This is a genomic window from Methylovulum psychrotolerans, from assembly GCF_002923755.1.
GTDB classification, from domain to species: Bacteria; Pseudomonadota; Gammaproteobacteria; order Methylococcales; family Methylomonadaceae; genus Methylovulum; species Methylovulum psychrotolerans.
Genome location: NZ_PGFZ01000009.1, coordinates 22345 through 67168, shown reverse-complemented (window position 1 = coordinate 67168; position 44824 = coordinate 22345). Strand labels below are relative to the sequence as shown.

The 44824-nt window shown below is 48.1% G+C and carries 47 protein-coding genes, 1 pseudogene and 3 CRISPR repeat arrays; of the genes and pseudogenes, 8 read left to right on the top strand and 40 right to left on the bottom strand.

Features of this window, described 5'->3' with window-relative positions:
* Window positions 1–639, top strand: a 639-nt coding sequence (locus tag AADEFJLK_RS17655; RefSeq protein WP_211299249.1) for an XRE family transcriptional regulator, incomplete at its 5' end; no start/stop codon positions are given.
* 158 nt (window positions 640–797) lie between these two features.
* Here AADEFJLK_RS17655 and AADEFJLK_RS17650 read toward each other — a convergent pair.
* The 17 genes from AADEFJLK_RS17650 to AADEFJLK_RS17575 all read right to left on the bottom strand — a co-directional run bounded on the left by AADEFJLK_RS17650 (window position 798) and on the right by AADEFJLK_RS17575 (window position 17052).
* Window positions 798–1892, bottom strand: a complete 1095-nt coding sequence (locus AADEFJLK_RS17650; protein ID WP_103975179.1) for a DUF7146 domain-containing protein — start codon at window positions 1890–1892, stop codon at window positions 798–800.
* Window positions 1889–2119, bottom strand: a complete 231-nt coding sequence (locus tag AADEFJLK_RS17645; protein ID WP_146054643.1) for a hypothetical protein — start codon at window positions 2117–2119, stop codon at window positions 1889–1891. Before AADEFJLK_RS17645 ends, AADEFJLK_RS17650 begins: the two co-directional genes overlap by 4 nt.
* A gap of 221 nt (window positions 2120–2340) precedes the next feature.
* Window positions 2341–3171, bottom strand: a complete 831-nt coding sequence (locus tag AADEFJLK_RS17640) for a cysteine protease (protein ID WP_146054642.1) — start codon at window positions 3169–3171, stop codon at window positions 2341–2343.
* A 129-nt stretch (window positions 3172–3300) separates the two neighbouring features.
* Window positions 3301–4905, bottom strand: a complete 1605-nt coding sequence (locus AADEFJLK_RS17635) for an ATP-binding protein (RefSeq protein WP_103975176.1) — start codon at window positions 4903–4905, stop codon at window positions 3301–3303.
* A gap of 390 nt (window positions 4906–5295) precedes the next feature.
* The gene (locus AADEFJLK_RS17630) at window positions 5296–5661 is read right to left on the bottom strand and encodes a DUF6876 family protein (protein WP_211299248.1); all 366 of its coding nucleotides are present in this window, start codon (window positions 5659–5661) and stop codon (window positions 5296–5298) included.
* 583 nt (window positions 5662–6244) lie between these two features.
* Window positions 6245–6718, bottom strand: coding sequence for a hypothetical protein (locus AADEFJLK_RS17620; protein WP_103975173.1), 474 nt, complete (start codon window positions 6716–6718; stop codon window positions 6245–6247).
* Window positions 6719–6783: 65 nt separating this feature from the next.
* The gene (locus AADEFJLK_RS17615) at window positions 6784–7140 is read right to left on the bottom strand and encodes a hypothetical protein (protein ID WP_103975172.1); all 357 of its coding nucleotides are present in this window, start codon (window positions 7138–7140) and stop codon (window positions 6784–6786) included.
* A 148-nt stretch (window positions 7141–7288) separates the two neighbouring features.
* A complete protein-coding gene (locus AADEFJLK_RS17610; protein ID WP_103975171.1) occupies window positions 7289–7645 on the bottom strand; it encodes a single-stranded DNA-binding protein in 357 nt (118 codons plus the stop codon).
* Window positions 7646–7781: 136 nt separating this feature from the next.
* On the bottom strand, window positions 7782–7922 hold the full coding sequence (locus tag AADEFJLK_RS24695; protein ID WP_170065158.1) for a hypothetical protein: 141 nt from the start codon (window positions 7920–7922) through the stop codon (window positions 7782–7784).
* A 522-nt stretch (window positions 7923–8444) separates the two neighbouring features.
* Window positions 8445–9344: a hypothetical protein gene (locus AADEFJLK_RS17605; RefSeq protein ID WP_103975170.1), complete on the bottom strand. Its 900-nt coding sequence runs from the start codon at window positions 9342–9344 to the stop codon at window positions 8445–8447.
* A gap of 197 nt (window positions 9345–9541) precedes the next feature.
* Window positions 9542–11173 carry a cobaltochelatase CobT-related protein gene (locus tag AADEFJLK_RS17600; protein WP_170065157.1) on the bottom strand — a complete coding sequence of 544 codons (1632 nt, stop codon included), beginning with the start codon at window positions 11171–11173 and terminating at the stop codon, window positions 9542–9544.
* Window positions 11174–11257: 84 nt separating this feature from the next.
* Window positions 11258–11821: a hypothetical protein gene (locus tag AADEFJLK_RS17595; RefSeq protein ID WP_146054641.1), complete on the bottom strand. Its 564-nt coding sequence runs from the start codon at window positions 11819–11821 to the stop codon at window positions 11258–11260.
* Between the two features lie 84 nt (window positions 11822–11905).
* On the bottom strand, window positions 11906–12328 hold the full coding sequence (locus AADEFJLK_RS24105) for a hypothetical protein (protein ID WP_146054640.1): 423 nt from the start codon (window positions 12326–12328) through the stop codon (window positions 11906–11908).
* A gap of 89 nt (window positions 12329–12417) precedes the next feature.
* Complete coding sequence (locus AADEFJLK_RS17590) at window positions 12418–13638, bottom strand: DUF3150 domain-containing protein (protein ID WP_103975167.1); 1221 nt, start codon at window positions 13636–13638, stop codon at window positions 12418–12420.
* Window positions 13639–13793: 155 nt separating this feature from the next.
* Window positions 13794–14756 (bottom strand): AAA family ATPase, encoded by a 963-nt coding sequence (locus AADEFJLK_RS17585; RefSeq protein WP_103975166.1) that lies wholly within the window; start codon window positions 14754–14756, stop codon window positions 13794–13796.
* Between the two features lie 431 nt (window positions 14757–15187).
* The gene (locus AADEFJLK_RS17580; RefSeq protein WP_103975165.1) at window positions 15188–16138 is read right to left on the bottom strand and encodes a ParB/RepB/Spo0J family partition protein; all 951 of its coding nucleotides are present in this window, start codon (window positions 16136–16138) and stop codon (window positions 15188–15190) included.
* An 8-nt stretch (window positions 16139–16146) separates the two neighbouring features.
* The gene (locus AADEFJLK_RS17575) at window positions 16147–17052 is read right to left on the bottom strand and encodes a ParA family protein (RefSeq protein ID WP_103975164.1); all 906 of its coding nucleotides are present in this window, start codon (window positions 17050–17052) and stop codon (window positions 16147–16149) included.
* A 361-nt stretch (window positions 17053–17413) separates the two neighbouring features.
* On the opposite strand from AADEFJLK_RS17575, the gene AADEFJLK_RS17570 reads away from it, so the two are divergent.
* Entirely contained in the window at window positions 17414–18181 is a 768-nt protein-coding gene (locus AADEFJLK_RS17570; protein ID WP_103975163.1) for a hypothetical protein, read from the top strand.
* A gap of 73 nt (window positions 18182–18254) precedes the next feature.
* Here the strand turns inward: AADEFJLK_RS17570 and phoU are convergent, their stop codons facing one another.
* From phoU to AADEFJLK_RS17460, 22 genes are all read right to left on the bottom strand, one after another.
* Window positions 18255–18968 carry a phosphate signaling complex protein PhoU gene (phoU, locus tag AADEFJLK_RS17565; protein WP_103975162.1) on the bottom strand — a complete coding sequence of 238 codons (714 nt, stop codon included), beginning with the start codon at window positions 18966–18968 and terminating at the stop codon, window positions 18255–18257.
* An 82-nt stretch (window positions 18969–19050) separates the two neighbouring features.
* Window positions 19051–19359 (bottom strand): HU family DNA-binding protein, encoded by a 309-nt coding sequence (locus AADEFJLK_RS17560; protein ID WP_103975161.1) that lies wholly within the window; start codon window positions 19357–19359, stop codon window positions 19051–19053.
* Window positions 19360–19919: 560 nt separating this feature from the next.
* Window positions 19920–20396: a CRISPR direct-repeat array (repeat unit 36 nt; unit sequence GTTTTCATCCCGTTATCAAAGTCCGGGCAGTCGTAC).
* Window positions 20397–20641: 245 nt separating this feature from the next.
* The gene (gene cas2, locus AADEFJLK_RS17555; protein ID WP_103975160.1) at window positions 20642–20923 is read right to left on the bottom strand and encodes a CRISPR-associated endonuclease Cas2; all 282 of its coding nucleotides are present in this window, start codon (window positions 20921–20923) and stop codon (window positions 20642–20644) included.
* The gene (gene cas2 / locus AADEFJLK_RS17550; RefSeq protein WP_103975159.1) at window positions 20920–21198 is read right to left on the bottom strand and encodes a CRISPR-associated endonuclease Cas2; all 279 of its coding nucleotides are present in this window, start codon (window positions 21196–21198) and stop codon (window positions 20920–20922) included. Before cas2 (AADEFJLK_RS17550) ends, cas2 (AADEFJLK_RS17555) begins: the two co-directional genes overlap by 4 nt.
* Window positions 21195–21341 carry a hypothetical protein gene (locus AADEFJLK_RS24690; protein ID WP_170065156.1) on the bottom strand — a complete coding sequence of 49 codons (147 nt, stop codon included), beginning with the start codon at window positions 21339–21341 and terminating at the stop codon, window positions 21195–21197. The genes cas2 (AADEFJLK_RS17550) and AADEFJLK_RS24690 overlap by 4 nt, the downstream gene beginning before the upstream one ends.
* Before the next feature lie 21 nt (window positions 21342–21362).
* A complete protein-coding gene (locus tag AADEFJLK_RS17545) occupies window positions 21363–22301 on the bottom strand; it encodes an IS1595 family transposase (RefSeq protein ID WP_103975158.1) in 939 nt (312 codons plus the stop codon).
* An 81-nt stretch (window positions 22302–22382) separates the two neighbouring features.
* Window positions 22383–23741: a CRISPR-associated endonuclease Cas1 gene (gene cas1, locus AADEFJLK_RS17540; protein WP_103975157.1), complete on the bottom strand. Its 1359-nt coding sequence runs from the start codon at window positions 23739–23741 to the stop codon at window positions 22383–22385.
* The gene (locus AADEFJLK_RS17535) at window positions 23644–24294 is read right to left on the bottom strand and encodes a reverse transcriptase domain-containing protein (protein ID WP_170065155.1); all 651 of its coding nucleotides are present in this window, start codon (window positions 24292–24294) and stop codon (window positions 23644–23646) included. Before AADEFJLK_RS17535 ends, cas1 begins: the two co-directional genes overlap by 98 nt.
* A 106-nt stretch (window positions 24295–24400) precedes the next feature.
* Window positions 24401–24792: direct repeats of the CRISPR family, unit length 36 nt; unit sequence GTTTTCATCCCGTTATCAAAGTCCGGGCAGTCGTAC.
* Between the two features lie 239 nt (window positions 24793–25031).
* Entirely contained in the window at window positions 25032–25280 is a 249-nt protein-coding gene (locus AADEFJLK_RS17530; protein ID WP_103975155.1) for a CRISPR-associated protein Csx3, read from the bottom strand.
* Window positions 25265–25897 carry a hypothetical protein gene (locus AADEFJLK_RS17525; protein ID WP_103975154.1) on the bottom strand — a complete coding sequence of 211 codons (633 nt, stop codon included), beginning with the start codon at window positions 25895–25897 and terminating at the stop codon, window positions 25265–25267. The genes AADEFJLK_RS17530 and AADEFJLK_RS17525 overlap by 16 nt, the downstream gene beginning before the upstream one ends.
* Before the next feature lie 14 nt (window positions 25898–25911).
* Complete coding sequence (gene csm5, locus AADEFJLK_RS17520) at window positions 25912–27441, bottom strand: type III-A CRISPR-associated RAMP protein Csm5 (protein WP_170065154.1); 1530 nt, start codon at window positions 27439–27441, stop codon at window positions 25912–25914.
* 18 nt (window positions 27442–27459) lie between these two features.
* A complete protein-coding gene (csm4, locus tag AADEFJLK_RS17515) occupies window positions 27460–28437 on the bottom strand; it encodes a type III-A CRISPR-associated RAMP protein Csm4 (RefSeq protein WP_146054639.1) in 978 nt (325 codons plus the stop codon).
* An 8-nt stretch (window positions 28438–28445) separates the two neighbouring features.
* Window positions 28446–29261 carry a type III-A CRISPR-associated RAMP protein Csm3 gene (csm3, locus tag AADEFJLK_RS17510; protein ID WP_103975151.1) on the bottom strand — a complete coding sequence of 272 codons (816 nt, stop codon included), beginning with the start codon at window positions 29259–29261 and terminating at the stop codon, window positions 28446–28448.
* A gap of 15 nt (window positions 29262–29276) precedes the next feature.
* Complete coding sequence (gene csm2 / locus AADEFJLK_RS17505) at window positions 29277–29921, bottom strand: type III-A CRISPR-associated protein Csm2 (RefSeq protein WP_103975150.1); 645 nt, start codon at window positions 29919–29921, stop codon at window positions 29277–29279.
* A gap of 1 nt (window position 29922) precedes the next feature.
* Window positions 29923–32496: a type III-A CRISPR-associated protein Cas10/Csm1 gene (gene cas10 / locus AADEFJLK_RS17500; RefSeq protein WP_103975149.1), complete on the bottom strand. Its 2574-nt coding sequence runs from the start codon at window positions 32494–32496 to the stop codon at window positions 29923–29925.
* A 15-nt stretch (window positions 32497–32511) separates the two neighbouring features.
* The gene (gene cas6, locus AADEFJLK_RS17495; RefSeq protein ID WP_103975277.1) at window positions 32512–33609 is read right to left on the bottom strand and encodes a CRISPR system precrRNA processing endoribonuclease RAMP protein Cas6; all 1098 of its coding nucleotides are present in this window, start codon (window positions 33607–33609) and stop codon (window positions 32512–32514) included.
* Between the two features lie 218 nt (window positions 33610–33827).
* Window positions 33828–34300: direct repeats of the CRISPR family, unit length 36 nt; unit sequence GTTTTCATCCCGTTATCAAAGTCCGGGCAGTCGTAC.
* Between the two features lie 312 nt (window positions 34301–34612).
* The gene (locus AADEFJLK_RS17490; RefSeq protein ID WP_103975148.1) at window positions 34613–35008 is read right to left on the bottom strand and encodes a type II toxin-antitoxin system VapC family toxin; all 396 of its coding nucleotides are present in this window, start codon (window positions 35006–35008) and stop codon (window positions 34613–34615) included.
* Window positions 35005–35274 (bottom strand): AbrB/MazE/SpoVT family DNA-binding domain-containing protein, encoded by a 270-nt coding sequence (locus AADEFJLK_RS17485; RefSeq protein ID WP_211299247.1) that lies wholly within the window; start codon window positions 35272–35274, stop codon window positions 35005–35007. Before AADEFJLK_RS17485 ends, AADEFJLK_RS17490 begins: the two co-directional genes overlap by 4 nt.
* A gap of 636 nt (window positions 35275–35910) precedes the next feature.
* Entirely contained in the window at window positions 35911–36951 is a 1041-nt protein-coding gene (locus AADEFJLK_RS17475; RefSeq protein ID WP_103975145.1) for a hypothetical protein, read from the bottom strand.
* Window positions 36952–36954: 3 nt separating this feature from the next.
* Window positions 36955–37203: a hypothetical protein gene (locus tag AADEFJLK_RS17470; protein ID WP_103975144.1), complete on the bottom strand. Its 249-nt coding sequence runs from the start codon at window positions 37201–37203 to the stop codon at window positions 36955–36957.
* Window positions 37194–38036, bottom strand: a complete 843-nt coding sequence (locus tag AADEFJLK_RS17465) for a hypothetical protein (protein ID WP_103975143.1) — start codon at window positions 38034–38036, stop codon at window positions 37194–37196. Before AADEFJLK_RS17465 ends, AADEFJLK_RS17470 begins: the two co-directional genes overlap by 10 nt.
* A 23-nt stretch (window positions 38037–38059) precedes the next feature.
* The gene (locus AADEFJLK_RS17460; protein WP_103975142.1) at window positions 38060–38446 is read right to left on the bottom strand and encodes a hypothetical protein; all 387 of its coding nucleotides are present in this window, start codon (window positions 38444–38446) and stop codon (window positions 38060–38062) included.
* 507 nt (window positions 38447–38953) lie between these two features.
* Here AADEFJLK_RS17460 and AADEFJLK_RS17450 point away from each other — a divergent pair.
* Window positions 38954–39568 carry a TetR/AcrR family transcriptional regulator gene (locus AADEFJLK_RS17450; protein WP_103975140.1) on the top strand — a complete coding sequence of 205 codons (615 nt, stop codon included), beginning with the start codon at window positions 38954–38956 and terminating at the stop codon, window positions 39566–39568.
* A 12-nt stretch (window positions 39569–39580) separates the two neighbouring features.
* Window positions 39581–40699 (top strand): methyltransferase, encoded by a 1119-nt coding sequence (locus AADEFJLK_RS17445; RefSeq protein ID WP_103975139.1) that lies wholly within the window; start codon window positions 39581–39583, stop codon window positions 40697–40699.
* A 188-nt stretch (window positions 40700–40887) separates the two neighbouring features.
* Here AADEFJLK_RS17445 and AADEFJLK_RS17440 read toward each other — a convergent pair whose 3' ends face one another.
* Window positions 40888–42075 carry an HPP family protein gene (locus tag AADEFJLK_RS17440; protein ID WP_103975138.1) on the bottom strand — a complete coding sequence of 396 codons (1188 nt, stop codon included), beginning with the start codon at window positions 42073–42075 and terminating at the stop codon, window positions 40888–40890.
* 266 nt (window positions 42076–42341) lie between these two features.
* Here AADEFJLK_RS17440 and AADEFJLK_RS17435 point away from each other — a divergent pair, with 266 nt between their 5' ends.
* The 4 genes and pseudogenes from AADEFJLK_RS17435 to AADEFJLK_RS17420 all read left to right on the top strand — a co-directional run bounded on the left by AADEFJLK_RS17435 (window position 42342) and on the right by AADEFJLK_RS17420 (window position 44701).
* Window positions 42342–42986 (top strand): helix-turn-helix transcriptional regulator, encoded by a 645-nt coding sequence (locus AADEFJLK_RS17435; RefSeq protein WP_103975137.1) that lies wholly within the window; start codon window positions 42342–42344, stop codon window positions 42984–42986.
* A 163-nt stretch (window positions 42987–43149) separates the two neighbouring features.
* On the top strand, window positions 43150–43428 hold the full coding sequence (locus tag AADEFJLK_RS17430; RefSeq protein ID WP_103975136.1) for a helix-turn-helix domain-containing protein: 279 nt from the start codon (window positions 43150–43152) through the stop codon (window positions 43426–43428).
* A gap of 123 nt (window positions 43429–43551) precedes the next feature.
* A pseudogene (locus tag AADEFJLK_RS17425) lies at window positions 43552–44271 on the top strand (IS630 family transposase); the annotation flags it as partial.
* Window positions 44272–44380: 109 nt separating this feature from the next.
* A complete protein-coding gene (locus tag AADEFJLK_RS17420; protein WP_103975134.1) occupies window positions 44381–44701 on the top strand; it encodes a hypothetical protein in 321 nt (106 codons plus the stop codon).
* Window positions 44702–44824: the final 123 nt, after the last annotated feature.

Sequence of the window (44824 nt, the reverse complement as noted above, 5' to 3'; positions counted from 1 at the left end):
TTAGGAGACAGGATTAGGTCGGAAAGAAAACGTTTTAGGCTAAATCAAACCGATTTTGCTTCAATAGGTGGTGTTGGGAAAAATATGCAATACAAGTACGAACAGAATAAGGGAGTGCCAGATGCCACTTATTTGATCAACCTGTCAAACCACGGAGTGGATATCAACTGGGTACTCTTTGGTAGCTTAAACCACGAAGAAATAAAATCGATTACATCACCAATGGCTCTAAGTCTAAATAACAAAGACTTTATAGGCATACCGTTATATGCAAGAGAAGAAGGTAATCGTTGCGAAGAAAATGAATTGGTCTATTTTCCAATAAGTTGGTTTATTAAAAATAATTTGCCATTAAAAGAAGTGGTCGTTGTGATTAACCAAGGGGATGCTATGTCACCTCAAATTAAAGATAACGATTGGGTGCTGGCAGATACCCAAAGAAAAACCATTGGGAATGGCTGTGCAATTGTTTTTCGACTTGGGGAGTGCGTGCTGGTAAATAATTTACAGTCACAGGGTAATGCGTTACTGGTATCTGGGCTTAATCGCACATTTCCGCCTTACACCCTGGACGTGTCCGACAATAATGTTGATTTTGAAATCATAGGTCGGGTTATTGCTTCATTGAACAAATGGTGAGTTGAGTTTATTAGAGCATTTATGAAAAATTTTAATTAAAAGCAAATTAACGTTGTCTAATTTCCTGTCGCCGCCCAGCCTTCAAGTAAGGCTAGGTAGCGACAGGGCATTAAAAGGGATTATGATGATAAAGTAAGTGTCAATTTGCCGGACATACATTACTCCCCCTTAGTTTTGAAATACGGGCTGGAGAGCGCAAACGCTGCCGATCCGTATTTGTTAAAGATATCTAAGCAATCTAATGATTTTGAATTGCCCGATATAGGGCCTTTCGGTTCACGGATTTCAACTTGCAAACCTAGGGTTATTGCCCGATGGGCCAATTTCGCCGCCGCTTCCGAACCGGCCTGAATGCCGGTTACGGTTGCCGGACGATCCAAATCAGCCCAAATGACCAGCTTTTTGACAGTATTGGGCAACTCAACGTTAGGCATTAACGACGAACTGACCAATGGCCAAGTCACCATGCCGGTTGCTTGGATGACGGCCAAAGCCGATTCAATGCCTTCGGTGACGCCCAAAACATGGGCGGGTGTTCCTAGACGTATGGCGGAACCGGTGACTTTCTTGTCCGACGGTGCCGGCATCACTTTTTTCGGAAATGCGACATCGGCTTTAAACCCGTCGCCCGTGAGATACGTCCGGTGGATTGTGACCGGGCCATCATTATTTTCGAGCAATGCAAGCAATGCCGGAAAGTAACCCAATACACGACGGTTTTCATCGCGGTATTGCAATGTGGGATGGAAATGTAAATTTGGATAATCCATTGCCACATCACCCAGCCCCCTATTGCGGAAGTAAAGCCTGGCAGGCTCCGCATCTGGATGCCGAAGCGGTTTTGATTCCTGCCAGATTTTACGGAGACTAGCCCTAATCCGGTCATTATCCGCTACGGTAGTTGACGGAGTGATGCCGGACTTTAAAACAGTGGCAGGGATTGCTTCATTGATTATCCCTAATACCGCAGCAACATGAGATAAAGCATTAGGAAAGCTCCAACTTCGCAACCACATCAATAATTGAAATCCATCCGTCTTAGCGCCACAAGTGTTACAAATACCCCCGCCAGAATGATTGGCATCTCGGAATAACCGGAAACCATCTTTTCCGCCGTGGACGGGGCATTGCGTATGCTTACCCAGTTTTGATACCGGAAATTCAAGTTCAGGCGCAAGGGCATTAAAAATAAACAACCACCGCCCGGCCGCTTGCGCTCTGACGGTGTCCGCAGATAAATTGAAGGTCTTCATTGCAAACCTCCAACCACATGGACTGTTTTAAAAAAGAAGGACTCATCAATTGAAAACTCTGTACCGTCTTCCCATTTAATTGTTGCTTCATCAAAAGATTCTGATCTATATGATTTTCTTTTTATACCTACAATTGTCCCCAACGTTTTGTAGCTTGCATCGGAATCAACTGATTCAAAAAAAGCTTGTACGGTTTGGCCAACTTTAATTTGTATATTGTTAATCATGGTTTTTCTCCTGGTTATAGCCCCGACCACCGGGACTTCCTTAATGCCCGTGCCAACGGGCATTAAGGAAGTCCCGGAAGGCAAGACAGAAAGTTCCGAGAGAAAACCAACACCCCTGTGAGGAGAAAAGTTTTCTCCCGGAAGGGTTGTGTAAGGTAGCTGGCCGATAAAAGAGGATATTAGGCCAGTTTCGTCTCAAGGAAATAACGTGTCATGTCGCGCTAAACCCAAGCAAGCTGCTTAACTACGATGGGCTGATATTCCACGGATTCTACGACACGGCAATTGCCGATCAAGGCAATGTAGTTGTCGCGGATGGCATCACACGTTGCATCAAATGCACACACCAAATCAACCCGTTCGCGAAGCCTGGACATAGTCCAATCTTCCTGGTCAAAGCATTCACCCTGATCAATGCCATTGCTTCGTACCACCGAACGCTTGGGCGGCACTTGATAATTAACGCGGGTTGTTCCGCAAATTCCACAACTGGTGTGTAAAGAACAGTTGCGTAATTCAATTGACAGGCGATTTGCCAGTATCCATTTCTCATCGTCTGTCATCGACAATGCCTGGACTGTGGACTGTTGCAGATAGACATTCGGATGGTGGGCGTTTGGATTTTTAAGGATTTCTTGCGCAATGGTTTGTGCGTTCATGTCCACAAAAATCGGTGGCACTTTTTTATAGTTATTTTGGCCGCACATCGGGCAATAACTGTAATGGCCTGTGACCTCAAGATGCGATTCATAAAGAACTAGATAACCTGAAGATCGGCCATTGGTGCCAATCGTATAGGAATGGCCGTGTTCCCTAATGAAGGTATCAATAGGCTGGCGAATTTCATTCCAGTAGTCGGTTTCAAGCATGTCATAGGCTCTGTCGGCTTGTTCAAATGACAGGCCTAAATTATGAATCTTGATGTTTTGGGCATATGACGTCATTCCGTTCCAAGAACGCATGGTGTCATAGCGGCAGTGTGATTTGAGAAAATTGGCCATTGCAGTACGGCTGCGGCGGTCAACGTTCTTTTGAAAAAAAGATTTGGACATCATGTTTCTCCGGCACTAGGCAGACGGTGCGGGAAAAAACAGTGTCCACGGCTGGGAAAATGAATTTTCCCGCAGGGATATAAAAGTTATGAAGATTGTTCAGGGTTTAACAATTTTCTTCGGGCTACTCTAAGCAACCATTTTTTCAAGCGTGGTAACAGTCACATTGCCATCCGCATTGACATGAAGATGGAAACTATTTCCATACAATATTGGACACGGAAGATGTGTCGGCAAAAGTTGCTGGATGCTGACAAGCGGGTCATCCGTCCGATTAGCCACACAGAAAGAATATAATGCCGCTTGGTCGGATTCATAAGCAGATTGCTGGAAATCCTCATTGTCATCACGATAAGAAGATATTTGTGTCAACACGCCAGACGTATTGCCCAAACGCGGCATTACTACTTCATTGCCATTATCTTCACCCAAATAAATGGTATGACCATTAATTTCGATAGTTTCGCCGCCAACTGTAATTTCATAAGAATCACAAAAACGGACTTGAACCCAGACCCAATCGCCTTTAAATAGTGCTGATCGGGTTTCATTAACCAGCTCAACCGTTGGTTTTTCTAATTTCTTGACTAACTGGTGTATCCAATGTTCAGGATGCAGCCCGCCATGATAAACATAATAGCCTTTCTGCATAGCAAACGTATGGCATAAAGCCCCATCGTATTTAACACACTCATCCATACTGACGACACCTTTGCTGTTAAGCTCGGCCAATGTTAACACCGCATTGGACGGAGATAAATAGTATCCAAATCCAGATTCGTCACAATTGGGATAATCAACGAAAGTTTGCAAAACACAAGCAGGCACAACAGGAACATCGTTCAGCAAATGAAGCAAATACCAACTATTTAACATTTGATAGTTTGTGACAAAATCCATTGGATCAACAGTCGCTTTCAATTTCAGATAATAGTCCTCAATATATTTAGCGAGTGTACTTCTGATTGTTTTGATCGCATTTTCTTCATCCACCAATTTGTCGCGGTCAGGAAGCCTGGCTATAAACTTGGACGGATCGAGATGAATGATATGCCTTGGAATGGCATCACGAAAAGTTCTGTTGGTGCGATAAATGGGCAGACCTTGAAAGTAAACATCAATATCGACACAACTTTCTTTGTTATCCATAGCCAAACGTATTGATCCGATTTCGGTATCGATAAATTCACTCGAAGTATCAATGGCGCAATCTCGGCTGAGAAGCTGTCCATCAAAGACGATAGGCGTTGGGAAGCCACGCGCTAGTTCTATCAGCTTGCGTTTGATTTGCTCAAACTCCAACCCAATTTCTTGCAACGTGATAACCGTTTTTCCGTCCCAATTATCGACAGGTACTATCGAAATCGGTTGGAATGTGAGTATCTCATCTGTATTTGACATCAGTTTCCCGCTTTTGCTGACGACAGTGATATGCTGGCAAGCGTACAAAGCGGATAAAAAACCAATGCCAAACGGATGTTCTTGAGCAATAACATCGGCATTCCATCCTGATTCTGCAACAGTAAGCAGTGTATCGATGGATTCGATGCCGCAACCGTCATCAATGACGGTAAGTGTGTTAGTTGGGTGGTCAAAAAGGAATTCAACCGATGTCGCTTGTGCACGGCGGGAGTTTTGCATCAGCTCCCCCAACACAGTAGTGTTGTTAGTGAAACTGTGCCTTAATGCGTTAACCAATTTGGTTGGGTTGACTGTCAAGAGAGTTTGTTGCATTTGTGAGTCCTCAATAAATGCCAGGGAACGCACAAATGCCCGACCTGGGAAGTGGTTCCCCGGTGGGTTGATTTAGATTACGGCAAAGCCGTGTTGTTTTCAGATTGCGGCAATGCCGCGTTGTTTTTAGGGTACAGTAAAACTGCTTTGTTTCTATGTCTCAATGTTTATTCGTCATTTAAAGTGCTGAACTGGCACATCTTTCGGGTCCAAAAAGGAACCACAAAAATCCATCTTTCCGCAATACATAAGCTTTGCATTCTGGAAAGATGACAAGAGTATATACAATTGTCATCAAAAAATTAAGATAAAACATTAAAATGTATATTTTATCAGGTGATATTTAGCATAGTCACATTCAGCAGGCTAACTGTTGTAACCGTATCCCAATCAATATTCAGTCGGAAGCATCAATACGTTGTCAATCAAATAGAACTTCCAAATACCGGAAATTAATGTGCTAAAAGAAATATGCTTAGTTGCCAGCACATTACCATTGCCATCATCAACACAGATTTTGCATTGCTGTGATTCTGATTCGACGACAATCGACAAAAACGGCTCATGTTGCAATAAGGGAAAATATTCAAAGGTAATCAGGTCAAGCAACCAATAGCTTTCTGTTTCTTGAAAGAAAAATTGGGCGCCATCAGTATAAAGAAATTTTTTCAATAAGGAGTGATGGTACCAATTCTCCGTGCCTATGTATTGGTCAAGGGCCAATTTCAGTGTTTCTGCTGTGTATTTTGTTTGCATGTGTTTCTCCAGGAAGTTGGTCACCGCAAGGAACACAGCATCCATTAAGGATTGTGAATCCTTGCAGGATAGTTTATAGATTTGGCTGTCTTAGTTTTCTGTCAAAAAATGGGTTTTAAAAAATCAGTAAGCAGCAAATTCATAGGTTTGTTGAGTTCTAGTGTTTTCTACAGCCGGTGTTGTATATCCGGGCATGACGGGCTTTGACTGCTTTTTCCCGCGCTTCAAGTTTGACAAGCTCGGCGTTATCGGCTCTGATTACGCTTAAATGATCAGGGTCAACGGCTAGGCATTCCTCTGCTCGACATGCGCGTAACGCCATGATGCTGTTGAGCCGCCAAAAACGGACGCTTTCGGCGTGAGTGAAAATTACTTCGTCTTGTCCAATAGACACTTGATGTGTTTGTTGTATACAGCTTGTTTGCATGTGTTTCTCCAGGATATTTAAGCCTGCAAGAAACTCAGCATCCGTTAAGGATATGTGGTTCCTTACAGGATTTTCATAAGTTGTAGTTATCGTGAGTTGGCTTCCAGAAAATGGATATGTAAGGCCAGTAAAAAATATTAAGGCTCGGACGGGACTTTATTTAGTTGATGCGTCCCGTGATGGGCAATCGTCCGAAAGGCATTGGTTGGCATCGTCGTAAACACGGCCGCAGTCGGGGCACTCAAAAGCTGGCGTTGCATTTTCGGGCTGAACTGATCGCAACCCACTAAAAACTTCCATCGCAAAATTCAATCCAGAACCCACGTCTTTAAGCAAGGAGTCACAATCTGTGAAAGCTTGCTCTTTGCGGCGGATATCGATTATAGACTCATCGGGTTCCGGGAAATCGGAAACGGGTTCTGCGCTGAACGTTAAGGAATCGTCACCGACTTCAATATATTGGTCATATAACAAGGGCATTTCATGGGTGTCATCCCAAATTGTGCCATTATCAAATGCCTCTTTTGCAGAGAGAATTGCCGCATCTTTATCGGTGGCTAAAAAGCCTACTTGAACACGATGGACGTAATTGATTTCGTAAGTTACGATAAATTTTGATTTTTCTGGCATGAGTTAATACCTCTATTCATTTTAGGGGCAATAACTCCATAAAAGGGGAATTGCCCCTTATGGGTTTAATGGAGCTGGCGAAGCAGCTGTGGTTTGAATTTTTGCATGACAAAATCCCTGATGACATCGTGGTCAACACCGGTAAATTGGCAACAATTGTTGAAACTGAAAGGATTTTTGTCAGATTCGTTCAGAATCCAAAAATAGATTTCTTTTCTGGTATTCCATGAACGTCTGCTATCCAACAAGCTGGCAAGTGATGATTCCAACAATTTTTCACATAGGCACAAAATATCCGACTCCGACCAAGGCGTAGTGGAATCCGACTCTTTACCCCATAAAAAATCGTAATCGTTAAAAATATCGAAATTTGACTTATCATGGGCGTACTGTTGGGCAGGCGTTTGAAATGTCTTTACCATGTGACCTCCTAAAAAAATGCCGGAACACCTTAAGTCCTGAAAGGGCTAAAAGCTGTCCCGGCGGGGGAAATGGAAATTAGGAAATAGAAAAGCCAAATGTCAATGACATTAGGCAGATACTAATCCAATTTCATATTGATAAACAACGCTAAAATGGATTGTCAGAAGCATTTGAAGAATGCTCGGATTTTGAGCCGAGTTCTGTATAAATGTTGGCAATAATTTCAGTGGTGTAACGATCGACTTTGGCGGAATCTTGCCATTTGCGTGTGCGAAGTGAGCCTTCGATAAGAATCATCGACCCTTTTTTCGGATTACGGTCACGGACGATTTCAGCCAATTTGCCAAACAAAACGACGCGATGCCATTCGGTATGGGAAGCAGCGCCATCCTTACGATACTCGGTGGTGGCGATAGATAGGGTCGCAATAGGTGCTTGTTCCTGAGTGTAACGAATTTCAGGTTCTTTACCTAAACGGCCAACAAGTGTGACACTGTTATGCATATTAAAAATCTCCAATCAATTAAAGAGGGAGACCTGTATGCGACCCAAAGGGAGCAAAAGTCTCCCAAAGGATGTTTATGAGGACAGCGATCCTCAGATGAAAGTTAAAATTTAGAAACGCTAAGTTGCCTAAAATTTAAGGGTTTGTAGTCAGTGCAGCAATTTGTGCATGACGTTGTTGGTTTAATTGAACGGTTGTGTCAAACGCTTGTTTACCGGCAGATAATGCTGTGCCGACAGTGCCTAATACTAACGTTAAAATGATGATGCTTTTCATGTGTGTATCCTCGGTAAAACCGGGGAAACACACGTTACCCGACTAAGGAAGTGATTTCCCCAGCAGGTGAATGTTTAAAATTACGGCAAGGCCGTGTTGTTTTCAGATTACGGCGAACCGCGTTGTTTTCAAATCACAGTAAAACTGCTTTGTTTCTATGTCGCAATGTTTATTCGTCATTTAAAGTGCTGAACTGGCACTGGCTTTTGAGTCCCGTAGGGAGCTACAAAAATTCGTTAAAACCGTCTTTAAGCAATACGCAAACAGTAAATTCCGCAATGGCGTTGACTGTATTTTATACCAATACCGTCAAGTGGTTAAGGCCAAAAGACACGATTTAACAGTTCCTTTTGGAATATTTTTGTGCCGTATTGAAATACGTTGCTTTTGTGCTGTAGTTCAATCGTACAGTGACGTTTTGGGCGTTAAATGGCCGAAAATGTCTTTGCCGTCCGCCGATAATCTGACAGCCATTAACAATTGAATGGCAAGTCTTGCCCAAAAATGCCCCATTTGGTGAGCCTAAAAAAATGGGGCGTATTGGGCTTTGTAGTGGCCAGTGTTCAGGTAGTTTTCATCACCTAATTCATCAACAGTATGCCCGATAACTATTTCGGCATATTCCATATCCGCTCCGGTACTCAGCATGGCATGAAAATCAAGCGCCGCTTCGGCTTTTTCAATTGCTGCCTGGTGGCTTTCGGCTTCAATGCCCCTAGCGGAAACCCTGACCACAACATAACAATGCACATCATGTTTTTTGATGATCCGGTAGTTATGGGTGTCGGTGATTTCCCTAGGACTTAAAAATTGCGTCACACCATTTTGAAACACGACAGAAAAGCAGTTTTCCTGTTCTGGAAATATGCCGTCGACAACGCCCTCCGAGTTATTAACAGTCAGAATATCAACGGCATTTGTTGTCTCGGACATTTTGCCTTGGATGGAAATAATCTTAGTTCCGATATGTGGCAAAAGTCCCAGGCATTGTTGACAGAGCGACAGCGTGCCGAAGATAAGCTTTGTCGGTTGTTTGCATAACCTGCAAAACCAAGTTTTTTGATTGAGGGCATGGGCTTCAAGATGACCCGCCATCTGCGACACATCAAGCCAATAAGCCTGGCCCAGCGTATAATCTTTATAGCGCCATTGGTGCCGGTCAGCCAATCTTTGGGAAAACTCACGCAAAACGTTAAGCTTGCTAAGCCCCGCATCGGCGATGACTTCGCTGCAACCGTCCTTGTGCCTGATATAAACTGAAAAAAAATGTGGATTTTCGTCATCTATTTGGCACTGGGTTTCTGTCTGGCCGTCACTGTTAATCTCGACGACACCCTGTATTTCAATATCGCTGTACTGACATTGTGGGTAACTCAGTAATTCTGGATAAGTGTCGAATAAATTGGAATCGACTTGGCTCATAAGGTTCTCCAATAGCAAACTGAAATTAGGGACAACCTTGCCCCTAGTTCCTGCTGGTATTTGGAGCTGATATTCGGGTTTATCTTAAAAACAGGCATATATTTTTCTCGTGAAAAAATCGGGAAAATGCCCATCACCGGGAAATTTCCCGATTGGGTTAAAAACGCTAATTAAAGGAAAAGCCGAAATCAATTTCGTTAAGCGGCAACCAATAAATCCCGGCTGATGCGAAACAGTTGGGTACCCAATTCAGACAGGTCGTTAATAACAATTGACCTGCTGAACAAGTGGCTGGTGTCATAACCAATACCGACACCTATGAGCTCTATCCCAGATGCTTCGCAACGTCTAATGACAGACCTTGTGGCATCCAAATTATCAGGTTGTCCGTCATTAAGCACCATAATGATTTTGCGATGCTCGCGTGCCGACAATACGGAAGAAGCGGTATACCATAAAGCCGAACACAGCGGCGTTAATCCGCTAGTGACAGGCAAAAAAGCCGCAGCATTGGGTCTGACTTTTTGCCCATGCCGCAATAGGGGAACTACGTCGTTGGTATCTTCATACGGGAACTTGGTCACGGATGGATTGACGCCAGGAATTGCTTCCAATGCCAACGCCAGGGCCAAGGCCGCTTCCATCGCCAACCCAATCCGGTTTTGTCCGGTGTCGGCGACCTCTGTGTTCATGGAAACTGAAGCGTCAATAAGGATGGCAAACGCCGCATTCGGCGATTGTTTTGGTGCTTGATGTACGAACAACCTTGAATCGCCTAAAGCCAACTTGTGCAAACGGCTGCCGTCAATTTTGTTGCCGGAGCGTTTGTGGCTTCGGCTGTGGTTTTGGCTTCCTTGTACAAAGCTTTGCAGAGCCAACCTGAGGCGGGCAGAGTGACCAAGTACCTTTTTTAATAGTTCTTGGCCAAGAACGGCATTACATTCAGGCTTCCTAGCAACGGGCAATTCAACATCTTCGTCATAACAGGCTTGGTGCTGCCCGTCCAAAATGTCCCTGATGGTTTCTGCACGGTCTACGGGCAAATCCTCGTCAGACGCATTCAGGACGGAAGAGAGGATTTGGTAAAATTGCGTTTGTTCCTGTTCTTGAGCTTGCACATCATTAGCCTGACCAGGAGGTTGTGGACTATCTTCTGGTGGAGATTCCGGGAATTGCTCCTGATGTTCATGTTGTGCCGCTGTCTCCCGTTCCTCTTCAAACATCCGTAATATGCGGTCAGCTAATCTGACACAGTCACGGGTGTTTTGTAGGAAAGGCACGTCGGAGAGCAAGGCCATCAGACGTGTGACCGACGCTTCAGGAAAAGTCTTTGCCAGATCCGCTTCAGCTGCATCTGCCACATCATTTAGGGACTTGAAGCCCAGGACATCGGCACTCAACCTCAATAACATAAAATTCGACAAAATGGTGGCGGGTGCCATTGGTTTGTCTGAACGGCTGTTATTGCCCAAGAACAAGTGTTCATCCATTTTTTGTAGGGTCTGTTTAGTCCCTGGATAAAGCCTGATGATGCCGCTTTCGATGCGGATATCCTCTAGGATATTGACCATTGTTCTGCGGATTGGGTTGGTTGCAGCGCGTGTGAATTCATCAAAATCACTGAACCGCACATGTGCCGCTTCGTGCGCCAAATATCCCCAAGCAATGTCCTTATAATACGGGTCATCCTGGTTATACGCCGGAATGGTGATTGTCTTGCCGTCAGTTTGGGCAACACATCCGCCGACCCTGACTTTTACGCCCAAGCTATTGCCCAAGGCGGCGGCGACAATCGGGAATGCGCCGTTTAACGTTCTGTTTTGTTTCATGGTTTGCTCCAGTAAAGGTACGGGGCAAACCATGTCCCCATTGGGGCGTATGGTTGCCCCAGTTGGGTTATAAAATCGTCTGTTTCAGAAATAGGCGTCTGGAACAGACAATGGCATAGTGGTGAAATACACTGACAGCGTTTGGGTAGCTGCCGATTTTGGTGGGGGTTCCGCCGTCACATTGGATTTAACCTCCTTGATAGCAGACGGCATCACCGCAGCCGGATTGATATTCTGGCGCACCCAAGATACGGCAGGAAGCCAGTCATCCGTGTCACCATCGCTGGTAAGCACAAAATCAGGGATGTGCAAAAAACCAAGAACCAATGACGCGCAGACCACAAAATCGTAGGGCTGGCGGGCTGTTTTGCATGAATCAGCCATGACTTTGGGGGCTAACAAGAAGGTTTCGCAGGCGGAATCCGTTAAGGAGTCACCATTGAAGGCAATCTTTCTTGAATTGCAGATAGGCTTTTTATCACCCATCGGGCCGCGCAGGACAATGCCCTTGTCGACATCAGAACCAAGGTTTATCAATTCATGATAACTGGGCAACGTTTTAATTAGATGTTCAACATCAAACATGAGATGCGCCCAATTTTCTTGAGTTGGTCGTCTTGTTATTTGAAAATTATGTGTATATCCCATTTGCTTTCCTTTAATGAAGGGAAAGCAAGAGAACCCTAAACGGGAAAATTGCTTTCCCGTGGGTAAAAATTTAAGTGTTGCTTATCAGACTACCAATGGATGATTTGCAAGGTAGTCATTCACTAAATTAAGTGCAGTACGTTGTCGCTTACACTCTGTTGCAATCTCATAACAAATTTCATCACCAGCATTTTCGATATCGTATTCATTGTCTAAACAATTTGATGATGCTAATTGGAAAACTAAATCGAGCGCATCAAAGAGTTCGTTGTCAATGGGACGATAAATTGGTTTGATAAAATCTCCAAAATCACGGGCAAAGCAATCAAGCGGATGTTTATGGTTTGGGTCAATTTCACCTGATACATTTACCTTAAAAGCATTAGTTGAAATTAACTCCCGTCCTGGATGGTCTTTTTTGAGCATCAGGAAAGCATAAGGATCACTTGGATCAGCATGGTTGTTGTTTTCATAGATACCACTTACTTGTGGGCATATTGTTCGCATAGCTATCTCCAAATAGTTGATGGCGGATACGAACTGCCCATACGGATAGTTGGCACCCGCCGGGTAAGATTAGATTACATGGGATTCTGTCAGAACCACATGTCATTGGTGCTATTGATGGCAGGGACAGGAATCTGTGTTTTTACGACGTTACCGTCAGTTTTTGCATCGGCTACATCTGTGGTGGGTTGTTGCACAGCCCCGGTAAATACGATGGCTTGTGTGGCATCCCATTCAGATAATGCAGTCCTGTTGAAATGTGGCGGTAACCGGGGATTTCCGACATCATCATCTTCGTCATCATCTTCGACGTATTGTATGGCGTTATAATCATCCAACGTGAACAATGTAGTTTCGTTAGGCCAAGCCATCGCTTGTTCATCATCTTCTGGCATGACGGATTCAAAAGCGGACGGTTGCCCGACATCATCAGGCCATGAAGCCTGCGTTTGTGACAAACCACCACCATGCGCCTTCACCTTGTCAGGGTCGGACAACAATAACCCCAACGCGAACAAGGCATGATAAGCAGAACCGTTGTAAGGGCCACTTTTAGGTATTGACGCTAAAACCCTGTCAATTTCGTCAACGATGGGAAAGCAACGGTAATCCAGAAAACCCAAGCTATCCAGTTTGTCACGCATACGTCGAAAAGCGTTCAAAACCCGCCCGGTGACAGAATCTTTGCCGACAAACGAACGGTCAATAAGCTCTTTGGCATCTTGGGCGATTTCCCTAAATAACTGGTCGCTCAATGAAAGGGTATGCCTGTTCAATGAATCCCCCAACTCGCCTTGAGGTTTGCTTACCCGAAACACCATGTAATCAAAAACCAATTTCCGAGCCACACTGGCGGCAGGTTCGATGGCGTTTCTGATAGCATCCGCAAAATCTGGATGTTGGTTAATCCAGTGTTCGGTGCTTTCTGAATAGACGTTTAAAAAGCGCTGCTTTTCTTGGTCAAATAAACGAGAAAGTGCGTCAAGTTCATTGACGATCCTAGGTATTTCCTCAGAAGGGTTTGCGAAACCGCCGATAAAGCGGGTGCCGGCTTCGAGACAAATACGCTCAGCTTCTTTCTTGATTCGGGTAAACTCAAGCAACTGCTTAGGGTCAATCGTCTTTTTAGTACCCAGCGACGCTAACGTGTCAGGGGGCAAAACCGTGCCGTCAGCCAATTTAAGGTCTTCAGGGCGCAGCTTCTTGGAGCTAGTCCAGAGCCGGATAGTCAGTTTCACCACTTGGAGTTGGTCGAGCATGAACTCGGCTGTGTGGGTGGTGTTTGTAGTGGCGGTTGTGCTTGTAGTCATAGTTGCTCTCCAATAATGTAAAGAAGGGCAAATATGCCCGTCAGGGCTGGATTTGCCCTTCTGGGGTGTTAAAATTGTTTCAAAAATTCCGGTTAAGATACCTGGTCTTTACCGATTACGCCTTGCCAATAGCGGCAAGGATAAAACATTAACCGCTATGCCATCTCCCAATCATGTCCAAAAATGTCTTTGGCAATCCGGTGGATCGCTTCACGTTGCGCAGGTTCCGCCCGGAAAGATAAAGCCCGTTCCAGTGAATACGGCAGCACGTTTTTGGCACGTCGGAAATTCACCATGATATTGAGCCAGCGTATTAATGTCCGGGTTGACATCGTTACCGTTAATGCCCCGACACCATCAACTGAACCCATAAAAAGCTGGCGGATTTCATTCGCTACTTTAATCATGTTGTCGATCACCACATCCATGATTGAATCAAGCGGAACGCCTAGGGCTTCCAGTCTCTGGTTAAGTATGGCTTTTTCAACTGAAGGCTCTGGATAATCCACGACCATCATTCTAAACCGATCCATAAACGCCAAATTTTGTTGCATGACCCCCGAATACAAACCGCTTGCATCGCCTTGTCCCGCTGAATTGCCCGTGACAATTAAACGGAAATGGGCATGGTGCTTAATGACTTCGCGATTGTTCTGAGGAATGGTCAGAGAATTACCTTCGATAATGTCGTTTAATCCGGCCAGTTCGGATGGGTCCATTAGATCGATTTCATTCAAAATCAAAATATGCCCGTCACGAAGCGCCACTGACAATGGCCCGTGGACAAACGTCATAGAACCGTTAGACATCATGAATTGCCCGACGAGATCGTTAAAATCCAAACGGCCGTGACAGGTTATTTGCTGCACGGGATAATTTAATCGGGCTGCCATTTGGCAAACCAAAGACGATTTTCCCGATCCTGTGGGGCCAGTCAAATAATAAGCGTCACCGTAAGGCTTAGACAAAAAAGCCAGAAGGTCACGGACATGATCCTTTCTAAACACATAATCTGTTTTAGGAGGAATCAAAGGGTGTTGGTCATCAACAAACGCATCTACAGTAAAGGCCTGTGGTGCATCGATGCCGAAAGTGGAGGCGACTGAAATTTTGTTCATCTGTATATTCCTATATTGAACAGGAAACACAAATGCCCTACCGGGGAAATGGTTCCCTGGTGGGTTCGTTGTAAATTACGGCAAGGCCGTGTTGTTTTCAGGTTGCGGCAAGCCGCGTTGTTTTCAAATTACAGTAAAACTGCTTTGTTTCTATGTTGCAATGTTTATTCGTCATTTAACGTGCTGAACTGGCACTTTTTCTGGTTTCCAAAGGAAACCACAGAAATTGGCTAATTTTCATCATAAAACGCAAAATAGTCAATAATAAATCTTAATCAAAAGTGTCCAATGATTGGACACTTTTTATAAGTGTGTGACTATTGAGAAATTCATTAGGCTAAAAGCCAATGAAATATTGTCGTTGCACGGTCGCTACAGAATGCCATCAATTCGATCAACGTTCAAAAAAGTGTCCAATCATTGGACACTTTTTAGTTATCTGAGCCGGCATCAAGCTCAGCCAACGCATCTGCAACCATCTGATAAATGGAATTCGCCACCTCATCGGTGATTAATGCCGAATTAAGTTTTATTATCACCTTATTGTCATCAAAACTAAACCCGCCGACATTTTTTCCGTTTAAGGCGTACTTTTTTGACACCACATTATCCGATTGTCGGCGGGGATTTTCCGCATCGCGTATTAACCTTCTGATTTTGGGTATCAGCAACGTCTGGGTTAATGCACTCTCCTCAACCATGTTGAAAGCCGCAAGGACATGCTCTTTATGCTGGCTTTCAACATAATCCGCTTCTTTGAAGAACGACACCAACAGTTGGGCATTATTCCTGTTGATAAGGCTAGGATTGCCGTTGAGCCTGCCTTTAACCCAATCCGGGAGGTCGTTAAATGCCAAATAGCGGTAAATGTCCGAACGTGTTTTGCCCGTATACCGACTCAACTCGGTTTTCTTTTTAAATAAGTGGGCAATGTTTTGAATCGCTTGGCCGACTTCGTAATCGGTCAAATCCTCCCGGTCTATATTTTCAGAAATAGCCATCATTGCCGTGGCTTCATCATCCGCATCAAAAATGACTGCCTGAATGCGGGTGTGGCCTAGATATTTACACGCACGAAAACGTCTTTCTCCCGCAATAATTTGATAGCCGTCATCAGCCGCCCTCACCGCAATTGGCTGGATCAAGCCGTTTTCTTTGATGGCTTCTGCCAATTCGATTATTTTCTCATGATCAAACACTTTCCTGGGTTGGAAAGGATTGGGCGTTATTAGCTCAATATCTAGGCTTGCTTCATTAACGGCACTCACTAGACTATTTCTTTCTTTGACTTCCGATATGGCTTTTAACTGGGTTTGGCCATTGGTGGCAATCTTGCTTTGCAAGCGCTCAAGTGCCGAGGGCTTTTTGTGATCTGTTGACATACGTTACCTCAGGCCTTTAATGATTGCTGAATTGACAACGTCTCCAATAAGTAATCCGCCAGATCGTTGTAATCTTTCGTCACCTTATTGCTTCTCGCCGTTTTTCTAATAGGCTCCCTAAGCACCGATGCTTCGCCGACTTTGGTTGAGGTATGGATATAGACGGGCAACCTTTTGCCCACCCCAGGAAACAAATCCATTTCCATCTCCAATTCATCGAAAGACTGCGCAATCGCCTTTTGGACATTAATGCTTTCGCTATGGCGGGTGAGCAATGCGCCCAGATAAACCAAATCAGGATTGGTTTCAGGGGTTTTGTCTTTGATGTAGGTCATCAAATTCACCCAGCCCGTCCTTGAATAATCAGAACTGGTGTCAATAGGAATCATAAAATGGGTGGCGGCCGATATGGCGTTGCCGGTCAGCAAAGAAAGGGCAGGGGGGCAATCAATCAGAATCACATCAAACGCATCCCGCAACAGCGTTAACCGCGCCTTTAATTCTTCGAGCGGCCTGTTGGAGTGAATCCTCAGCGTTTCGGTCACGACAATATCCAATTGGTCTGTTGAGGGTATGTAACAGACATTTTCAAAGCCATCATTGACATCTTGGCTGATTAAAGCACCCAGATGGGCAATGTCGGTTCGGGTTTTTTTATCACAGAATAATGCTATTGCATTTTTCTCATATAGGTTGGGGTCAATAGCCCCGATATGGGTCGACGCGTTGGCTTGCGGGTCAACATCTATCACCAACACGGCGCAACCTTTCCTGCCGAATTCAGCCGCCAAATTGACGACCGTGGTGGTTTTGCCAACCCCGCCTTTTTGATTATAAACCGCAATAATCGGACAAAGATAGGCATTGTCTTGGCTTGCTTGCATCTGTAAATCCTCACCAGGTAAAGATTTCATTATACACCCAACAAATAATGACGCAATGGATACAATTTAAAATAAAGTGTCCAATCATTGGACACTTTATTGAATCTAAAAATTTGGGCAAAAGATTATTGCAACTGAATCCTATGAAAAGTATAATTTTTATTTTTCAATATGTTGCGTATGACATGCGGTATGTCGACTAAAGACTATTATGGGAATTTAAAGGCATAACCGATGGGTTTCGGCGGCGGCGAGTTCCACACGATTCTGCCCGCCAACTTGTCGGATTGGGCTTATCTCAATATCACCAAATAGCTTTCCGACACCGACATGAAAGTGCCCGCCATACAAACGGGTAAATTGACGGAGTTTGGCAAGGAGAATATAAGCGATGTGCGGAAAGAATACGTTGACGGTATATGCGGTGTCAGAATTGTTGTCCGGTGACGGCATGGTTGTCCGTGTCTATTGGACAACCGGTAAACATCGGAAGAAGGCACTTGATGTCCGGTTAGCACTGACGTGCGAAAACAGGGCAGCTGCTGCCGAAGTGGTTGCTATCCGCCACCTGCTCGGTGACGTTTGCGTCTTCAACAAAAACCTCACCGGACATAACTTGGTGATAGTGGTGTCGAAAGGTGCGGTAAAAAAACTGGGGCAACGGAAAACCCAAATCAACTCCCTGTACGAATACGGATACCCGCTGTTTACCCGTTACACGGAGGCGGAGATCACCGTCTCGAAAGACCGTGGTTGGTTTCCGACTGAAGAGGATTTGGGCAATATATTGACTGTTGACGGCGAGGCATTGCGGGGTATGGAGACATTTAAGGCCGCCAATGGACAAGGGAATTTCGCCATCACTAGGCACGCGATGGAACGGTATCACGAACACGTCGGCACCATTAATATGCAAACGACTTGGAAAAGCTTGACAAAACGCTTGCAATCGAATGCCGACATTGAAAAAGTGGCGCTGCCGAAGAATGTGTTGGAACATAAAATCGGCAAGTACGGCGACGTGCCGGAAGTGTGGCGGCATCCCGACAGCACGTTGCATTTCGTATTTTTTGTCAAGGATGATTATAAGATATTGGTGACGGTATTTGAACGCGACACGGGGCTTGACCGCCAAGGGCGGAACGCCCGGTTTGCGTAGGGTGGAATGATGGCCACCGCCTGTAACCTGAAAATACAACCATTTTTTGGCGGTTTTTTATTATGGGGCAGGTTTAGGATTTTAACTTTGCTTCAAGTTCCTGTTGGCTCAAATGCCTGACAGCTTCGCCTTTGACCATAAAAATCAGGTGTTCACACAGGTAACAGGCATGGTCGCCAATGCGTTCCAATGCCCGGACTGCCCATAGGCCGTGTAACGTCCGGGTGATGTTGCGCGGGTCTTCCATCATATGGGTGACCCATTGCCTGACAATGCCGGCATATTCAAGGTCGACCTTTCCGTCCATGCCTGTAATCGCGGTGATGCCGTCTATGGACATTCTGGCAAAAGCGTCCAACGCCCCGTGCAGCATCTTTTTGACCAATTCGGCCATATGCAGTATTTCGTGGTATTGCTCATGTTTGCCTTCCGTGTCGGACAACTTGATGGCCATTTTGGCGATCCGTTCCGCATGGTCGCCGATGATTTCCAGCTCTCCGATAATCTTGATGACCGTCAGCAGCACCCGCAAATCAAACGCGGTGGGTTGCCTTAAGGCGATGGTCTGAGTGCATTCCAAGTCAATTTCCACTTCCATGTCATTGATCAGGATATCCCGCCTCAGAACAAATTCGGCGGTTTCCATATCATTAGTGGTGAACGCTTGGATGGCCAAAGCCAATTGCTGTTCAACCAATCCCCCCATCACCAAGACCTTATTGCGTATTTCTTCGAGTTCGGTATTGAATTGCCGGGATATGTGCCGGCGTATCTTGCTGTCGTCCATAATGGCCTTCTGCTGTTGGTTTCACGCCGGTGCCGTTTTAGGCGCGACGGGATTTCGGTATCGGGTGTTGGAGGGGCACTTCCTAACCTGACGGGTCAGCAATACTAAAGCCGGACTTATTGACCCGTAACCTCAGTTCCTTACCCGGTTTGAAACGGATTCCTGACCGGGACGGCAATTGCACGGGTTCGCCCGTTTTCGGGTTACGGCTAACACGCGGCGGCAGCCGGTGGCGCGTGAAACTGCCAAAGCCCCTGATTTCAATGCGCTCACCTTGGATGACCGCTTCAGTGAGGGACTTTAAGATGCAACCCACAATAGGCCCGACAGCCTCGGCCGTCAGGTGCGGTTGTCTCGCGCTTAAATTCTTTATCAAGTCTGATAGGTTCATGGAAAGCATCCTTGTCATCTAAAAATCGGTTATTTTAACATTTCCGATGTAACCCCACCTAATTTGCGCCGTCATTTTCAGGGTAAACGCATTTGATTTTTTAAATTATCGTATACTCAATGTTTTGTATAAGAATTGGCATTTATTGAGGCTTTTTTATTCCCATATCTTATTGATTATAAAAGCGTTTAATTTACATGCGCTTGCCCTGCTGTCATTTTGAAGTGCCGTGATACTCCAGCCAAGCCCAAAAACAAGCCAAAGTGCTATGCGAAAAAGCGTATAGACCTGCCGCTAACCAAAACCTGTCTTTAATTATCGCAGATAGCTATAGGCCGGGCGGTTAAGCAGGGGAGCAGACTGACTTAAAAAACTAACGGCAATCATTAGTTTTTTAGAAATGATGGTAGTAGCTATCCCTACAAGGCAAGTTACCCAATGTGCGGGTTATTTGAATGACAAAGGCAAGCGGCGACAAAGCAAGCCAATATTACGCCAATAAGGTTGGCGATGTTTGTTTGCTAAGCCGCGCACTTGGCTAGCCATAGCAACATCCGCTTATTTTCATCCCGTTATCAAAGTCCGGGCAGTTGTACGACAGAATTGCTGGTCTTTGTCGGCGACAAAATGAGTTTTCATCCCGTTATCAAAGTCCGGGCAGTTGTACAATCGACACCCAAGCGGACGTGTTTGATGCATTTGCTGAGTTTTCATCCCGTTATCAAAGTCCGGGCAGTTGTACACCGGCGAATTACATGAAATTGAACTTTCTGCCTCATTGTTTTCATCCCGTTATCAAAGTCCGGGCAGTCGTACCAAATGATAACTGATTGTTCTGAATTACAAAACAGTATTGAGTTTTCATCCCGTTATCAAAGTCCGGGCAGTCGTACAATAAGTGATCTTTTATCAGACGATGATATATATTTGTTTTCATCCCGTTATCAAAGTCCGGGCAGTCGTACTTCTGGCCATGCGTGTTGGCGAAGAACAAATCGATTGTTTTCATCCCGTTATCAAAGTCCGGGCAGTCGTACTGTACTCCTATAACCCCTTGTTTGGCAAGGCCCATTAAGGCCATTTTCGGCGCGGACTGCCTTATTTATCAGTAACCTTGAAAATAAACCTAAAAACACCCTATTTTCCCTTATAAATCAACATACGGCGCGGTTTTTTCTCTATTTACCGCAAGTGCTTGATTTGATTGTAAACCCAAAAAACCGCCCCATTTTCCAAAACCGCGCCGATAACGCCGCTAATCAGTGGCATTAAAGCCCCGCCCTCAGACTAAGTGAAAATCCGGGTCGGCGCTCACTTGGCCTAGGCCATCGACAATAATCCGCTGCTTATCTTTGCCGCATAACGGATAGTAGCGGACTTGGTCGGCCACGGGCTCCATCAACGTTTCCAAACGCTGTTGCAAATCCGCCAACTGCGCCGTTTCCAAATGGCATTCAAACACACTGCGTTGGACGCGGTTGCCGAAATTTTCCATTTCATTGGCGATTTTCCGCAGCCTTTTGGGGTGATGCACGTCAAAACAAATCAGGTAAAAGCCGCTCATTGCAGAAAAAACCCTTCATCGTCCGGCGGGTCGCCCACGCCTTGAAAAAAAACCGCCCCATGGCACCAGACACACAACGGATACCAGCGCAAACTGTCGGTGCTGGCCAGTTCGGCTAATAATCCGGTGCGTAGCAAATTTAACTGCGGCGCGTCCAAATGGCATTCAAAGACGCTGTATTGTACCCGCTTGCCGTAATTTTTCAGCAAGTTATACGCCCGCCGCCGGGCTTTGTCATCGCCGATGTCGTAGCTGACCAACCATAACTGCGTCATCGGAACACCAAGGGCTGATAGCCGCTGGCTGTGCCGCGTATCACCTGGGTCAAATGCTCCACCTGATATTCCATGCAGCGGCGATAGTCCAGCGGTTGCTGGGTGACGGGGTGGTTGATGGCGGCGTTCAGCTTTTCTTCCAAGGCTTTGATAAAGGTTCCTGATTAGCAAGATGCTTCAGCCGAGCGGATCCAAACCTCTGGGCGAGGCCCAACGGCGATGGCGGCAACAAGCAGGCGCATGGGAAGCCTGTCGAGCTGGAACCTGCGGTTGAAGCGATAGGCGAACGCCCCCAGATAACGCGAGGCGTATTTTGCGAACCCAAACGCATGGTAAGCGCCGCCAAGGCTGGTCTTGAGGTTGCCCAGTATGGTGTTGAGCCATAGGAATTCAAGCATTTCTTTAGGTTTTCGCCCGCCGACAATGATCGCCTCGTGTTGGCAATCCGCCCGGGTCACCGCCGCGAAGCAGGCCAGCCCGTCAGATAAGACGGTGCTGCCGGGTGCCAAGTTGGTTTTCGCCCAGTCGGCAATAGCCTCGCTGGTGAAGCCCGGAACGGGGGACAGCTTGATGTATAAAGGATGCCCGTCGTCGTCAAGCGACAGCGCGGCAACAAAAGGCACTTTGTTTTCAGACCCCCGGCCCGCTTTGCCGCCGCTGAGTTCGCCGCCAAGATAGGCGTCATCAATGTCGACCCTGCCGCTGAGGGTGTAGTCCGCGTCACGCTCGGACATCGCCGCCATCAGCTTGTGCTGGATCAGCCAAGCCGTGTGATAGCTGACGCCAATCAGCCGCTTCAAAGCCAATGCGGACAGCCCGGTCTTGGCTTGGCTAATGAAATAGATCGCCAGAAACCAAACCGTCAGCGGCAGGCGGGTGCTTTGGAAGAGCGTCCCGGCGGTCAGTGACGTTTGGCGGCGGCAGGCTTTGCACTGGAAGGTTTTAAACACGCTATGGCCGGTTCCGCCACAACAGGGGCAGACAAAACCCTCAGGCCAACGGGCCTGCTCAAGTTCGGCCTCACATTGCGCTTCGCTGCCGAACTGCTTAAGAAACGCAGGCAGTGACAGCCCAGGTTGGAATTGAATGCGGTTCATCGCCATGATACGGCCCCTTAAATGATATGGCTTTAGTATACGCCGTCCTTTCGCGTAATACTGGGTTTGGCTGAAGCATCTTGCTAATCAGGTAAAGGTTTGCCGGGCCGGGGCTTTAAGATAACAACCCGCCCCCTCGGTGCGCGGATAATCAAAATCGGCGGGGGTGAGGTGGTTGTTTAGCACCAGTTTCCAAACCACGGCATCAACCACAGGGGCGCGGAACTCTTCCATCATATCCGAGGCCAAGGCCGGATGGCCTTGTTGCAGGGCATGAAGAAAGCCGACTTGCGGATTAAGCCCCCGGCTGCGCAATAGCGAATAAACATTGTAAAACAGCAAGGTGTAACCGTAAGACAGCAGGGCGTTAATACCGTCGGTAGGCGGCTGGCGGACGCGGCGGTTAAAGCTCCAAGCCGGATCGACGCTGGCGGTTAAGGCCTGAAAATAGGTTTTGGCGGCGCTGCCTTCAAAGCCGCGCAATTCATCTAAGGTGGTGGCGGCCGGCAAGCGGGCAAGCAAGTTTTTCAGGGTATCTGTGGCTTGTGTCAACTCCCCGCCGTTATGGCGGCGGGCCAGGCGTTGCAGCATCAGGCGGCTATTGGCGATTTTGCCGGACACCACGGCGGTGGCTAGTTTTAGGCAAAACGTCGCATCGCCCGCGCGTAGGAACTGTTCGCGCTGGAGCAGTACGGGTTCGGTCGTGAAGGAGTCGATGACCCCATAATATTGGCCTTGGCCGGACAGCAGGTAAATGGGGATACGCTCTTGCAAGCAGAGCTGCATGGCTTGGGTGGTGATTTGGGCGTTGCCGAACACCATGATTTGGTCAACTTTAAGGGCAGGTATTTCGCGCACTATTTGTTTTTCTTGCCGGACTACCAAGCGTTCGGACTCTTTACCCAACACTTGCCCGTGCTGGAGGATGTACAGCGTGCGCAACAGCGGTTCGTGGTCGGACGGCAAATCTTCCGGGTCCGGCAACGCCCAGTTTTCTAAGGGCGGTTCACGCGCGGGGAAATCATCGGCGGCCAATTTGGCTTCTGAAAAGGCCAATTGCATCAGGGTCAGCGGCTCGGCGGCTTGTGCAGCGGCTGGCGGGGCGGGTGCTGGTGGTAAGCCCAAGCCATCGGGCGGGTCGGCTTCCGTTTTAAAGGCCAAGGAGCGGATAAATTGCACGCCCAAAAAGCGGAAGCCTTGGTCAAAATGCACTATCCGGGTTTTTTTTACGTTAAACCGGAGCCGTAATTGCCCCAGCACCGTATCGGTCAGCTCCAAGGCTTGTTCGGCACGGTCTTGGCTTTTACAGAGGATGACAAAATCATCGGCAAAACGGACGAGGCAGAGGTCATTGTCGAGCAGGGTTTCGTCCAGATGGTGCAAATACAGGTTGGACAATACCGGGGCGATGGGCGAGCCTTGGGGGGATGCCTTTGTCCAGCTCAAATTGCTGGCCGTCTGCCACCACCACCGCTTGTAACCAGCATTGGATGAGCGCCAGCAGCCCCACATCTTTAATCAGTTGGCCGACTTCGGCCATGAGGATGGAATGGTCGATGTTGTCAAAAAAACCGTGGATGTCGGCATCGACCACCCATTGGTAGCCTTGGCGTTGGCGTAATTGGATACGCGCCACGGCTTGTTCGACGCTGCGGCCTTTGCGGTAGGCAAAGCTGCAATCCTCAAACTCGGCTTCAAACAGCGGTTCGGTGACTAACGCGACAGCGGTTTGCAATACCCGGTCACGCACGGCGGGGATGGATAGCGGGCGTTTGCCGCCCGCGGGCTTGTCTATCGCCACCCGCAACAGCGGGCGCGGGCGGTAAGTGCCGTACAGCACTTCATCGCGCAGGGTATCTAGCTGGGCGGGTAAGGCTTGTGAAAAATCCGCCAAACTTTGCCCATCCACCCCCGCACAGCCTTGGTTTTCGTACACCTTAGCCCAAGCCTGACGTAAAACGAAATCGGTGAGGGCATCGGCTAAGGTGACGGCTTGCATAGGGCGACTCCGAAGTACAGGGCAAAGTGTAGGCCGCCCCGATCCGGTCGGCAACATCCGAATAGCCTCAGTTGCGGCCTAAACCTACCGCCTTGGGCGTTGTTGTTTGTTTATCCCGTTATCAAAGTCCGGGCAGTCGTACAAAAGAACATCATTGCAGAGTTTGTTGACCCGTTGGTTTTCATCCCGTTATCAAAGTCCGGGCAGTCGTACCAGTTCGTTGGTTTCGGTGATTAACGAAAATATTGGGTTTTCATCCCGTTATCAAAGTCCGGGCAGTCGTACTGGTTGACCACCGTAGGCACTGCCGCCAACATCTATGTTTTCATCCCGTTATCAAAGTCCGGGCAGTCGTACAGTGAAGGGCTTGATGACCTTGATTCAATTTATGTTTTCATCCCGTTATCAAAGTCCGGGCAGTCGTACAGATCTGAAAATTGTTTTGCAGCTTGTTCTGTGGGTGTTTTCATCCCGTTATCAAAGTCCGGGCAGTCGTACTGTACCCCTATAACCCCTTGTTTGGCAAGGCCCATTATGGCTATTTTCGGCGCGGCCTGCCTTATTTATCGGTAACCTTGAAAATAAACCTAAAAACACCCTATTTTCCCTTATAAATCAACATACGGCGCGGTTTTTTCATTATTTACCGCAAGCGCTTGATTCCATTAAAAACCCCAAAAACCGCCCCCTTTTCCCAAACCGCGCCGATAACGTCAAAACTAAGCGGCAAATCTTGCTTAATGCGGGTTATGGTCAAACACCAGCACATCGCCAGTCACCGGAGAGCGGTAATGCAGGCTTTTGGCTTTGCCATGCAGGGCATGGGCAATGCGCAAATACAGCCAAACCGGCGCCGCCCCCGTCAGCACCACATCCTGCCCCTCACCCGCCAAGCTTTTCGCTTGCTGTTCGTAATCGGACAATAAGGCCAGCTTGGCGGTCCCGTCGTAGAATGTGGATAAGTCGATTTCTAGTAGTTCAAGCATGAAGTTCTCTCCACAATCTCCATATTTTGCGATTCAAAAGGGAATACCCATTTCTTACATTTCCCCTCTGGTAGATTTTTGAGAGCTTCTGGTAATTGGGTAAATATAAAAGTGACTTTATAATGGAGATAATGGCCTGTTTCAGAGGAGTACGCTATACGGCCTGTATCATGGTCAATCAAAGCCGCCCTTAAGTGGAGGAAGCGGTCATTGTCACACATTTGTCCACCAATTTGTTGCCCCAAATTTCTAATGTCAGCATCATGAGAAAGATAGGCGTTGATACACAATAGCACCAATTCTTCTTGAGGATTTTTAAATTCTACCGTTAGCCGTTTGGGTAGGTTTTGCTTCCAGTTATTGCTAATCTCGCCATGCCAAACAAATAATGCGACCACCAGCGTCGCCGAAGAAACGATTTGATCTAAATCCGAATTCCATAGTGTTTTAAAATCATCAGCAACTTTCCAGCCAGAAGAATAATCTATGATGACCCATACTATAAAAGCAAGCGTTACGATAATCGGTGTTTTATCGGTATGGAAAACGTATTTCAATTGGGCGCATTTTAATTGTATCCAAGATATTTCTTCATTATTTATAGATTGCTGTTCCATAAGTGCCTCATTATTTAGCTGAGTTTAATATTATTAAGCCTAATGGCGATGTTTCTAGGGTTGTCGCCATACTCAAAATCTTGGCGTTTGCCTTTTTTCTTTTCCGGGTTTTTCATAATGCCTTTATTGCGTGTATCCATAAGCCCGCTAATAATAGCCACTGCCTGTTTTTTTATTTCGGGGTTGGGTTCCTCTTCGATTTTTTGCAAATAATCGGTATTCATGGCCCGATAAAATTTTTCCGAGTTGTTTTTGACAGCCCATTTCTCGGTTTGGCTTTTTTTATACAGCTCAGCCGCCAGTCCTTGATAACCCAGTTGTTGAGTTTCGGCATCGAGCAGAGCGGCTTCAGTTTGGGGTTTTAGCTGTTCTTGTTTTAGCTTTTCTTCAATTTGCGAATAGGAAAACAAACGCACCCAACCTAAAGGTAGTTTAGGTTCTTCTCCCGATACGGCTAAACGGCGGGTTTTTGGAAACGGCAGCTCAGATAACACGGATTTACGCAAGCCAAAGAGCTGGCACATTTCTTTTGTCAAATCGGGCTCCAGCCAATCGCCCGTCATTCCCCGCCAACCACTGCCCCAAGACAATTGTAAATAAATGCTGTCCGGGTCATTTTGTAAAGCAGACAGTAATTTTATACATGCTTGTTCCGGTTTTATAGCCCCATAATCATGATAAAATTTAATTTCTTGTTCTAAGCGGTAACGGGCGTGCCTGTTTAAGCGTTCTTTGAGTCCGGCAAAATCACGCGGTAAAATGTCGTGGGCTGATGTATACCATGTAGATAGGTCACTTAAGAGGAATTCATCCCATTGCAATTGAAATTGCGCTTGGCTTTTGGGTTTGAGCATTTCGGCATGTATGCCATTAGCTTTTTTCCACTCATTAATAGGAAAATTTTTTCCTGTTATCCTACGCCATTCAGCACTGACTTTATTTGTGCTATCTGTTGTTAAATTGAGCCACCGAATATCAACTAAACAGAGATCTTCTGCTCGAAGCATAACGTCTTTCACATGTAACGCCCGGAAAATATTGTGCTCGGGGTCTTCACCTAATAAAGTATCAAGTAATTTTTTTGCCGCATGTGTATTTTCTGGTTTATTTGCTATGTTAGGTAACAGTTCCTGATAAATGGCTTTAGGTAATTCACGCAAATAATCTGCAAGCAGCGCCGTGGTTATTGCCCCCTTCAAAGAGCTGCCCGCAATATAAGGCTGGTATAGCGCGTCCTTTAAATGTTCTCGGAACTTGGTGAAGGTTTTCGTCGTCCTACTAAGCATCGGTAAAGCGTAGCCATAACGCTCACCCGCCAGCTCATTAACCCAGTAACTTAGATTACACTCTCCACCCAGCAAAGCATCGTCTAACTGCTTATCGCCTGACGCTATCGCCGTAAACATGCGCTCTTGGTCAACTACAAAAACTTGTCCATTCTCCACCACATAATCAAAATCTTGGGTCAAGTCCTGTCCTGATCCGCACTGTACGGGGGTTAAAATTTCCAGCCCTACTTTTAGGCTTAAGGTTTTGCCTTTCATGCTCATTTTCATAACCGATTACCCCGCTTGCACAAAAAAGCCCCGTCCATCCCGGCATACCTTATTGGGGGCATTTTCAGGGGTTATATCGACCACCTGGCCTTGCAGGGGGCGCTTAAACACACTGCCTTCGGCAAACATGCGCAAGCGTTTTTTACGCAGGCCGCTTTGCCCTATCCACCCGCCCCGCGACACCAGTTTATAGGCCGATTTTTCTAACCAATCCGGTCGGCAATCCTTGTCAATATCGGGGCTGATTAAAGACAGGGCAACGGCGCGGTCATCGGCTTTGGCTAAGCGTAAACCGGGGTTTTGCCCGTGTTCCCACTTAAAAAAACCATTGCCGTTACTCCTGTCCGCACCGATGCCGCTATCGCCCAACAAGCTCAAGGCCGCTTCAAACGCAGCTTGTTCGGCTGGCTTAGCAAAGGGCTTTGCCAAAAAATACAAACCGCCATCTTGGTCAAACCATATCCGGCTTAAGTGGAACAACTGCCCATCCAGCGTGGCGTTAGTAAGCCTATCTATCGCCAAGCGCGGGCGTTCTTCTTCTGCCCATAAGGCCCGCAAATGCGTTTGTTTGGCGAAGGCCAGACAACCTTGTTTAATATCAGGCAACGGAGTTTTGCCCGTTAGCCACTCTGCCGTAAAGGTTTTTCGCCATAACGCCACTTCCAACCATTGCAGTTTTTTAATTTTTTTGGCATCTTGCAAACGCTCTTTAGGCAATTGCACGGCTTGCGTGTTCAGGGCGCGGGGTAAAAAATAGTGGTATTGACCATAGTGGTCTTTATAAAATGGAAACGCCGAGCTTAAGCTAAACGGCGGCTGTTCGGCACGCTCCGCCACACGGTCCGGCTCTAACAATGCCCATGCCGACAACAACGCGGCACTGAGCGTGTCCGAATGGATAAACGTTTCTGAACGCTCGTGGAAGGCATCGCCACGGCTATCAATATGGAAGGGCGCGGTAAAATGCAGGCGGTAACAAAGCATGATAGGCCTCAAGCGGCTTGCGGTGCTGGGGCTTTCGAAAAAACCGCAAACCTGTCATTATCATTTTCTCTTTCGGTGGCAGGTTTGCCGTTACGGTAATTTTCGGCAGTCCGTTCTTGTAGCGTTTGTACAGTAAACTCAACTTGACCGTAACCACGCGAACCGTGTCCGCCTAAGCTGTCATTTTGCATTAGCTCCATACCTTCTCGGACTAAGTTTAAAAACACGGCATCATCATCGCCTTCCAGCAAAGTCAGGATAAATTCAAATTGAAACACTGCCCCTGCGGGTACGCGCTCAAATTGCCTAGGATTGGCGGCGGCAGTGATACGGTCAATATTGACCTCGGTCTTAACCTCGGTCATGGGCATATCGGTATTAGGGGCATTTTCTAGGCGGATTTTGCTTTCCCTTGTCAGATGGGCATCGCGTACTATCAGGCGGGTAGGGCTTTTATTGGTTTCTTTATTATTTTCGGCGGCAGAAACCCCGAATAGCTTGCCTAAATCGGTAGCAGGGTTTTTGCCAGCATCGGCTTTAAGTTTGTTATCAGCCGTTAATTCACAAGAAAAGCCACCTGAACCATTTCCTGTTTCGGATTCCTTTCCCCTGACCCGTTCCAGTAAAGAACGCATTTTGCCCCGCAACGAAGAACCGGGGATATAGGGTTCGTTAGTGAGCGGATTACGCACCACAACTTTATCGGCTCCCCCTATCGACATGGCGACCGAACTGCCGCCGATATGCAAACCTGTCAAGGCGGTGATTGTGCCGCGTATAAAAATTTTCTTGCTGATTTTTGGGGCTGTATTTGTGTCGCTCATGGTCTATTCCTTAAATTATTTACCGCCAAAGGCTTTATGGTAAGCAAGAATTGCCTCAAAATACTGTGAAAACCGCATAAAATCACCTACAGTTATAATTTTTTTGATGCTTCTGCTTAGTACATTACTTAATTCAGTTATTGCTTCTTGCCTTTTGGCAGCATAAGCTAAACGCGGGATGAGCAATATTAACTTTCGTTGTGATAGCGCATCCAATAATTCTGTTTCGGGCTTAATGGCAACAAGCAACTCCAATTTTTTTACCTGGCCATAAATATTTCGGATTTGTGAACTTGACACACCGGATATGGCACAATGCCCCCCTAGGCGCTCCCCAAACAAAACCAGCCATCTTGCGCTACCATCTTGTTTAATGATGTTTTCTAAAATATCATTATCGGGAACTGAGATTGTTTTTATTAAATTCTCGCATTCAAGCAATACATCAGAAACCTTTACCCCTCGTTCAGTCAGGTTGTTTTTTTCAGTCACAAATTGATTAAAAAAAACGCTTGCTGTAGCAATAGACCGCTCAATTTTTGCCTTGTCAGGAAGTTCAGTATTTTTTTTGAATTGTTTAAGTTCGCTGAAAAAAGGATGAAATTCACCGTATTCAAAATCCATCTTATTTTTATAATCCCCAGTAAAAAATCTTGCCATACTATCTCTCCTTCCTCATCAAAAATTCCGCCCAACGCACGGGCATTTGTAGCCAATCCAAAATGCCCTGCTCATTTTCGGGCGGTATGGTCAGCAATTTAGTTTGCAATGCTTTTAAATCCTGCTCAATCTCACTATCACGCTGGCTCATACGCTTAAGGTTATAAATCAGCCGCCAGCGCCATTTATTCCAATATAAAATAGCCGTGGTCGGTTTAGGCATTTGCGCGTTCAGTTCATCCGTGGCGATAACCACTTGCCGTAAACGGTCGATGATGGCATTGCTGTTAGTGTCTTCGGTCAACTTGCAAATGTCGTCCCTTAACTGTTTAGCCTCGTCGAAATGTTCCCAGCCGATAGCCGTGCCTAAAAAGCTTAAGGCATCTTTTTTCGGTTGATTGCCGCGTAGCAAATGCTTGGCTTGGCTTTCCGCTTCGCCCGCCGTCGCTGCCGTTTTAGAAATCGGGTATTTGCCCGTCGCTAAAGCGATACCGCCCGAAATGGTAAAATGCGGATTATCGGCGCAGTAACGGCGAAATTCTGTGCGGATTTTGTGCGCCAAGTCCGGCAACTCATCCCAACTGCCGAGGATAAACACATCATCCCCGCCCGCATAAATGATCTGGCAACGCGGAAAAGCGTCGGCAAGCACCGATAAGTAGCCGGCAAAAAATAAGTGCAATTGCCTTGATAAGGTGGCGACCCGCGATAAGGAACCCATGGTCTGCACACCCCCCTGCGGCTGTTTAAACTGTAGGCCGCGTATAAAAAGCTCACCCAGATTATCCACATCCATGCGTAAGACCCCTAAGCGTTTTATGCCTATGGCATGGTCGGCGAAACCATTAAACTCAAACTCGCCGCTCTCTTTGGCTGTGTCCCATTTGCCGACAAACCTAAACCCGGTCGAATAGCCATATTGGTTGCCATTAGGTGCGGCTAACTTATTCAGGCTTTCCAAATGACAATCATATAAGGCAATGTCTGGGGCAAACAGGGGCGGTTCCGCTAAGAAATACAGGGTGCAATCCGTTCCGGGTAACAAAATACGGTGCAAATAAGACGGTTTGTTTTTCCTAACCGTAACGCGGTCAGCTCCCCATACCCAGAATAAATACTGGGCATCCACTAATTCCCTACCTATATCGCGCAATCCCTTACATTGTTTACAAATCCTAAAAAGCCCGCCATTATCTGGGCCGGTTTCTTCATGGATACCTGCCGATGCGTCATCCCGGTCACAGACTTGGCAAGCCCCTGCCGTGTGTAAGTCTTCCGGCATAAAAAAGTCGGCATCTTGGTCGATTTGAGAGACAAAAGGCCGCTGGCGTTTTTTTTGCAAATCATCGTTAGCCGCCTGCCAGTGCTTACCCATTTCGCCCTCCTTAAAATCATCGGCTTTCAGTTCCGCCATGCCTATGCTTAAGGTCAGTTCGCCCCGAAATTCTGATAATAAAGCCTGATTTATGCGCTCCACTTCGCTAGTTAATGCGGTTTGCTGGGTTTTGGCGATCAGCAAGTAAAACTTACCGCCCGAAGAATAAATCCGCGCACTGGGATATAAGCCTAAGGTGCGGAGGATTTGCTCGGCGGCGGCATCGCATAGCAACTGCATAAACAATGACCGCCCCCGCAAGCCTTTGGCCGCCCCTTTGCTGGTGATTTTGTAAATAAAGTTTTGAATGCCCGAAAAGTCGCCGCACACCAACAGCCATTTTTTTGTGCCCAAGTCGTTAAAATCGATGCTGGCAAGGTTGTGCTTGTCGGCATGGTAACGGTATAAGCCTTCGGCAATGGCGGCGGTAATGCGCAGATGGTCGTATAAAGAAATGTCAGGCCGTAACACATTGGTGGCGGCAGGCACTTGGCTTAAGTATTTTTCCATTAACGCCAATAAAGTGCGGCTGATTGCGCGTAGGGCTTGGGGGCTGGTTTGCCCATACTGTGGGAAAGCGTCCAGTTCCTGTAAAAAAGCTACCGCCATTTTTTTATAGTCTCGGCTTAAGGTGTCCGCTTGCGCCAACCACACGCTCTTGCCGTCTTTTTGCTCGGCGTGCATCCCCCAAGCCTCGGCGGATTTTGGATAAATCGCGGCCTCGGTTAAGGCCAGTTCGGCTAAAGGTAAGAAATAGTTAGCCGGATTGACGGCATTTTTTAAAGTCACTCGCCCTAACAATGCCTCCAAGCGCGTTTTTTGATGTATGCCTTGGTGCTGAAACTCGCCTTGTTCGCGCTCGGCACTGGCGAAAGCATCCGCCGCTTGAACGAGCTTTGCCAAATAAGCGTTATTGTCGGTCACGGGCCGGTGATGGTGAGCCGCCAAGTCCACCCAGTGTTCCGGGGGGCTTTCTGATATGGGCGGGTTTAAGATGGGGAGCTGGGCGGCTAGCCGCTCGCAAAAGCTCAGGGTGTTTAAAACATGACTCCCCACCCAGCCGCCTTGGCTATCGGTTTGGCAATAACGCTGTTTTATGTCCTCATCTTGGTAATGCGCCCCTAAGGTTTCCGCCCGTTGAAAAAATTTGCCTATATCGTGGAGCAAACTGCCAAAAACAACGTGATCCTGTTCGTTCATGAATACCTTCTAAGCCTAGAGATAAATGCCGGGTGGGTTATTAGGCCCGGCTTGTGGTGCAACGTCTGCCGTTAACCCCGCCAATTCATACAACCCCAACCCAAAACTCGTTTTCCCCCCAACGCCCACCCATTGCCCCAAAGCCAGCCACGGCACGAATGGGCCGAGTTCGCCTGTGTAGACCGTTTCGCCCAGTAGCCCGCCGAAGGACATGGTGCTTTGTGAGCGTTGCGAGTAGCGTTGCCAGTCGTGCCATTCTAGGCTGCTGTGTTCTATGGTTACCGTGTCCGCCAACGCCAATAAATGCTGTTTTTCTTCGGGCGTGATGACGATGCCGCTGCCGTAGAGGGTGGCGAGGCTGTTGATGCGCCCTAGCAGGCGGTGCATGAGCAGGCCGAACGGCGGGGCGGTGCGCAGCAGGTCGTTGGCGGTTTTTAGGCGTAGGCGGGTGGTGTGTTTTAAGCGCAATTGCGCCACGGCGCTAGGGGCGGCGAAAAACTGCGCGACGTGTAGGGCTTGGCTTTGCCCGACCCAGCGGTTGTTCTGGTACAGGCTCCGCACCCCGTATGGGCTGATTTGGTTGATGCGTTCGACGCAAAAATGCCCGCGCTGTTTGCCCAGCCCCATGTATTCGCCCAGATGCTCCAGGGCGGCGAAGATAATCAGCAGGTAATCGATGGCGGGGCCGTATAGCACCAGGCTTAAGTCCAGGGTGTCGCCCGCTTGGTAATGGGTCTGCTCGTCCAGCGGCGGGATCAGGATATAGGGCTTGGGCGGTTTTTGGTGCAGGGCTTGCCAGTGTGCGGGCGGGGTGGGTTGGTAAAAAAAATCGCGGAAGCGGGTGCCGATTTTCGCCAAAGCCAAACCTAACGCGCCGTGGAAGCTCGCGCCTTTATAAGGCGGCAGTTCCAGGCTGCCGTGCAGGCGCAATTGGAATTGGAAACACGCCAAGCGGAAGTCTTGCAAATTGCCGCCTTGGCTATAGGGCAGGGGGCTGTCAGGGGTGTTCGGTCTGGGCAAAGTACACCTTTCTAAGGATAAGGTGTTGGGGTTCAGCCTACACCGTTCGGTTAATTGGCAAATAGGGATACGGCAGGTTTTTAATACCAGCATCTGGCAACGGCGACCGTTTGACAGGGCAAACGGCAAGCGATGGGTATCGTAACAGCAAAAAACAGGGAAAGATATTAAGTATTACCTAGAAAATAGTGAAGTATTCACTATTTGGGCGGAGTTACTGCCTTAAGGGGGGTTTTTGGGGTAGGGGGGGAAGCGTGTTTGGGTAGGGCAAGCATTTTTGATTGTCCCCTTCGGCTTCGCTCAGGGGACGGAGGAGTATCCCGTTATCAAAGTCCGGGCAGTCGTACTTGATTATAATGGACCGTTGAACGCTCAAGCGTTTAAAGTTTTCATCCCGTTATCAAAGTCCGGGCAGTCGTACACAAATCGACAACACGGAAGTTTCAGCGGCAATTTTGTTTTCATCCCGTTATCAAAGTCCGGGCAGTCGTACACAAACACATTAAGAACATCGGCATGTTTTAAATATAGTTTTCATCCCGTTATCAAAGTCCTGGCAGTCGTACAAAGCAAAATCTTTCGCAGACTTAAGGCAACTCGTGTTTTCATCCCGTTATCAAAGTCCGGGCAGTCGTACACCAATTTACCTAGAAATGGCGGCAAAATTACCTTTAAGTTTTCATCCCGTTATCAAAGTCCGGGCAGTCGTACCGACAGGCTCAGATATTACACTTTGCAATGTAACTGTGTTTTCATCCCGTTATCAAAGTCCGGGCAGTCGTACTGTACGCCTATAACCCCTTGTTTGGCAAGGCCCATTATGGCTATTTTCGGCGCGGACTGCCTTATTTGTCAGTAACCTTGAAAATAAACCTAAAAACACCCTGTTTTCCCTTATAAATCAACATACGGCGCGGTTTTTTCACTATTTATCGCAAGTGCTTGATTCCATTAAAAACCCCAAAAACCGCTCCCTTTTCCAAAACCGCGCCGATAACGTCAAAACTAAGTTGCAAAGCAGTTCTGGCCTTGGCGTACAGGTGGCAAGTCAATAGTGGCCTGTCCGGGGCGGGCTTGTTTGACTCATTGACGCGGCTTATAACTCCCAAACTCGCACTTGAGGGGCGTCGCCCGCTTCCCGCGCGGCTTTGCAAAACGCCTTATCAAACGTCTGCATAACGGCATCGCCACAACTGGCAAGATGGAGCGCGTCGGCAAAGTCGGCTCCTTGGGCATACCAGCCCAACGCACGGTGTAGGGTATGGGCGGCTTCTATCACGGTGTTTTCTGTTTGCAGCAACAATTGCAAAAAAGCGTGGATACGTTCGCGCGGTACTTTATAACGCGACCGCAAGACCCATTCGGTCTCTAAAATTACCGTACACGGAATAAGGGCACGATGGCTTTTTAGCAGATTTTCGGCAAGCTGCGCTTGTTGCGGGTGGTCGTCAACAATAAGCCGCACCAGCATATTAGTGTCTAAGGCGATCATCCGCCCGGTTGCCCACGTTCTGCCCTCTCAGCCGCATAGTCAACAGGCAAGCAGAGTTCTTCAAGGCCGACAGGCTGGGCATCTTGTTTTAAAAAGCCGCGTAAAGATTCCAGCCTTAACGGCTTCGCTTGCGGTTTTGAAGTCAGCAATACCCCCGCCGCCGTCACTTCCACCACCAGTTCATGCCCCGCCTGCCAATGCAACTGATCGCAAATAAGCTTCGGGATAACAACCTGCCCATTGCTGGTAAGTGTAACGGTTGTCATTGGCATTAGAGTCACCTTTGGAAGTAAGAGATTTGGAGGTTTTATCCCGTTATCAAAGTCCGGGCAGTCGTACTTATGTTGTTTCTTTAAAAGATTCAGCGGGAGTTGTAGTTTTCATCCCGTTATCAAAGTCCGGGCAGTCGTACAAGGGGTCGGTGGAAGAAGCCTATGTCATTGCTGAGTTGTTTTCATCCCGTTATCAAAGTCCGGGCAGTCGTACTGTACCCTGATAACCCCTTGTTTGGCAAGGCCCATTCGGGGCATTTTCGGCGCGGACTTCATTATTTATAAGTAACCTTGAAAATAAATGTAAAATCACCCTGTTTTCCCTTATAAATCAATCATCGGCGCGGTTTTTTAACCGTTTGGTATAAGTGCTTGATTTTATTATAAACCATAAAACAAGCCCCTTTGATTGAATCCGCGCCGATAACGCCAAGGCTTTGTGCAACAAGCAGTGGCCGTCTGGGACACTTAATCCAAGCAAGCCATGCCTCTCTGTGTCCCCATGATATCCGGCCATTATATACTCAACGGTCAAGTTTTCGATTTTTAGGACGCGGTCATCTTGGCCGCACACGCCCACCGCTAAAAAAAACCGAAAACTTGACAATCTGATGTATGGCTGCGGGGCGTTCAAAATTCGGTGTTTATCGCCAGCAAACGTTCATGAAAATAGGCGTAAAAATCCCGCCCTGGTTCGGAAAGTGCCTGGGCGTTGTCTTCGCGTAATGCGGTGGCCCTGACCAAGGGCGGCGGGTGGGTGGGGGATGCCCGCCATGCCGGTTTGTCGGTAATGGTGTAAGCCAGGTCAATTATCTCCAATAATAAGATGGGGGCATGGTCGATTTGCGGGCCGAAAGGCATTTTTTCGCGGATGCTTTGGGTGTGGGGCAGTAACGCCAAAAAACGGCCAAAGCCGAAGCGGTCGGCCTCCAATTCCGCCAAGTGGCTGTAATGGCGGGTTTCGGCCTGTACGCCCCCGGCGGCCATGTAATTTACGGTACGGCCTGCGGGCAGATGGTTAAGGTAAAAATGGCCCATTTCATGCAAAAATGCCCAAGTGAACGCGGCATTCGCCAAGCCTACGGCAAAGTGGGTAATATCAAGGTCTATCGTTGCGGCATCGGCGATGGCTCCACCGACAGGGCCTAAAGAAGGGTCATTTTCTACCCACGCCGTTACTGACGCTTGAAAAATGCGTTTGCCCATGGTTTCGCGGTGCCCCGTGTACTCCGCCCAATTCAGTAAACCTAACACGCAGCCTAATACCATTGTCCACAATCCGGTTGCCATTATGATCAGTGGCGAGTTTTGCCGTTGTCTGCTTAAAATCAGCGGACTGGCGGATTTCGTCACCGCCGCTTGGACAACGTCGGGGCGGGTGGCTTTAGGGAAGTCCTGCAATAAGGCCAAGTTCCATAATTCGTATAGCATGGCTTCTTGGCAGTCCATTTGGCGGCGCACTTCATGCGGGTTGGGCGTGGAACCGTCGCCGACCCGTTGCCAAAGGCCACTAAAATGGCCGATATATTCGGCGATGTCGGCTTCGTCGGACGGCACGGACACTGCAAAACCGCTACGCAGCAGGGTTATGCGGGCGGTGGTGCTGACTAACCCGTCAAACAACGGCGCTGATGATAGGGCGGTTTCGGTTAGGCTAATGGCGGAAAGCATGGCTTAACCCCCGTTTTGCAGGTTGGGGTCGGCCAGCAATAACAGTGCCTCAACGCTGGGTTGCCAGTCATAACTGTTCAAACCACCGACAAAACGCCGGAGTGCCGCCAAACCCATTTTTGGCGTGGCGGCGGATTGCCAACAATCCATTCCGTTATCTAAAGCATTTTTTACCGCCAATTGCCCAGTTGCGTCTGTATCAGCGTACTGGCGGGCTTGAGCATATAGGGCGGCGATCCGGTTTACGGGCAAGGGATGCCGGGCGGGGCATTTTTGGCCACATCTACATAATTATGAAAGTGCAGGAAAAAGGTTGCGGCATGAACTAACGGAAGCCGAAAAGCTGCCGGTACGGACGACAAGGCGAAGCGGTCGGCGTATAACTCTTCCTCTTTCCTTGCGTCCAGCATTTCAGGTACGGCAAATTCCCAAACTAGGCCTGGGGAGGGCAAAGGCCTTTGGTTTCTGTAAAAATGCACATGCCCCATTTCATGCAGGATGACAAACATCAGCACGGCTTGCAGCGTCACATCGGTCTGGTGCAGGATATGGGGGTCTAAGGCGGCGGTGACGTTCGGCAAAGGGAACGGGCTGTGAAAATACAAAACGGTGCAGGCGTTGAAATAAGCGGTCATTAACCGCAATTCGGCAGACAGCGTATCGCGGGCGGCGGGGCTGATGGCGGCGTTTAACGCCGGGTCGCTTTGTAGGCGGCGGGCGGCCGACGCTAACTGCCCCGACAGACAACTGAACCTAAGCGCTTCGACCAGCCCTAAACTCAGCAAAATGGCGGCGGTATTGTCTTGAACATACGCGTAGGCAAAGCTTTCAGCGACCGGCAGGAATGCGAATTCGGTATTGTCGGACATAAAGGCGTGGTCACCGAGGATGTTTTTCACCGCCGCGCGGCGTTCCGACAAAAAAGCCGCCGAAAGCGCGGACACTTCCGCTAAGCTGACCGCCGTTTTAGCTAATTTAGCGCAGATCAGTTGGTTGGCGGTCGCGCCGAACCAGCCTTCCGCCGGGCTTAAACGGGCGGCATCCCGCAAAATGGCCGCTAAATTGCCATCGCTTATCGCCTGCATGGCGGCAGTTAAGGATAGGCGGCTTACGCTTCGCCGGAACCGACCGTCGGAACGGCAGGGGAAGATAGCGACGCATTGCGCAACTTGGCATCCAAAGCGGGCAGGTCGTTAAGGTCGTCCTGGATCACCGGGGTTTCCCCCGCCACGCAGGCAATGCTGGGATAGGCTTTCAGCAAATCATATACCATCGCCCCTAACACCCCTTCAGTGATATGTAAGGCGAAAACCAAAATCGCCGTGATCACTTTTTCATTGGACACAGCCCCTAAGGCCTCGTCGACCACCAATTCCGTTAACGACAACGGGCTTTCCCCGGTGGTGGCGTGCCTAAGGTGTGCCATTACCGCATCTGCTTCGCTGTCATCCGACACCACAAAAATAAGTTCAAGAGTTTGTCCGCTGATGTTCATAATAAGTGCGCCCGTGGTCGGTAGGGTGAAAGGGTGTGTTGCCGTACGGTAGCGTCCGGCCATCAAACGAGTGAAGGCTTCGCGCCATACAAACCGTCTGTTTACAATTTTACTTTAAAACGCTTAAATTGAAAGCGTGAAAAAACGCGGGTTAAAAAAATGTGCTTAAGGGCTCGCCCCGAACCCGCCAACCCGCCGCCGCCCGTGTGGCGGCGGCCCCCGCATCCGCCGTGTTGACAAGACCGGTTTAATGCCGGTGACACGTTTAGTTTAACGGACGCGGGCGGCACGGCGCCCAAAGCCCGACGGCTTCATGTTAAGATTATGTGCATTATCTATGCCTGGATGGCAAACACACCATTTTTAACACTGTAAAAATGAAAAAATTATTTATTAAACTGCCTTCCCATTATCAATCAAACCAGCAAATTTGATTGACGAAATGTCTGGCGGCATCAACATGCCGCTGATAACCTAACCTTTTCTATCGGCTATTTGGAAAAGGCAATGACCACCAACCCTGACGTAACTCCTGATCCCGTGCGCGAGCGTTTGCTCAAAGCGGCCCTCGACAGCTTCCTTTCCGATGACTACCACAAGGTTACGACCCGTCTGATTGCCGAAAAAGCCGATGCCAACGTATCGATGATCCGTTACTATTTTGGCAATAAGGAAGGTTTGTATGAAGAGATGATCCGCAACACGCTAAATCCCTTGCTTAAGGTGTTGGACGGGCAGATGCTGGACACTGTTGATGGGTTTAAGGACTTTTTCTTGCTGTATTACCGGACGATGGCGGAACAGCCCGAATTTCCCAAGCTCATCTTGAAGGTTTTGGCGCTTAACCAAGGGCCAGGCCGCCATTTTATCCACCAATTATTGGAGCGGGGGCGGACGCGCGGCACCAAAAAAGTGACGCAATGGCAGGCAGACGGCCAAGCCTGGCCGGATTTGGACCCTGATATGGTTCGGATGGCATTTGTCAGTCTGGCGATGATGCCGATACTGCTGAAAGATTTTTTTGAGGCGCAGGGCAAAGTCATGGACAGTGCGTTTTTTGGCCAATTGGCCACGTTCAACGGCCAGTTATTGGCATCTGGCTTGGTAGTCAGAGCAGAATAGGAAGGGTTTGTCATGCCATTACAGAAAAATCCGGGCGCGGTCCGCCGTTTTGCCAAGCTGATGCAGTTTGCCGCTTGGTTGCAGTCCATCCCCAATAAACTCACCCCGCCACCGTTCCGGCTGATACAAATCGGGTCGGCGTTTTGGCAGTCCCGGGCGCTGCATGTCGCTGTCCGCTTAGATATAGCGTCCGTTCTGGCGGATAAAACCCTCACCGCCGCAGCCATAGCGGCACACATCGGCGCATCGGCGGATGCCGTCCACCGTTTGTTACGGATGCTTTCAGCAATGGGTATCTTTACAGAACAGCCTCCGGGTTCGTTCAGGAACAACCGGCTTTCCGCTTACTTGCGCGAAGATAACCCCCAAAACGTCCGCGCGATGATCTTGATGCACAACTCGCCAGAAATGAGCGTGCCCTGGTATGAGCAATTGGAACAGGGCATGCGTAATAATGAGGTGCCGTTTCAGCTCGCCCACGGTGACACGCTGTATGGCTATATGGATAGCCACGCCGAATTCGACCGGCTGTTTACCCGTGCCATGGCCAGTGTGGAGGCATTGACGGGCGACAGCTTTGCCACGGATTTCGATTGGTGCCAATTTGACCGGGTCATTGATGTGGGCGGTTCGCAGGGCAACAAATCCGTAGCCTTATTGAAGCGGCATCCGCATTTGTCGGCATTGGTGTTTGACCGTAGCCAGGTGATCCAAGCGGCGGCAAACCACTGGGCGGAGCAAGCCCCGCCCAGCTTGCTTGCCCGCTTGGCTTTTCAGGCCGGGGACTTGCTGGAATCGGTCCCAAGCGCAAACAATGACCGGGACATCTATTTGTTAAGTGCCGTCCTGCACGGCATGGATGACGGGGCTTGTGTCAAGGCGTTGGGCAATCTGGCTTCCGCCTGTGCAGGCACTGGCGCCCGTATTGCGCTGTTGGAATGGGTGGTTGCAAAAAACCAAGCCGACTTTGCCAGCGCCGCTTTTGATATGCAGATGTTTATGGCGACACGGGGCAGGGAAAGGACGCTGGCACAGTGGCGGCACCTTTTTGGGCAATCTGGCTTGGCGCTAGAAGAAGTGGTGGGGCTGCAATCCATCGGCAAGCTCCTGGTATTGAAACCGCAAGGCTGATCCCGCCATAGGCCTAGCAAGATGATTAAGCCGTTTACATTAGCCTACATCCACAAGCCATTTGTTATATCGGTTATGAAGGTTGTCATGCTCATTAACGGCTTACTGCACATTTCAGGAACGGGGAACGGCATCAGCACGAAATGGGCGGCATCAATGAAAAACTCCGCCCTTTGTCCGGTGCGGGCCTAAATGCCCACGGGTTGGTTTTTCGCATAATCGTGGCTTTTGTTATAAAGGGCGGCAATTAAATTGGCCTGATACACCATGCCCACCAGACGATTTTCGTCATTTACAATCGGAACTTGCCGATAACCTTGATCTGCCATCAAAGGGATCAGTTCGGCGATATGGCTGTTTTCCGGCATGACACTAACAGGGCTAGCCATGATATGGCCGACCGCTTCCGGTTTTTCGGTGGTGACATCCGGCGTACGGCGGACAAAAGCCTTGAATTTTTCCGTAAACGTTTCATTGGCTTCCACGTCAACGAATTTAAAAAAATCATTCCAAGTGATAATGCCAATGACACGGTGGGCACGGTCAATAACAGGCAAGGCGTTAAGCTTGCCGTCGTGCATGGTTTTCCAGGCTTCTTGGACTTCTGTCCCATATTCAACCGTCAGAATAGGTTTAACCATAATATCCGCACAGCTGATGTTGCCTTGGTAACGTTTGAAGCTTTGCATCTGGGCATCGGTAAGCAGTTTGCTCAAATCCCCCGCCGAAACATCCATAAACCTATCCATATTCTCCAACGCCAATTCCACATCCTGTGCAGAAATGCCGGTGCGTTGGGAAGGCTGGATAAGGGTGCTGTGTCCGCGCTTGTTCTTGTCAGCTAAAGGGATGGCTGTAGGGTATCCGTAACGCAATATCCAGCGGTTGATGGCAACCGCCATAAACAACATGACCGCCACATTAACGCCCACGGGCATCAAGACAAAACTGTAATCCAGCAAATGGTCAGGGGTGCTGCTAATGACAGGTGTCAGTGCCGTGGCCGCGCCCGGAGGATGCAGGCAACGCAGCAACAGCATGGCAAGGATGCTGGCTCCGACCGCACAGCCCGATGCCAAGACGGTATCGGCAATCATTTGGGCACAAGCGACGCCAATGGCTGCCGAAACCAGTTGCCCGCCAACCAATGGCCACGGTGCCGCAAGCGGGCTGCTAGGCAAAATAAACAGGATGACGACGGAAGCGCCCATCGAGGCGACTATAATCGGGTAAGCGGAACCAACCCCAACTTTTTGGGTGACCCATGCGATCACTAAAATAGCAATGAAACTGGCAAGCACAGAAAGCAATTTGCCTTTGATGCTTAAATTGACCGGATCAACGGTGATGAACTGAAAAAATGGCTTAATATCCATCTTAGAGAAACCTGTTGTTCAGAGTGGGAAAATCCAAAAGGCATCTATTCATAAAGCGTTTTGCCCGTAGTTGCGCCCTTATGGTTTTGGGTATTGGCCATCATGGCATTTTCAGGGTTATAGCCAAATGGGTTCAGCTACGCGAAAAATGATAACAAACAAAAATAACTTATACAATATATTTATGTTATATGGTTTATTACTGTTTAATGTACGATTTTTTTGTTATTCTTTATCCATTTAGCGGATGGGCATAAAGCACTTATATGGTTGACAAGATCAAATCCCGACAACATGAAATCCTTACCTTATTGCTGGAAAACAAGGCAGGGCTGAGCATTGACGAAATCGCCACGGCCTTAGACATCTCCAGGAACGCCGTACAGCAACATTTCGCCACGCTACAAAAAAACGGTTACATACAAACCGGCGGGATCCATAAAACCTCAGGCCGTCCAGTCCGTAGCTTTATTTTGACCGAAGCGGGCATCAACAGCTTTCCCAAGCAATACGCTTGGTTTTCCGAATTGCTTCTTCGCAACCTCAAAGACGAAATGGGTTCCGAAGCTTTACAGCGTTATCTGCATAAGTTGGCGGTCCATTTGTCGCAAAGCCTGTTGCCCCAGTTTGTCGGCAAACAACCGGACGAAAAACTGGAGGGTTTGCTAAAAATAATGGCGCAACTGGGTTTCCAGGCAAAAGCCATCAAAAATCTAGATAACAATGAACGGACTATTGAAGCCTGCAATTGCGTCTATCATGACCTGGCACAAAAACATGAAGAAGTTTGTGAATTTGACCGGACGTTGATTTCGTCTTTACTGGAAAGTGAGATAGAACAGGTCGAGTGCATGGCCAAAGGCGGTGTTGTTTGTAGCTTTAAAATCACCAACAAAGGAGAAAAACCATGATCGAAGAATCTTTATAAACCTTAACCATGCCGAAAACAGTAACTTCTATTTGACAAGCAATCACGCGAAACAAGGAGTTTTGCATGGGATTCCGGGTGGCAAAAAACGGGTATTGGCCGTATCATGCCGCGTTTTAAAAACACTCCCCCATCCGTTTTGAAACATGTTAAAAGTAAGTTATGACAAATGGGGCCAGTTACCCGAATTTTTAAGGGATCTGGCAGTCAACGGCGACCACCCGCGCACCCGTGAGCGTTTTTTTGCCTTGTTCGAGATCTGCGGCGGCAAGAGCGCGAGCCAAGTCGGGCGCGAAACCGGAAGGAACCACCAGACCGTGATGGATTGGGTGCGGCGATATAACAAAAAGGGGCATGAAAGCCTGTTTTATCGGCATACGGGCGGAAACCTCCCCCTTTTTGCCGGAAAATCACCGACGGATTAGCAGGTCTGATTCACCAAAGCCTCCAATCGGCGGCGGAGCCGCCGCAAGCCCAAACCGAAGCCGCTTTCATGCCCCGCTGGACGTTAAAACGGCTGGTGGAGTGGGTCAAAAAAAACCCACAGTGTCAGCTGTTGCCGTGAGAGTGTCAGGAAAGCCCTGAAAGATATGGGTTTTTCTTGGAAGAAATGGCGCAAACTCCTGAACAAGGCCGACCCGGAACGGCGGGAGGCCTTCATCGCCCCGCTCCAAGAACGGCTGGCGGCGGCCACCGCAGGCAAGACCCAGATCGTCTATTTGGACGAGGCCCATATCCATCTGGACACCGACGAAGGCTACGGTTGGACGGTCAAAGGCGAACGCGCTTGGGTCAGTTCCAGTTCGCCGGGGCTGGCGAAAGTGTCGTTTTTCGGGGTGTATCTCTACAACCGCGCCCAAGTGCGGCTCTTCCCCGCCACCAAAGCCAACGGGGACGCGACAGTGGAAGTCCTCCGGCAGATCAGGGCGTGCTTTGCCGCCACCGACCACATCACCCTCATTTGGGACAACACCCCCTACCACCGCAGCCGCCAAGTCAAACAGGCGGCGCAGGAACTGGGCATCACCCTGATGCCGTCGCCGCCCTACAGCCCCGACTTCATGCCCGTCGAACATGTGTGGCAATGGTTCCGCGAGGACGTCACCTACCACGCCTGTTACGACGACGAAAGCAAACTGATCGCCCAGGCCGAGGCTTTTGAGGAAGCCATCAACGCAAACCCCCTTGAGCTGGCCGACCGCCTTTGGACTAAAACGTCCATAGACCCGGAGGAGGAGAAACTGCGATGTTCGGGTAAGCGTAGGTAGTTTGCCAAACGAAAGTTACAGGTTTCAATATAGTTAAGGTTTATGCGGGATTTGCTGATATTGCATAATACATTAAACAAATTAGACAAAATGCAATACGGATGATCTTATGTTTATCTCACCGACAATTATTCAACATGGCATAATTGCCTTAGAGAATGAGATTATGCGTCTTGAAAGGGTACATGAAAACTGTGGTGACGAATGGCCTCCCGATTTTGATCCTAACGACAGATGGATTTATGATCAGCTATTACAAGAATTCCGTAAATATAAGGCGAGCGGATACGAAGAGCAATCTTTGAATGGTAAGCCTTTTCGTTTTTTTGTTGCGCTCATTCCAAGCTATATAAACAGCAATATGGATAAGTTATCACAAGCAAGCTATTTGGAATTGCATCACCTGTATTCGGAAACTTATAGCCCATAATAAAACTCAGCTTCCTTATGGAATTAATATGCTTGCTTTTTGTATTAAATTTTATTATGAAAACATTGGCTTAGATTAAGATGATAAAACCTGCCGAAGCCTTTAAAAACTGGGCGGGCGGCG

Coding starts and splice junctions, on each gene's coding strand:
- cas10 (WP_103975149.1), bottom strand. CDS start 32,496: ATGAACGAACAGGATCACGTTGTTTTTGGCAGTTTGCTCCACGATATA.
- AADEFJLK_RS24105 (WP_146054640.1), bottom strand. CDS start 12,328: ATGCGAACAATATGCCCACAAGTAAGTGGTATCTATGAAAACAACAAC.
- phoU (WP_103975162.1), bottom strand. CDS start 18,968: ATGGACGACAGCAAGATACGCCGGCACATATCCCGGCAATTCAATACC.
- AADEFJLK_RS17575 (WP_103975164.1), bottom strand. CDS start 17,052: ATGAAATCTTTACCTGGTGAGGATTTACAGATGCAAGCAAGCCAAGAC.
- AADEFJLK_RS17535 (WP_170065155.1), bottom strand. CDS start 24,294: ATGCAAGCCGTCACCTTAGCCGATGCCCTCACCGATTTCGTTTTACGT.
- AADEFJLK_RS17545 (WP_103975158.1), bottom strand. CDS start 22,301: ATGGCGATGAACCGCATTCAATTCCAACCTGGGCTGTCACTGCCTGCG.
- AADEFJLK_RS17640 (WP_146054642.1), bottom strand. CDS start 3,171: ATGTCCAAATCTTTTTTTCAAAAGAACGTTGACCGCCGCAGCCGTACT.
- AADEFJLK_RS17430 (WP_103975136.1), top strand. CDS start 43,150: ATGTTAAAAGTAAGTTATGACAAATGGGGCCAGTTACCCGAATTTTTA.
- AADEFJLK_RS17580 (WP_103975165.1), bottom strand. CDS start 16,138: ATGTCAACAGATCACAAAAAGCCCTCGGCACTTGAGCGCTTGCAAAGC.
- AADEFJLK_RS17440 (WP_103975138.1), bottom strand. CDS start 42,075: ATGGATATTAAGCCATTTTTTCAGTTCATCACCGTTGATCCGGTCAAT.
- AADEFJLK_RS17420 (WP_103975134.1), top strand. CDS start 44,381: ATGTTTATCTCACCGACAATTATTCAACATGGCATAATTGCCTTAGAG.
- AADEFJLK_RS17635 (WP_103975176.1), bottom strand. CDS start 4,905: ATGCAACAAACTCTCTTGACAGTCAACCCAACCAAATTGGTTAACGCA.
- AADEFJLK_RS17645 (WP_146054643.1), bottom strand. CDS start 2,119: ATGATTAACAATATACAAATTAAAGTTGGCCAAACCGTACAAGCTTTT.
- AADEFJLK_RS24695 (WP_170065158.1), bottom strand. CDS start 7,922: ATGAAAAGCATCATCATTTTAACGTTAGTATTAGGCACTGTCGGCACA.
- AADEFJLK_RS17450 (WP_103975140.1), top strand. CDS start 38,954: ATGACCACCAACCCTGACGTAACTCCTGATCCCGTGCGCGAGCGTTTG.
- AADEFJLK_RS17650 (WP_103975179.1), bottom strand. CDS start 1,892: ATGAAGACCTTCAATTTATCTGCGGACACCGTCAGAGCGCAAGCGGCC.
- AADEFJLK_RS17525 (WP_103975154.1), bottom strand. CDS start 25,897: ATGGAACAGCAATCTATAAATAATGAAGAAATATCTTGGATACAATTA.
- AADEFJLK_RS17460 (WP_103975142.1), bottom strand. CDS start 38,446: ATGAACATCAGCGGACAAACTCTTGAACTTATTTTTGTGGTGTCGGAT.
- csm4 (WP_146054639.1), bottom strand. CDS start 28,437: ATGCTTTGTTACCGCCTGCATTTTACCGCGCCCTTCCATATTGATAGC.
- csm2 (WP_103975150.1), bottom strand. CDS start 29,921: ATGGCAAGATTTTTTACTGGGGATTATAAAAATAAGATGGATTTTGAA.
- csm5 (WP_170065154.1), bottom strand. CDS start 27,441: ATGAAAGGCAAAACCTTAAGCCTAAAAGTAGGGCTGGAAATTTTAACC.
- AADEFJLK_RS17570 (WP_103975163.1), top strand. CDS start 17,414: ATGTGCGGAAAGAATACGTTGACGGTATATGCGGTGTCAGAATTGTTG.
- AADEFJLK_RS17445 (WP_103975139.1), top strand. CDS start 39,581: ATGCCATTACAGAAAAATCCGGGCGCGGTCCGCCGTTTTGCCAAGCTG.
- cas2 (WP_103975159.1), bottom strand. CDS start 21,198: ATGACGCAGTTATGGTTGGTCAGCTACGACATCGGCGATGACAAAGCC.
- AADEFJLK_RS17610 (WP_103975171.1), bottom strand. CDS start 7,645: ATGCATAACAGTGTCACACTTGTTGGCCGTTTAGGTAAAGAACCTGAA.
- AADEFJLK_RS17585 (WP_103975166.1), bottom strand. CDS start 14,756: ATGAACAAAATTTCAGTCGCCTCCACTTTCGGCATCGATGCACCACAG.
- AADEFJLK_RS17530 (WP_103975155.1), bottom strand. CDS start 25,280: ATGCTTGAACTACTAGAAATCGACTTATCCACATTCTACGACGGGACC.
- cas6 (WP_103975277.1), bottom strand. CDS start 33,609: ATGCTGGTATTAAAAACCTGCCGTATCCCTATTTGCCAATTAACCGAA.
- AADEFJLK_RS17615 (WP_103975172.1), bottom strand. CDS start 7,140: ATGGTAAAGACATTTCAAACGCCTGCCCAACAGTACGCCCATGATAAG.
- AADEFJLK_RS17630 (WP_211299248.1), bottom strand. CDS start 5,661: ATGCAAACAAAATACACAGCAGAAACACTGAAATTGGCCCTTGACCAA.
- AADEFJLK_RS17465 (WP_103975143.1), bottom strand. CDS start 38,036: ATGCAGGCGATAAGCGATGGCAATTTAGCGGCCATTTTGCGGGATGCC.
- AADEFJLK_RS17435 (WP_103975137.1), top strand. CDS start 42,342: ATGGTTGACAAGATCAAATCCCGACAACATGAAATCCTTACCTTATTG.
- AADEFJLK_RS17620 (WP_103975173.1), bottom strand. CDS start 6,718: ATGCCAGAAAAATCAAAATTTATCGTAACTTACGAAATCAATTACGTC.
- AADEFJLK_RS17490 (WP_103975148.1), bottom strand. CDS start 35,008: ATGATCGCCTTAGACACTAATATGCTGGTGCGGCTTATTGTTGACGAC.
- AADEFJLK_RS17560 (WP_103975161.1), bottom strand. CDS start 19,359: ATGAACCTATCAGACTTGATAAAGAATTTAAGCGCGAGACAACCGCAC.
- AADEFJLK_RS17475 (WP_103975145.1), bottom strand. CDS start 36,951: ATGCTTTCCGCCATTAGCCTAACCGAAACCGCCCTATCATCAGCGCCG.
- AADEFJLK_RS17605 (WP_103975170.1), bottom strand. CDS start 9,344: ATGAGCCAAGTCGATTCCAATTTATTCGACACTTATCCAGAATTACTG.
- AADEFJLK_RS17600 (WP_170065157.1), bottom strand. CDS start 11,173: ATGAAACAAAACAGAACGTTAAACGGCGCATTCCCGATTGTCGCCGCC.
- AADEFJLK_RS17485 (WP_211299247.1), bottom strand. CDS start 35,274: ATGACAACCGTTACACTTACCAGCAATGGGCAGGTTGTTATCCCGAAG.
- AADEFJLK_RS17590 (WP_103975167.1), bottom strand. CDS start 13,638: ATGACTACAAGCACAACCGCCACTACAAACACCACCCACACAGCCGAG.
- csm3 (WP_103975151.1), bottom strand. CDS start 29,261: ATGAGCGACACAAATACAGCCCCAAAAATCAGCAAGAAAATTTTTATA.
- AADEFJLK_RS17595 (WP_146054641.1), bottom strand. CDS start 11,821: ATGGGATATACACATAATTTTCAAATAACAAGACGACCAACTCAAGAA.
- cas2 (WP_103975160.1), bottom strand. CDS start 20,923: ATGAGCGGCTTTTACCTGATTTGTTTTGACGTGCATCACCCCAAAAGG.